The sequence below is a fragment of the Limibacillus sp. genome (assembly GCA_037379885.1).
GTDB lineage: Bacteria > Pseudomonadota > Alphaproteobacteria > Kiloniellales > CECT-8803 > JARRJC01.
Genome location: JARRJC010000008.1, coordinates 1 through 55,629 on the forward strand (window position 1 = coordinate 1; position 55,629 = coordinate 55,629).

The 55,629-nt window shown below is 65.2% G+C and carries 53 protein-coding genes and 1 pseudogene (1 of these 54 only partly in view); 21 read left to right on the top strand and 33 right to left on the bottom strand.

Annotation, left to right across the window (positions count from 1 at the left end; translation table 11 throughout):
• The coding region (locus tag P8X75_03930) for a DUF748 domain-containing protein (protein MEJ1994350.1) at positions 1–1,591 on the bottom strand (1,591 nt) is incomplete at its 3' end.
• A gap of 251 nt (positions 1,592–1,842) precedes the next feature.
• Here P8X75_03930 and P8X75_03935 point away from each other — a divergent pair.
• Positions 1,843–2,571 carry a substrate-binding domain-containing protein gene (locus tag P8X75_03935; GenBank protein MEJ1994351.1) on the top strand — a complete coding sequence of 243 codons (729 nt, stop codon included), beginning with the start codon at positions 1,843–1,845 and terminating at the stop codon, positions 2,569–2,571.
• A 48-nt stretch (positions 2,572–2,619) separates the two neighbouring features.
• Complete coding sequence (locus tag P8X75_03940; protein ID MEJ1994352.1) at positions 2,620–3,093, top strand: PaaI family thioesterase; 474 nt, start codon at positions 2,620–2,622, stop codon at positions 3,091–3,093.
• Here the strand turns inward: P8X75_03940 and P8X75_03945 are convergent.
• The 4 genes from P8X75_03945 to P8X75_03960 all read right to left on the bottom strand — a co-directional run bounded on the left by P8X75_03945 (position 3,090) and on the right by P8X75_03960 (position 7,216).
• Complete coding sequence (locus P8X75_03945) at positions 3,090–4,124, bottom strand: Ldh family oxidoreductase (GenBank protein MEJ1994353.1); 1,035 nt, start codon at positions 4,122–4,124, stop codon at positions 3,090–3,092. The two genes, P8X75_03940 and P8X75_03945, sit on opposite strands and share 4 nt — an antisense overlap.
• A gap of 6 nt (positions 4,125–4,130) precedes the next feature.
• Entirely contained in the window at positions 4,131–5,651 is a 1,521-nt protein-coding gene (locus P8X75_03950; GenBank protein ID MEJ1994354.1) for a tripartite tricarboxylate transporter permease, read from the bottom strand.
• Between the two features lie 54 nt (positions 5,652–5,705).
• Positions 5,706–6,152, bottom strand: a complete 447-nt coding sequence (locus P8X75_03955) for a tripartite tricarboxylate transporter TctB family protein (GenBank protein ID MEJ1994355.1) — start codon at positions 6,150–6,152, stop codon at positions 5,706–5,708.
• Positions 6,153–6,229: 77 nt separating this feature from the next.
• Positions 6,230–7,216, bottom strand: a complete 987-nt coding sequence (locus P8X75_03960; GenBank protein MEJ1994356.1) for a tripartite tricarboxylate transporter substrate-binding protein — start codon at positions 7,214–7,216, stop codon at positions 6,230–6,232.
• 332 nt (positions 7,217–7,548) lie between these two features.
• Here P8X75_03960 and P8X75_03965 point away from each other — a divergent pair, with 332 nt between their 5' ends.
• The gene (locus P8X75_03965; GenBank protein MEJ1994357.1) at positions 7,549–8,343 is read left to right on the top strand and encodes an enoyl-CoA hydratase/isomerase family protein; all 795 of its coding nucleotides are present in this window, start codon (positions 7,549–7,551) and stop codon (positions 8,341–8,343) included.
• 56 nt (positions 8,344–8,399) lie between these two features.
• Positions 8,400–9,140, top strand: coding sequence for an SDR family oxidoreductase (locus tag P8X75_03970; GenBank protein MEJ1994358.1), 741 nt, complete (start codon positions 8,400–8,402; stop codon positions 9,138–9,140).
• A 15-nt stretch (positions 9,141–9,155) separates the two neighbouring features.
• On the opposite strand, the gene P8X75_03975 is transcribed toward P8X75_03970, so the two are convergent.
• The gene (locus P8X75_03975; protein ID MEJ1994359.1) at positions 9,156–9,446 is read right to left on the bottom strand and encodes a hypothetical protein; all 291 of its coding nucleotides are present in this window, start codon (positions 9,444–9,446) and stop codon (positions 9,156–9,158) included.
• Between the two features lie 271 nt (positions 9,447–9,717).
• On the opposite strand from P8X75_03975, the gene P8X75_03980 reads away from it, so the two are divergent.
• On the top strand, positions 9,718–13,110 hold the full coding sequence (locus P8X75_03980) for an AAA family ATPase (GenBank protein MEJ1994360.1): 3,393 nt from the start codon (positions 9,718–9,720) through the stop codon (positions 13,108–13,110).
• A gap of 18 nt (positions 13,111–13,128) precedes the next feature.
• Positions 13,129–13,851, top strand: coding sequence for a Crp/Fnr family transcriptional regulator (locus P8X75_03985; protein ID MEJ1994361.1), 723 nt, complete (start codon positions 13,129–13,131; stop codon positions 13,849–13,851).
• On the opposite strand, the gene P8X75_03990 is transcribed toward P8X75_03985, so the two are convergent.
• Both P8X75_03990 and P8X75_03995 read right to left on the bottom strand, forming a co-directional pair.
• On the bottom strand, positions 13,848–14,843 hold the full coding sequence (locus P8X75_03990) for a homocysteine S-methyltransferase family protein (GenBank protein MEJ1994362.1): 996 nt from the start codon (positions 14,841–14,843) through the stop codon (positions 13,848–13,850). The genes P8X75_03985 and P8X75_03990 overlap by 4 nt on opposite strands.
• A 177-nt stretch (positions 14,844–15,020) precedes the next feature.
• Positions 15,021–15,698, bottom strand: coding sequence for a peroxiredoxin (locus P8X75_03995; protein ID MEJ1994363.1), 678 nt, complete (start codon positions 15,696–15,698; stop codon positions 15,021–15,023).
• Between the two features lie 221 nt (positions 15,699–15,919).
• Here P8X75_03995 and P8X75_04000 point away from each other — a divergent pair, with 221 nt between their 5' ends.
• The 4 genes from P8X75_04000 to P8X75_04015 all read left to right on the top strand — a co-directional run bounded on the left by P8X75_04000 (position 15,920) and on the right by P8X75_04015 (position 20,991).
• On the top strand, positions 15,920–16,510 hold the full coding sequence (locus P8X75_04000; protein MEJ1994364.1) for an ATP-binding cassette domain-containing protein: 591 nt from the start codon (positions 15,920–15,922) through the stop codon (positions 16,508–16,510).
• On the top strand, positions 16,507–17,304 hold the full coding sequence (fetB, locus tag P8X75_04005) for an iron export ABC transporter permease subunit FetB (protein ID MEJ1994365.1): 798 nt from the start codon (positions 16,507–16,509) through the stop codon (positions 17,302–17,304). The genes P8X75_04000 and fetB overlap by 4 nt, the downstream gene beginning before the upstream one ends.
• Positions 17,305–17,915: 611 nt before the next feature.
• Entirely contained in the window at positions 17,916–18,617 is a 702-nt protein-coding gene (locus tag P8X75_04010) for a Crp/Fnr family transcriptional regulator (GenBank protein ID MEJ1994366.1), read from the top strand.
• Between the two features lie 151 nt (positions 18,618–18,768).
• Positions 18,769–20,991 (top strand): mechanosensitive ion channel family protein, encoded by a 2,223-nt coding sequence (locus P8X75_04015; GenBank protein ID MEJ1994367.1) that lies wholly within the window; start codon positions 18,769–18,771, stop codon positions 20,989–20,991.
• Positions 20,992–21,024: 33 nt separating this feature from the next.
• On the opposite strand, the pseudogene P8X75_04020 reads toward P8X75_04015, so the two are convergent.
• The 4 genes and pseudogenes from P8X75_04020 to P8X75_04035 form a co-directional block, all read right to left on the bottom strand.
• A pseudogene (locus P8X75_04020) lies at positions 21,025–22,529 on the bottom strand (tripartite tricarboxylate transporter permease).
• A 12-nt stretch (positions 22,530–22,541) separates the two neighbouring features.
• Positions 22,542–22,973 carry a tripartite tricarboxylate transporter TctB family protein gene (locus P8X75_04025; protein MEJ1994368.1) on the bottom strand — a complete coding sequence of 144 codons (432 nt, stop codon included), beginning with the start codon at positions 22,971–22,973 and terminating at the stop codon, positions 22,542–22,544.
• Positions 22,974–23,058: 85 nt separating this feature from the next.
• Positions 23,059–24,048, bottom strand: a complete 990-nt coding sequence (locus tag P8X75_04030) for a tripartite tricarboxylate transporter substrate-binding protein (GenBank protein MEJ1994369.1) — start codon at positions 24,046–24,048, stop codon at positions 23,059–23,061.
• A 144-nt stretch (positions 24,049–24,192) separates the two neighbouring features.
• A complete protein-coding gene (locus P8X75_04035; protein ID MEJ1994370.1) occupies positions 24,193–25,539 on the bottom strand; it encodes an EAL domain-containing protein in 1,347 nt (448 codons plus the stop codon).
• A 105-nt stretch (positions 25,540–25,644) separates the two neighbouring features.
• Here P8X75_04035 and P8X75_04040 point away from each other — a divergent pair, with 105 nt between their 5' ends.
• A complete protein-coding gene (locus P8X75_04040) occupies positions 25,645–26,757 on the top strand; it encodes a hypothetical protein (protein ID MEJ1994371.1) in 1,113 nt (370 codons plus the stop codon).
• Here P8X75_04040 and P8X75_04045 read toward each other — a convergent pair.
• Together P8X75_04045 and P8X75_04050 are read right to left on the bottom strand one after the other, a co-directional pair.
• Positions 26,754–27,821 (bottom strand): diguanylate cyclase, encoded by a 1,068-nt coding sequence (locus tag P8X75_04045; protein ID MEJ1994372.1) that lies wholly within the window; start codon positions 27,819–27,821, stop codon positions 26,754–26,756. The two genes, P8X75_04040 and P8X75_04045, sit on opposite strands and share 4 nt — an antisense overlap.
• Before the next feature lie 120 nt (positions 27,822–27,941).
• Positions 27,942–28,910 (bottom strand): lysophospholipid acyltransferase family protein, encoded by a 969-nt coding sequence (locus tag P8X75_04050; GenBank protein MEJ1994373.1) that lies wholly within the window; start codon positions 28,908–28,910, stop codon positions 27,942–27,944.
• A 262-nt stretch (positions 28,911–29,172) separates the two neighbouring features.
• Here P8X75_04050 and P8X75_04055 point away from each other — a divergent pair, with 262 nt between their 5' ends.
• Positions 29,173–29,418: a hypothetical protein gene (locus tag P8X75_04055; protein MEJ1994374.1), complete on the top strand. Its 246-nt coding sequence runs from the start codon at positions 29,173–29,175 to the stop codon at positions 29,416–29,418.
• Positions 29,419–29,431: 13 nt separating this feature from the next.
• Here the strand turns inward: P8X75_04055 and P8X75_04060 are convergent, their stop codons facing one another.
• The 5 genes from P8X75_04060 to P8X75_04080 form a co-directional block, all read right to left on the bottom strand.
• Positions 29,432–29,644, bottom strand: coding sequence for a dodecin family protein (locus tag P8X75_04060; protein ID MEJ1994375.1), 213 nt, complete (start codon positions 29,642–29,644; stop codon positions 29,432–29,434).
• A 191-nt stretch (positions 29,645–29,835) separates the two neighbouring features.
• Positions 29,836–31,419 carry an ABC transporter substrate-binding protein gene (locus P8X75_04065; GenBank protein MEJ1994376.1) on the bottom strand — a complete coding sequence of 528 codons (1,584 nt, stop codon included), beginning with the start codon at positions 31,417–31,419 and terminating at the stop codon, positions 29,836–29,838.
• 118 nt (positions 31,420–31,537) lie between these two features.
• On the bottom strand, positions 31,538–32,299 hold the full coding sequence (locus P8X75_04070) for an SDR family oxidoreductase (GenBank protein ID MEJ1994377.1): 762 nt from the start codon (positions 32,297–32,299) through the stop codon (positions 31,538–31,540).
• Between the two features lie 10 nt (positions 32,300–32,309).
• Positions 32,310–33,818, bottom strand: coding sequence for a choline-sulfatase (gene betC, locus P8X75_04075; GenBank protein ID MEJ1994378.1), 1,509 nt, complete (start codon positions 33,816–33,818; stop codon positions 32,310–32,312).
• 108 nt (positions 33,819–33,926) lie between these two features.
• On the bottom strand, positions 33,927–35,792 hold the full coding sequence (locus P8X75_04080; protein MEJ1994379.1) for a transporter substrate-binding domain-containing protein: 1,866 nt from the start codon (positions 35,790–35,792) through the stop codon (positions 33,927–33,929).
• Between the two features lie 77 nt (positions 35,793–35,869).
• Between P8X75_04080 and P8X75_04085 the strand changes: the two genes are divergently transcribed.
• On the top strand, positions 35,870–36,430 hold the full coding sequence (locus P8X75_04085) for a thioredoxin family protein (protein MEJ1994380.1): 561 nt from the start codon (positions 35,870–35,872) through the stop codon (positions 36,428–36,430).
• Positions 36,431–36,510: 80 nt separating this feature from the next.
• Here P8X75_04085 and P8X75_04090 read toward each other — a convergent pair whose 3' ends face one another.
• The 8 genes from P8X75_04090 to P8X75_04125 all read right to left on the bottom strand — a co-directional run bounded on the left by P8X75_04090 (position 36,511) and on the right by P8X75_04125 (position 43,464).
• A complete protein-coding gene (locus tag P8X75_04090) occupies positions 36,511–37,185 on the bottom strand; it encodes a cytochrome c (GenBank protein ID MEJ1994381.1) in 675 nt (224 codons plus the stop codon).
• A complete protein-coding gene (gene soxC, locus P8X75_04095; GenBank protein MEJ1994382.1) occupies positions 37,169–38,482 on the bottom strand; it encodes a sulfite dehydrogenase in 1,314 nt (437 codons plus the stop codon). The genes P8X75_04090 and soxC overlap by 17 nt, the downstream gene beginning before the upstream one ends.
• 49 nt (positions 38,483–38,531) lie before the next feature.
• Positions 38,532–40,220, bottom strand: coding sequence for a thiosulfohydrolase SoxB (gene soxB / locus P8X75_04100; GenBank protein ID MEJ1994383.1), 1,689 nt, complete (start codon positions 40,218–40,220; stop codon positions 38,532–38,534).
• Positions 40,221–40,352: 132 nt separating this feature from the next.
• Positions 40,353–41,225: a sulfur oxidation c-type cytochrome SoxA gene (gene soxA / locus P8X75_04105; protein ID MEJ1994384.1), complete on the bottom strand. Its 873-nt coding sequence runs from the start codon at positions 41,223–41,225 to the stop codon at positions 40,353–40,355.
• A gap of 59 nt (positions 41,226–41,284) precedes the next feature.
• Complete coding sequence (soxZ, locus tag P8X75_04110; GenBank protein ID MEJ1994385.1) at positions 41,285–41,611, bottom strand: thiosulfate oxidation carrier complex protein SoxZ; 327 nt, start codon at positions 41,609–41,611, stop codon at positions 41,285–41,287.
• 26 nt (positions 41,612–41,637) lie between these two features.
• Entirely contained in the window at positions 41,638–42,093 is a 456-nt protein-coding gene (soxY, locus tag P8X75_04115; GenBank protein ID MEJ1994386.1) for a thiosulfate oxidation carrier protein SoxY, read from the bottom strand.
• Between the two features lie 11 nt (positions 42,094–42,104).
• Entirely contained in the window at positions 42,105–42,560 is a 456-nt protein-coding gene (soxX, locus tag P8X75_04120; GenBank protein ID MEJ1994387.1) for a sulfur oxidation c-type cytochrome SoxX, read from the bottom strand.
• A gap of 316 nt (positions 42,561–42,876) precedes the next feature.
• Complete coding sequence (locus tag P8X75_04125; protein ID MEJ1994388.1) at positions 42,877–43,464, bottom strand: thioredoxin family protein; 588 nt, start codon at positions 43,462–43,464, stop codon at positions 42,877–42,879.
• A gap of 83 nt (positions 43,465–43,547) precedes the next feature.
• Between P8X75_04125 and P8X75_04130 the strand changes: the two genes are divergently transcribed.
• Positions 43,548–44,291 (top strand): hypothetical protein, encoded by a 744-nt coding sequence (locus P8X75_04130; GenBank protein ID MEJ1994389.1) that lies wholly within the window; start codon positions 43,548–43,550, stop codon positions 44,289–44,291.
• On the opposite strand, the gene P8X75_04135 is transcribed toward P8X75_04130, so the two are convergent.
• The gene (locus P8X75_04135) at positions 44,292–45,029 is read right to left on the bottom strand and encodes a cytochrome c biogenesis protein CcdA (protein MEJ1994390.1); all 738 of its coding nucleotides are present in this window, start codon (positions 45,027–45,029) and stop codon (positions 44,292–44,294) included.
• Positions 45,030–45,168: 139 nt separating this feature from the next.
• Between P8X75_04135 and P8X75_04140 the strand changes: the two genes are divergently transcribed.
• The 4 genes from P8X75_04140 (at position 45,169) to P8X75_04155 (ending at position 47,677) form a co-directional block, all read left to right on the top strand.
• The gene (locus tag P8X75_04140) at positions 45,169–45,576 is read left to right on the top strand and encodes a hypothetical protein (protein MEJ1994391.1); all 408 of its coding nucleotides are present in this window, start codon (positions 45,169–45,171) and stop codon (positions 45,574–45,576) included.
• A 15-nt stretch (positions 45,577–45,591) separates the two neighbouring features.
• Positions 45,592–46,101, top strand: coding sequence for a heme-binding protein (locus P8X75_04145; protein ID MEJ1994392.1), 510 nt, complete (start codon positions 45,592–45,594; stop codon positions 46,099–46,101).
• Positions 46,102–46,191: 90 nt separating this feature from the next.
• On the top strand, positions 46,192–46,488 hold the full coding sequence (locus tag P8X75_04150; GenBank protein MEJ1994393.1) for a metalloregulator ArsR/SmtB family transcription factor: 297 nt from the start codon (positions 46,192–46,194) through the stop codon (positions 46,486–46,488).
• Between the two features lie 106 nt (positions 46,489–46,594).
• Entirely contained in the window at positions 46,595–47,677 is a 1,083-nt protein-coding gene (locus P8X75_04155) for a YeeE/YedE family protein (GenBank protein ID MEJ1994394.1), read from the top strand.
• Between the two features lie 65 nt (positions 47,678–47,742).
• On the opposite strand, the gene P8X75_04160 is transcribed toward P8X75_04155, so the two are convergent.
• On the bottom strand, positions 47,743–48,198 hold the full coding sequence (locus tag P8X75_04160; GenBank protein ID MEJ1994395.1) for a hypothetical protein: 456 nt from the start codon (positions 48,196–48,198) through the stop codon (positions 47,743–47,745).
• Positions 48,199–48,318: 120 nt separating this feature from the next.
• On the opposite strand from P8X75_04160, the gene P8X75_04165 reads away from it, so the two are divergent.
• Complete coding sequence (locus P8X75_04165) at positions 48,319–48,912, top strand: LysE family translocator (protein ID MEJ1994396.1); 594 nt, start codon at positions 48,319–48,321, stop codon at positions 48,910–48,912.
• 114 nt (positions 48,913–49,026) lie between these two features.
• Here the strand turns inward: P8X75_04165 and P8X75_04170 are convergent, their stop codons facing one another.
• The 4 genes from P8X75_04170 to ectA form a co-directional block, all read right to left on the bottom strand.
• Positions 49,027–50,568, bottom strand: a complete 1,542-nt coding sequence (locus P8X75_04170) for an aspartate kinase (protein ID MEJ1994397.1) — start codon at positions 50,566–50,568, stop codon at positions 49,027–49,029.
• A gap of 99 nt (positions 50,569–50,667) precedes the next feature.
• A complete protein-coding gene (locus tag P8X75_04175; GenBank protein ID MEJ1994398.1) occupies positions 50,668–51,069 on the bottom strand; it encodes an ectoine synthase in 402 nt (133 codons plus the stop codon).
• A 69-nt stretch (positions 51,070–51,138) separates the two neighbouring features.
• Entirely contained in the window at positions 51,139–52,434 is a 1,296-nt protein-coding gene (ectB, locus tag P8X75_04180) for a diaminobutyrate--2-oxoglutarate transaminase (protein MEJ1994399.1), read from the bottom strand.
• Between the two features lie 128 nt (positions 52,435–52,562).
• Positions 52,563–53,162: a diaminobutyrate acetyltransferase gene (gene ectA, locus P8X75_04185; GenBank protein MEJ1994400.1), complete on the bottom strand. Its 600-nt coding sequence runs from the start codon at positions 53,160–53,162 to the stop codon at positions 52,563–52,565.
• A gap of 361 nt (positions 53,163–53,523) precedes the next feature.
• Between ectA and crtI the strand changes: the two genes are divergently transcribed.
• Together crtI and P8X75_04195 are read left to right on the top strand one after the other, a co-directional pair.
• Positions 53,524–55,017 carry a phytoene desaturase family protein gene (gene crtI, locus P8X75_04190; GenBank protein ID MEJ1994401.1) on the top strand — a complete coding sequence of 498 codons (1,494 nt, stop codon included), beginning with the start codon at positions 53,524–53,526 and terminating at the stop codon, positions 55,015–55,017.
• Positions 55,018–55,101: 84 nt separating this feature from the next.
• A protein-coding gene (locus P8X75_04195) for a phytoene desaturase (GenBank protein ID MEJ1994402.1) crosses the window boundary here: on the top strand, positions 55,102–55,629 show its start. Its footprint extends 1,023 nt past the window's final position; 528 of the gene's 1,551 nt are visible here — the first part of the coding sequence; the start codon lies at positions 55,102–55,104; the stop codon falls past the right edge of the window.

The window sequence follows — 55,629 nt, forward strand, 5'->3', positions numbered from 1 at the left end:
CTTCGCCGTCGACGGAAAAGCCCTCGCTGCCGAAGGAGAGGGACTGAAGCGCGACGGTGGCGCCGCTGCCGTCCCGCGCGCTCACGGCGTTGGCGGTGGTCATGATATCCAAGGAGACGTTGGTCGCGGTATTGGAAACGGAGAGCCCGATCGCCTCGGACCCGATCTCCAGCGTTCCGATCTCCGCGCCGGTCGCGCCGCCCGCGATGCTGAGCGCCAAACCTTCCACCAGGGCGTCCAGGCCGAGGGAGCCATCGACACCCTGATCGTAGGTGCGCGTTTCCACCTGTCCCAGCGCGAGTGAGAGGGCGTCGATGGAAAGCGACTGGGCGGGCGCGCCTTCGCGCGCCGCCATCTCCAGCTTGGCGTCCGTTAGCGACAGGCGCGGCCGGCCATGAAGGTCCAGTTGGTGCTCCAGGATGTTGCGCCCGATGTCGCGGGCCCAGCCGATCATCAGCTCGATGATGCTGGGGGCGCGGTCCGTGACCTCTTCGCCGCCGGTTTCGGCGGGTTCGATCAAGCGCTGGCGCCGTTGCGCGCTCTTGGTGAAGTCCAGGTCCTGGATGTGGAGGGAGAGTTCGGCCAACGTGGCGCTGTCGCCCAGGGGCGTGTTCGCTGCGATCGAGGAGGCGTCCAGGTTGAGGCTGCCCTTTGCCGTCAGGCTGCCGTCGGGCTGCAAGGACTGCTCCAGGCCCACGTCCATCGCCGCGTGGTCCAGCGTAACCGTCTCCCCCTCTTGCGTGGCGATGTCCACGCCGGAGAGCAGATAGGCGCCGGCCACGCTGCCTTCGATCAGGCCGGAATCATGGATTGCGTAGTCGTAGCTGACCTGGGTCTCCAGCGTTCCTTCCTGACGCGCGAGCCCCGTCTCGCCGACGAACTTGGCGACGCGGTCCAGCGTCACGCCGCTGAAGTGGGTATCGAGCGTCACCCTCAGCGGGTCGGCGAGCGGGAGCAGGGTGCCCTCCATCCGCAAGTCGATCTCGTTGACGCTGCCGGTCAGGGCGAAGGCCGTGGGCTCCTCCGGCGTCCAGGACAGCAGACGCTCCAGGGTCAGGCGCTCCACCGCCATGGTTAGCGACCCGCCGGACAGGTCCTCGAAGATCAGTTGGCTGTCGGTGAACTCGAAGCTCTCCACGCCGAAGGCAAAGCCCTCTCCGGACTCTTCCGCCTCGGCCTCTGGCTCTTCTTCCTCAGCGCCGCCCAGCTCTTGAAGGTTCAGCCCGTTGATCTCTATCGAGCCGTTCTCAAGGCGCGAAACATAGAGGTCCAGGCCCCGCAGGTAGAAGGTCTGAATGAAGGCGCGTCCCTCGAAGATCGCACCGAAACTATAGTCGAAACCGGTCTCGCCGATCTCCCCGTCCCGCGCGTCGCCGGAATGGAACACCAGAGGCCCCGCACGGACCTCGCTGTTCCAAAGGTCGATGTCGATGGTCTCGATACCGTCGTGCTCCAGGCCCAGCTGCTCCAGCTGAGAGGAGATGACGTAACGCGCGAGCGGCGTGGGCAGGATGAAGACCACGAAGACGAAGACGGTCAGCAATACGGCCGCCGCACCGGACAGACGGATCGCCCATTCACGACGTGACAATCGCTTGAACCAACTCGGTTCTTTGCTCTCTTCCGGCGCGTCGGTCAGAGTAGCCTCCCTCATTCCCTGATTCATGAACCTATAGCAATCTCAGCTTTAGGCGACTCCAGAGAAACAATTTCTCAAAGGCAACTCAATCGTGGGAAGCGATCCTCGGCGCCGGGCGGACTGCCAAGGCGGCAGCTAAGCCCTGTTCAGGCTCCGGGGGAACTGCGATAAGGGGCAGACGGAACTTTTGGGAAGACTGGACGATGGAAGAGAATGGCGAAGCCTTGAGGGTCATCACGTCCGGCGCCTTCGCGGCGGCCCTCACCAAGCTTCTGCCCGCCTTCGAAGCGCAGTTCGATGGCAGTATCGACCTGCAGTTCGGCTCCTCTCTCGGCGCCGCCAAGGATTCCATACCGACCCGTCTTTCCGAGGGGGAGCGCTTCGACGTCTTCTTCCTGGCCGCCTCGGCCATAGAGCGCTATTCCGAGCAGGGCTATATCGACAAGGACAGCCGGATCGACCTGGTGGAGTCCCACATCGGCGCGACCGTCAGGGTCGCAGACCCGGCCCCGGATATCGAAACCGTCGAGGCCTTCCGCCAAACCCTGCTCGCCGCCAAGTCGGTCGCGCACGCGGCCAGCGCCAGCGGCATCTATCTCTCGACGGAGGTCTTTCCCGCGCTGGGCATCGCCGAGCAGATGAAGAAGACGGCGCGCACCGTCTACAGCGAGCGGGTGGGCCGCGTGATCGCCCGCGGCGAGGCCGATCTCGGCTTCCAGCAGATCAGCGAGATCCTGCCGATCGAAGGGGTCAAGGTCATCGGGCGGCTGCCAGAGGAGTTCCGTCGGCCCTTCATCTTCTGTGCGGGCATCGGCGCTGAAAGCCAGAGGCGCGAGGACGCCAAGGCCCTGCTGCGCTTCGTATCCTCGCAAGAGGCGGGTCCGGCGATCCGGGAAACCGGCCTGGACCCGCTTTTCCCGAAAGTCACCTGAGGGCAGCCCTGAACCGACCGAATTTTCCGAAAAGGATGGATATCGACGATGAGCAAGACTGGAACGAACCGGCGGGTTGACGCCGAAGCGGCGCGCGCGCGTTTCGAAAAGGCGTTGGAAGAGCACGAGCAGGTCTTCGAGCAGTTCTTTCTGGCCCGGCTCATCGGCCTGGAATACAGCTATTTTCCCGAAGAGGCGGCGGACGCCGACAAGGAGTGCTGCCACATCGAGTTCGAGGTCTCCGAGATGTTGATGAACCCGCAGGGGACCCTGCACGGCGGGATCATGGCGACCGTGATGGACATCTCCATGGGGCATCTGGTCAACAAGATCGCGGGGCCCGGCGCCACCATCGAGATGAAGATCCAGTTCATGCGCCCCGTCGCCGCGGGCAGGGCGGTCTGCGAAGGCCGCTTCCTGCGCCGGGGCCGCACGCTCTCCTTCATGGAGAGCCGCTTTTTCAGCCCGGACGGAAAGCTCTCGGGCCTGGCCACCGCCACCTGGAAGACACCGGAACGCTAACCGGCCAGATCCCGCAGCGCCTCGAGCAGGGCGGGGTCCAGTTCAACGCCTTGCGCCTCCGCGCATCTCAGGTTTTCCAGCGCGCGCTGGCCGGGCAGACGAACGGGCTGCTCGGGATCGACGGCGGGCGTCTCTTCGATCAGACGGCGGAAGAGGGCCAGGCGCTCGGCCAGGGCGGAGCCGGGCTGAAGCCGCGCGGTGTCGATCAGGATGAAGAACTGGCCTAGGTCCTGGCGCGCGTCCGGCTCCTCGCTGAGGGATTTCACGCCGGTCAGGAAGGTGGAGCCGGATAGGACGCCCGCGAGCAGGTCCAGGAACAGCGCCAGGCCGGCGCCCTTGTAGCCGCCGATCGGCTGCAAGAGTCCATCGACGGCGACCCTCGCATCGCTGGTCGGGCGGCCCTCCAGGTCTGTCGCCCAGGTCTCGGGGATGCGCTCCCCCTTTTTCGCGGCGTTCCGGATGCGAGAGCGGGACACCACCGAAAGCGCCATGTCCAGAAGGAAGGGCTGTCCGCCCGGATCGGGAAAGCCGCAGCCCAGGGGGTTGTTGCCGATCCGCGCTTCGCGGCCGCCGCTGGGTGCGATCATCGGCGTGGCGTTGGAGGCGATGAGGGAGGCGAAGCCCTCACGCGACGCCAGCCAGCAGTAAGGCGCCACCGCGCCGATGTGGTTCGAGTCCTGGCAGAAGGCGGCCGCGATCCCGGTATCCCGCGCGGCCGCCATGGCTTCCTTGAGCGCCCTGGCGGCGACCGCCGGGCCCAGGGCATTGGCGCCCTGTACGCGGCGCAGGCCGGGGGCGGCGGCGCTGCAATCGATCCGGGCCTTGGCGTCGATGCCGCCGGTCCTCAGCCGCTCCCCGTAGGAGAGCACGCGGGTGACGCCATGCGTTTCGATCCCCATCATCTCCGCGATCACAAGGATCTCCGCTGCGTCCTCCGCCGCCTCGGCATCGACCCCCAGTTGGCGGAAGGCCGCGCTGCAAAGTGCGGTCAGTTCCGCCCGGGAAAGCCGGGGGCGAGGCGCGCCGGCCATGCCCTTCTAGCCTTCTTCCTTGCCGGCGGAAGCGCTGCGGCCCAGGCGCTGGATCAGCGGGATCAACACCAGGATCGCGACCGTGATCGCCATGATCGACAGCGACCCGCCGCGCTCGAAGAAGATGACCGCCGAGCCGCGGGAGATGGTGAGGGTCTGGCGCAGCGCCTCCTCGGCCAGCGGTCCCAGAACCAGCGCCAGGACAAGCGCCGCCGGGGAGAAGCCGAACAGCCGCATGAAGAACCCCACGATGCCCGCGGCGAACATCAGCCAGGCCTCGACGATGGAGCCGCTGACGCTGAAGGTGCCGAGGGTGCAGATCACGATCACCAAGGGCGCCAGGATGCGGTAGGGAATCTTGATCAGCCAGACGAAGACCGGGATGGCGAAGATGTTGATCGCGAGCAGCGCCATGTTGCCGAGATACATGGAGGCGATCAGGCCCCAGGCGAACTCGGGGTTCTGCTCCATCAGCAAGGGGCCGGGGCGCAGACCCCAGAGCAGGAAGGCGGCCAGCAGAACCGCAGTCGAAGCGGAGCCCGGAATGCCGAGCGTCAGCAGCGGGATCATGGCGCCGGAGGAGGCCGCGTTGTTCGCGGTTTCCGGCGCGACCAGTCCGGCCATGGCTCCTTTCCCGAACTTCTCCGGCGTCTTGGAGACCGAGCGCTCGATGGAATAGGACATCAGCGAGGCGATGGTCGCCCCCGCGCCCGGAATGACGCCGACCACGAAGCCCAGGATGGAGCCGCGCACCATGGTCATGCGGGTTTCGACCCAATCGCGCGCCTCGGGCCAGAAGCGCTGGTCCTTGGTGTACTGGACGATCGAGCCGGAGCCCTTGGCGTGCAGTCCTTGGAAAAAGGCGTAGTAGAGCTCGCCCAGGCCGAAGAGGCCGATGGCGATGGGGATGAAATGGATGCCGCCGATCAACTCGGCCGAGCCGAAGGTGTAGCGGCCCTGACCGGTCTCCAGGTCCACGCCGACCGTGCCGAGCGCAAAGCCGATCAGGGCGGAGATGACGCCGTAGCGCCAGTTCTCTCCGATCATGACGATCAGCGTCAGCATGCCCATGATGGCGAGCAGGAAGTATTCCGGCGGCCCGAAGTTGCGCGCGACCTGGCTGAACAGCGGCGCCAGCAGGGTGATCAGGATGACGCCGACCGTGCCGCCCACGAAGGAGGCGGCGGCCTGCATCACCAGTGCGGGACCGGCGCGCCCCTGCTGGGCCAGTGGAAAGCCGTCGAAAGTGCTGGCGACGGTCGCGGACTCGCCGGGCGTGTTCAAGAGAATGGAGGTGATGGTGCCGCCGTACATGGCGCCGTAGTAAATCGCCGCCAGCATCATGACCGCGCCGATGGGGTCCATCCCGAAGGTGACCGGCAGCAGGATCGCCAGACCCGCCGAGGGACCGAAGCCGGGAATCACCCCGACCACCATCCCGACCATCGCGCCGATGAAGAGATAGAGCAGGTTCATCGGACTGATGGCGACCGAGAGGCCCAACCAAAGGTCTGAGAAAATTTCCATGTCCAGCGGGACTCCAAGCAGCGCCGTGTGACGGCGGCGGTTTGAGAGGGGGCGTCAGAAAGGAAGCGGCAGCAAACCCTCGGGCACCGAGGCGTTCAAGAGCACGTCGAACAGCAGGAAGACGGCCACGGGAAAGGCCAGGGAGACCGCCACGTTCTGAACGGTATGGCCGCGGTTGAGGACGCTGAGGCAGAGCAGCAGGAAGGCCGCCATGGCGAGCAGACCGCCCAGCAGATTCAAGGTCAGCACCAGAAGCCCGGAAGCCACGACGATCAGCAGCACCGTGGGCCAGTGGGGCGATGCCGCCTCGCGCTCGCGCGCCAGCTTCCAGTCGGCGAAAAGGCAGAAGCAGCTAAAGGCGACCAGTGCCACGCCGATGATGCGCGGGAAGAAGCCCGGCCCCAGCCGGCCGGCGGAGGAAAGAAAGGCCAGTTCGGCAAAGGCGATGTAGCTATAGAAAAGGCTCGCGGCCAGAACCACGAGCAGGAAAGGGACCCTCATGAAGGCCGACTCCCAGGCTGGCGGCCGGCGGCCCCTGACCTTGGGACCGCCGGCTGCGCGTCAAGCGAAAAGGCTGCTTACTTGATGACCCCTTCCTCGCGGAGAATCTCGGCGAAGCCTGCCTGAGTGTTCAGCAGGAAGTCCTCGAAATCCTTGCCGTACTTGATGTTCTCCGTGAGCTGGTTCTTGGCGATGTAGTCGGCCCACTCGGGCGTCTCGACCACCTTCTTCATGGTGCCGATCCACCAGTCCTGCGCCTCTTGCGGTGCGTCCGGCGCGAGGATCAGGCCGCGCGGCATGGAGACGCCCACGGGATAGCCGGCCTCGGCCAGGGTCGGGATGTCGCCAAGCTCAGCCGGTGTCTTCTCGCCGCTGAAGGCCAGGGCCTTCATGTCGCCGGATTCGACCATGCCCAGGATCTCTCCGGGGTTGGCGACCATGGCGTCCACGGCGTCGGAGAGCAGCGCGGTCTGCATCTCGCCGAACTTGTTGAAGGACACGTAGTCGAACTCAAAGCCCGCCTTCTTGGAGAAGAGCTTGGGGACGATGAAGTCCACGTTGACCGTGCCGGTGCCGCCGATGGTGATGCGGTTCTCCTTGGCGTAAGCCACGAACTCTTCGAGAGTGTTGATCGGCGAGCTGCCGTTCACCATCAGCACCAGATCGTCGGTCGCGAGCAGCGCGATGGGGGTGAACTTGTCCGGGCCCCAGGGCGTGTCGGCCTGCAGCGGCGTGGTGATGAAGCTGCCGCTGGTGGTGGAGATGTCGTAGCCGCTGCCAGCCTTGGAGTAGAGGTAGCCCCAGCCGACCGCGCCGCTTCCGCCCGCGCGGTTCTCCGCGGAGATGTCCTCGGGATAGAGCTCGTACTTCTCCAGGATGTCGATCAGCGTGCGGGACATGATGTCGTTGCCGCCGCCCGGACCGAAAGCGATGGTCCACTCCAGGGGCTCGCTGGGATAGGTCTGCGCCTCGGACTCGCTGCTCCAGGCAAAGGCGGTGAGGCAGGCGGCGGCGAAGGCGCCCGCGCGCAGGATGCCGCCGGTGCGTGATTTCAATCCGAACATTCTAAGGGTCTCCTCCCAATAAGGTTTTTGATCTCCTCCCGCAGCTCATTCAAGCGGCTGGGGACTGTCAGGAGCGGCTGCCGTTCTTCATGCGGCGGGCCGTCGAACCGGTCGCCGGATGGCGCATGCCCGGTTCCTTCTCAGGGTCAGAAAATTCCGCTGATAGACCCCTATTGTCAACAATTATTATCCGCTGGGAAGCTCAGAGCTTCCTTTAAACCTGTGTGTTTTGGCGGATTAGAAGGCAGTCGAGGTCGTTGTCAAGAATTGCCGTCTGCCATATGTTGACAATCCGAAACTGCTAATCAAAGCCTAGAGGAGGGCCTGGAGAAGTGGCAGAGAGCGATCAGGAAGACGAACTGCTGTTCGAGATGAAGGAGGGGATCGGCTGGATCACCTTCAATCGCCCGCAGGCCCGCAACGCCATGACCTTCGCCATGTATGACCGCCTCACGGAGATCTGCGGCGAGGTGGAGCAGGATCGCAGCGTCAAGCTGCTGGTACTGACGGGTGCGGGCGAAAAGGCCTTCGTCGCCGGCACCGATATCTCACAGTTCAGGGCCTTCAAGACGGCGGAGGACGCCTTCGACTACGAGGCGCGAATTGAACGGGTGCTGGGTGCGCTGGAGTCGCTGCGCGTGCCGACCATCGCGGCCATCTCGGGCGCCTGCACCGGCGGCGGCGCGGCCATCGCCGCCTGCTGCGACCTGCGCATCGGGGCCGCCAACGCGCGCTTCGGCTTTCCCGTCGCGCGCACGCTGGGCAACTGTCTGGCGATGAACAACTATGCGCGCCTGAAGGACCTGATCGGCGCGGCGCGGGCCAAGGAGCTGCTCTTCACCGCGCGCTTGATGGAGGCGCAGGAGGCGGAGCGTCTCGGCCTGCTGTCCGAAGTTCTGCCGGACCGCGCGGCCCTGATGGAACGCGCCGCCGAGCTGGCGGACCACATCGCGGGCATGGCGCCGCTGACGCTACAGGCGACCAAGCAGGCGCTGCTGCGGCTTCAGACCCGGCTGTCGAAGGAGGAGGGGCGCGACCTGATCCGTCTCTGCTACACCAGCAACGATTTCCGCGAGGGCATGGAAGCTTTCCTCGCCAAGCGCAAGCCGGAGTGGACCGGCACCTGACCGGCACCTGACCGGGACCGGCGGGCAACTCGCAGAAGACTGGAGAAAAGATCCCAATGACCGAGAAAGTTCTGGCGGGAAAGACCGCCATCGTCACCGGCTCCGGCCGCAATATCGGCCGGGCGGTCGCCGTCGAACTGGCGCGGCGGGGCTGCAACGTGGTCGTGAACGGCTCCTCCAACCGGGAGAACTGCGAAGCCACCGCGGCTGCCGTGTCCGCGGAGGGCGTGGAGGCGCTCGTCTGCATGGGTGACGTCAGCAAGTCGGCCACGGTCTCGGCCATAGCAGAAGAGGCCCTGGGCCGCTTCGGCACGGTGGATATCGTCATCAATAATGCTGCGATCCGCCCGCACAAGCCCTTCGTCGAGATGAGTGACGAGGATTGGCACGGCGTCATGGATGTGGGCCTGACCTCGGCCTTCTACACCTGCCGCGCCTTCATCCCGGGCATGGTCGAGCGCGGCTGGGGCCGCGTGGTCAACATGACCGGCATGAAGGCGATCCGCGGCTACAACGAGGGCGCGCCGATCTCCGCGGCCAAGAACGGGCTCTGGGGTCTCACAAAGGCGCTCTCCACGGAGTTCGCCGGGCGAGGTATCACCGTGAACGCGGTCTCCCCAGGCCAGACCAAGGTGGAAGGCCGCGACGGCACGGACCCCAAGCAGCTGGCGGCCATCCCCGTCGGCTTCATGGCCGAACCGGAGGATATCGCCGCCGTCGTCTGTTTCCTCGCCTCGCCCGAGGGACGTTTCGTTACCGGTCAGATGATCGGCGCCAATGGGGGCGCTGCGACCTGAGTGCTTTTTGCGGCCTCAGTCCTGGGCGTCCTTCTCACAGGCGGTGACGGCCAAGGCGTCGGAGCGTGTGAGACCGAGGTCCCTCAGCAGATGCCCATCGATGGAGCGGAACTGTTCGCGCGCCTTGCGCTGCTCGATTCTGGTCCGGCGCCTGTCGGCGGCCTTGGCCAGCAGGCCCGCCGCAGCGCGCCACAACAAGACCAGCAGACGGCCCGCCTGGCGCACCTGCTCTCTGCTGGCGGATCCTCCCCGGCTAGGCACGGTGAGCGCGCCGAGCGCTTGGGAACAGGATGTGTTCTGGTCCATTGCCTTGCCCTCTCGTCTTGCGGTTCGCCCGCGACAGCCGGTTCGCGAAGAAGCGAAGCTGCCCGGTGTGGGCGCAGTGAATAGAGGCAAGTGGGTTGTTGCGCTGTGAAGCAGATCACAGAATCCGGGTGAAGATGAATTGCTCTCCACAGAGCTCGACTGTACTTATTTATTAGATTTCATCTTATAATGATCTCGCGGTATGAAACGCGCGGCCTCTTTTTGGATGCCGCATTCTCCGTTGCGAGTGTTTGGTGGAGCGGGTTTTGCCATGTCGGTCGAAGAGTGGCTCGCCGGGCTGGGCTTGCAGCAGTACGCCGACAGCTTTCGCGAAAACCATGTCGACGAGAGCCTGCTGAAAAGTCTGACTCTGGAGGACCTGCGCGACATCGGGGTGACCCGGGTCGGCGACCGCAGGCGCTTGCTCAACGCCATCGCCCTTTTGAATCAAAAGCGGCCCGAAGAGCCTTCCGAAGAAACCCGTGAACCCTCCGGCCCTGAGCCTGACATCGACCAGGATGCCCTGGACGACGCCGGCCGCGCGGTCGCACCCGACGACAGCGATCTCGGCGAGCGCCGCACAGTTACGGTGCTGTTCTCCGATCTGGTCGACTCGACCGAACTCTCCACCCGGCACGACCCGGAGGAGCTCGGTGAGATCATGAAGCGCTACCGCGACGTCTGTGCTGAAACCATCGAGCGCTTCGGCGGTTATGTCGCGCGCTTCATGGGCGACGGCGTGCTGGCCTATTTCGGCTATCCGGCCGCGACCGAGAATGCCCCTGAGAGCGCCCTGCGCGCGGGGCTTGCGATCAACGAAGCGGTTCCCGCGCTCGAGATTTCAGACCTCGATCCGGAGATGACCCTGCGCACCCGCGTGGGGGTGGCGACCGGACTGGTGGTGGTCGGCGACCGAGTCGGCAAGGGGGCCGCCTCTGAGAGCGGCATCTCGGGCGAGACGCCCAATCTGGCGGCCCGCTTCCAGCAGATCGCAGCGCCCGGCCAGTTGATCTGCGGGCAGGTCACGCTGCGTCTGGCCGAAGGTCTCTTCGAGTCCGAAGAGTTGCCGCCGCAGAAGATCAAGGGCTTTGAGGACCTGATCAAGACCTACCGCATCCTTGGTGAGCGTCAGGTGGAAAGCCGCTTTGTCGCAAGGAACCACGGCGGCGCAAGGCTGATCGGACGCACCCAGGAGAAGGCCCTGCTGCACGACCGCTGGGCGACGGCCTGCGAGAACGAGGGGCAGGTGGTTCTGATCACCGGGGACCCAGGCATCGGCAAGTCGCGACTCCTGCAGGAGTTCTTGGGTGACATCGCCTCCGAGCGGCACTTCCGCATCGCCTTCCAATGTTCGCCCGCCTTCCGGGACAGCGCGCTCTATCCCGCACGCCGCCAGTTGGAGATGGCGGCGGGCTTCAGTGCGGGTGACGACGCGCAGACCAAGCGCGAGAAGCTGGGCGCAGCTCTCAGGTCGATACCGGAGACGCTACGATTCCAAGCGGACTTGGAGCTCTTTCTCGATATCCAGGAGCCGGGCGCCCAGGATCAGCCCCCGCCGGAGCAGGCCCGCGCCGCGGCGCTCTTCGCGCTCTGCGAGCGGATCATGCTGGCCTCCGAACTGCGCCCGGTGCTCTGCATTCTTGAGGACGCGCACTGGATCGACCCCTCGACCCTCGACCTTTTCACCATGTTGCTGGAGCGGGTTCAGACGGCGGCGGTCCTGGTGGTGGTCACCTTCCGGCCGGAGTTTACCAGCCCCTGGACGCAACTGCCTTATGCGACGCTGCTGAAGCTTTCGCGTCTCAGCCGCACGCAGAGTCAGCACCTGATCGAAGCCCTGTTGGAGGGCCGCACACTGCCCGGCGACTCTCTCGCCAAGGTGATCGAGAAGACCGACGGCATCCCCTTCTTCATTGAAGAGGTGCTGCGTTCGCTGATCGAGAGCGGCGATCTGGAGGAGGCGGGCGGCGCGGCGCGCGCGGCGGGGTCGATCCCCGACAGCCTCAACGACACGTTGCTCTCCCGCCTGGACCGCGATCCCGACGCCAAGCGGGTCGCCCAGGTCGCCTCGGTCATTGGCCGGGAGTTTTCCGCCGGGCTGCTTTCCGACCTGACGGGCATGCCGCCCGATCTGTTGGAAAGCGCCCTGGCGAGCTTGGTCTCCTCCTCGATCATCCTGCGCAGCCACAGTCCCTCGGGTCCGAGCTACAGCTTCAAGCACGGGCTGCTGCAGGAGGCAGCTTACGCGACCCTGCTGCTGCGCAACCGGCGGCGGCTGCATCAGCGCACCGCGGAGCTTTTGCTTTCCAACAACGGAGACCTTGCGCGCTATCAACCCGAAATCATCGCGCGTCACTACGATGAAGCCGGTATGCCGGAGCAAGCCGCCGAGGCCTGGCTTGCCGCCGGGCGCTACGCGGTCGGCCGGGGCGCCTACCGTGAAGCCCTTCAGCATCTGAAGGACGGCCTGACGGCCGTGTCCTGCCTTCAGGACACGCCGCAGCGCCATCGTCTCGAACTGCCCCTGCAAATGTGCGTTGCGGAGACGCTGCGTTCGGCGCGCTTTACTGGCGGCGACGATGCGAAGAAGGCCTGCAAGCGGGCCCGCAGGCTCTGCGAGCTGCTGGGCGACACCGCGAACCTCATGAAGGTCTTGAGGCTGGAGTTCAGCTTGAACTTCAACCGGCCGGACATCCAGGGGGTGAAGCAGGTGACCCGCGAGTTCACGGTGCTGGCCGAGCGCACGAACGACCCCATCGCCTACCTGCTGGGCCATCAGAGCCGGGGGTGCCTGAACGTCTTCATGGGCGACTTCGAGGCGGGCGACCATGAGCTGAGATGCGCTCTCGAAGTCGCGCAGTCGATCAAGGAGGAGGGGGTGCTGCGCTCACTGCACTTCCCGACCACGGCGCTCAATTACCTGACCTTCGCCAACCTATTGATGGGCCGGGTGGAGACGGCGTCGGGCTTCTGGGAGGAGGCGTTGGAGGTCGCCGCCAAGGACGGCAAGTTCGCGCGTATCCTGGGACTCAGCAACAGCCTCATCTTCCAGCTGCTGCAACGCAACGATAAGGGCTACCGCGACCATATCAGCGAGATCAGCGCCTCTTCCGCCATTCTCGGCAGCAACTACTGGCAGCAGCTTTTGCGCCTGCATCAAGGCCTGATCCTCGCAGCCGAGGGAGACATGGATTACGCGCAGGGCCTGGTGTCGAACGCCGTGAAGGTCTTCAAGGAGAACGCCATCGAGATCGAGGTGCCCTTCTATCTCGGCATTCTGGCCGAACGGCTCTTGAACCGGGGCAAGGCGGACATGGCGCGGGAGATTCTGGGCGACGCCGTGATGCGCGCGGAGAAGACCGGGGAGCGCTGGTTCCTGGCGGAACTTTACCGGCTGCGCGGCCTGGCGATGCTTGAGGAGGAACCGGGCTCCGCTCTCTTCAACCTCCGCCAGGCGCTGAGCACGGCGGAGAAGCAACACGCGGCGCTGTTCCGCCTGCGGGCGGCGGCGAGCCTCTTGGAAATCAGCGAAGGTTCGACGGCCCAGCGCCAAGCCAGGCAGGCCTTGGAAGAGGCGCTGGAGTTCTTCGAAGGCGAGACGGCGCGCGCGCTTCCCGATGTCCGCATGGCCGAAGCACTGCTCTCGAAGTCGAGTGCGGCCTGACATGACCCGGACTCTGCTATGACCCGGACCCCGCACAGCGGCAGTGAGCGCCGGCGGCGCATGCTTGCCTCCTCCTTCGTTTTCGCCGGCATGCCCGGGGAGCTTCTGGACGAGGTGGCGGCGGCCTGCCGCACCCGCTCCGTCGAGGCCGGGGCCTTCGTCTTTCACCTGGGCGATCCCGGCGACGCGCTCTTCGGGGTCATCTCCGGCAGCGTCAGGATCTGGATTCCCGGCACCCGGGGGCGCGAGCTGACCGTGACGCACATGGAGGAGGGCGACATTTTCGGCGAGATCGCGCTGCTCGACGGCTTGGACAGGACCGCCAACGCCAATGCCCTCACCGCGACGCAGCTCCTGGTGCTGGAGCGGCCGCTTTTCCTTGAGATCATGCGGCGCGAGCCGGACTTGAGCCTTCACGTGATCGAGTTGCTCTGCGAGAAGCTGCGAGGTGAGATCATTCGTTCCACCGAGGATATCTTCCTTGAGTTGAAGGTGCGGCTTGCCAAGCGGCTGCTCGCCCTGATGATGGGCTACGGCAAGCCGGAAGCGGGCAGCGGTGATCTGGTGCTGCGCATATCGCAGGAGGAGCTGGGCAACATGCTGGGGGTCTCGCGCGAGGCGGTGAACAAGCAGCTCAACCTCTGGGCGCGCCAGGACATCCTCTCGATCCGGCACGGCAAGATCACCCTGCACGACCAGGCCGCGCTGGAAAGCGCCGCCTCGCCGGAGGGCGACGACTAAAGGATCGCCGCGGCGCTGCGTTCCCTTGTCTGCGGCTCCATCCTTCTCCTGTCCTCTCCGGCGCAGCAGCGTCCGATGGCGTCCAGATGCCGGTGGTCGGTGCCACAGCAGCCGCCCAGGACCGTGATCTGCGGCTGAAGGGCTCGGACCGCGCGGTAGGAGGCGCCGAGCGCCAGCGCATCCCCATCGTCGAGGGTCTTGGCATCGTCCAGCTCCGCGTGGCTGAGCGCCGAGGCATTGGCGCGCAGACCCCTGATCCGGCGCACCCAATCCTCCTGGCATTCAATGGTGTTCCAGAAGTGCGTGGGATGGGCGCAGTTGATCATGAAGAAGGCCGGATACCCGTCCGTCCGGCGGTCAACGAAGGTGATTGCCTCCTTCAAGGTCTCGCCGGAGGGCAGGCGGCCGTCGGTCTCGACGGTGAAGGAAACCGCGACGGGAAGGCCGAGGTCCCGGGCGGCGAGGGCGATGCCGGCTGCTTCGGCGGCGTTCGTCATGGTGATGGCCGAGAGCATCTCGACGCCGGCTTCTGCGAGATGCCCGGCGAGGAAGGCGTGATAGTCGCGGGCCGCTTCGGGGGTGGTGCGTTCAGTGACCTGGTAGCCGTCGCCGCGCGGGCCCATCGCGCCGTTCAGGATCATCGGTTTCGATGCTTGGTAGAGGGTCCGAACCTCTTCGATTAGGCGGACCGAGGCCCGGATGGCGTCGGCGAGATCGGCCTCGCCGTAGCCGAGCTTCAGGCCCCAGTCCGGACTGGCGCGCCAGGTCGCGCTGTCCAGGATAAAGCCGAGGCCGCGCTCGTTCGCGATCTTCGCGTAGCGGGCGAAATAGTCGTGAAGCGCCTGCCGGCCGCGCGCGCTGCGCAGCAGGTCGAAGGCGCAGAGCTGCGGCAGATCCAAGCCCTCGTGAAAAATCATGCTGGTCTCCAGACCGCCGTCGGTGAGGTAAATCTCTTCATTGGAGGGGTCTTGCCAGAGGTCGTCTGCAGTCATCGGGTGTCTCCATGGTGTTTCGGCGACCGGCCATGTTTGTTCGCCGGCCGAGCGGGTCTCGAATTTCTGTCGGTCCGGCAAAGCTATGCGACCGGGGAAAGGCCGGTCTGTGAGCCGCTTCACAGAGATCGCCGATGGCGGCCCCTCCCGCCTGAGGAGGAGGGGCCGCCTGGGCCGTCAAAGTCCGGAAGCCGCGGGGCCGCCCGGCATCTTGACCTTGCGCAGGTAGGGCAGAACGGCGTCGTAGGAACCGAAGCGCGCACGGGCATCCTCGTCGGATACGCCGGTCACGACGATCACGTCTTCGCCCGAGGTCCACTGGGCGGGGGTGGCCACTTGGTGCTCCGCCGTCAACTGGATGGAATCGATGGCGCGCAGGATCTCGTCGAAGTTACGTCCGGTGGTCATGGGATAGGTGAGGATCAGTTTGATCTTCTTGTCCGGCCCGATGACGAAGACCGAGCGCACGGTCGCGTTGTCCGCCGCCGTGCGGCCCTCCGCGCTGTCCCCGGCGTCTGCGGGCAGCATGCCGTAGAGCTTCGCCACCGCCAGCGTCGGGTCCCCGATCAACGGGTAGTTGACGCTGTTGCCGGTCACCGCCCGGATGTCATCCTTCCACTTGTCGTGGTTCTCGACGGGGTCGACCGAAATACCGATGATCTTGCAGTTGCGGTCGGCGAACGCGCCGGCGAGCCCCGCCATGTAACCGAGTTCAGTGGTGCAGACGGGGGTGAAGTCCTTGGGGTGGCTGAAAAGCACGGCGTAGCCGCGCCCGATCCAGTCATGGAAACGGATGGTTCCCGCCGTGGTCTCGGCGGTGAAATCCGGCGCCGTGTCGTTTATGCGAAGTGTCATGGTGTCGCTTCCTTCTCAAGGTCGGGTCTCCCGGCCGGGCTGCTCGGCCCGGCCGCCCTCTCGCGTTTCGAGAGGCCGCAGAGAGAGCACAAGCGGCTCAGCCTTGTGTGTGAAGCAGTTCACAGAGGGGCGGGCCGCGGCATCACGAGTTCGTGAGGGCTGCGGGGAGGTCTCCCAAGTTCTCTCTTGCCATTGCCGGGGCTTGGGCGCACCAAGGATACATGCTGTCCCTGCAAGGTCTGACCACAAGAAACCTGAAGCCCGTCAGCCTCGAGGTGGCGGATGGCGAGTGCGTCTCCGTCCAGGGGCCCTCGGGAAGCGGCAAGAGCCTTCTGCTGAGGGCCATCGCCGACCTCGACCTCAATGAAGGGCAGGCCTTCCTCGATGGCCGGGAGCGCGCCTCCATGCCCGCGCCGGAATGGCGGCGACAGGTGGTCTATCTGGCGACGGACGCCGGCTGGTGGGCTTCCGGCGTGGAGGAGCACTTCAGCGACTGGGCCGCGATAGAAGACGGCGTGGCGGCGCTCGGCCTCGATCCGGAATGCCGCCGCTGGCCGGTCAGCCGCCTTTCGACCGGGGAGCGCCAGCGTCTGGCCCTGCTGCGCGCCCTGGCCCTCTCACCGCGGGTCCTGCTGCTGGACGAGCCGACCTCCGCCCTGGACGAGAAGGCGACGGCGGCGGTCGAAGCCCTGGTCGCCCGCTATCGCGACTCGGGCCTTTCCACGATCTGGGTATCGCACAGCCGCGAGCAGGCGCGGCGTGTCTCTCAGCGCTCCTATGAGCTCAGCCAGGGCGGTGTGGTGGCGCTATGACCGGCTATATCGAACTCCATATCCTCGATCTGGTGCTCGCGAGCCTGCTGATTCTGATCAACGGCGGCCTGTCCCTGTGGCTGCGTTTGAAGCTGGAGCGCTCCTTGGCGCTGGCAACTTTGCGGATGATCGTGCAGCTGACGGCCATCGGCTTCGTGCTGAAGGCGCTGTTCCTCACGGTTTCCCCCTGGCTGACCGGCGGGGCCGCGCTGGCCATGATCCTCTTTGCGGGCCGCGAGATCGCCGCGCGCCAGGAACGCAAGATGGTGGGCTGGTGGTCCTATGGCCTGGGCGTCAGTTGCATGGCCATGGCGGCCTTCGTGGTCACGATCTTCGCCCTCACCACGCAGCTTCAGGCCGACCCCTGGTACCATCCGCGCTTCGCGCTGCCGATCCTGGGCATGGTGCTTGGCAACACCATGACCTCCATTTCGCTGGGACTGGACCGCCTGACCTCCTCGGCGGGGCGCGAGCGCGCGGCCATCGAGGCGCAACTGGCCCTGGGCGCGACGCGGCAGGAGGCCATGCGCCCCTTCACGCGCGCGGCGCTCCGCTCCGCGTTGATGCCCACCATCAACGCCATGGCCGCGACGGGGCTTGTCTCCCTGCCGGGCATGATGACGGGCCAGATCCTCTCCGGCGTCGATCCGGTGGAGGCGACCAAGTATCAGATCCTGATCATGTTCCTGATTGCGGGCGGCACCGGGCTGGGCGCGGTGACGGCGGTCATGGCCGGGATGATGCGCCTGACCGACGAGCGGCACCGGCTGCGCCTGGACCGCCTGGAGGATTAGGTTCCTCTCAAAGAAGAAAAAAGGGGGCGCCTGGAAGGGCGCCCCCTCTTTGTTTGCGACTTGGCTCCGGTTGGCTTAGGGGAGGTCCAAGCAACCCAGGCCGATGTCGCGCCTCGTGTGGCTGCTGATCCGGGGCAGATGGTCCCGGGCCAGTTGTTTTCTGCGTCTTTCCCGTTCTGCGTCGAGGAGACCGTTGAAGCCGTCCCTCACGGTGAAGATCGCTGACTTCAGGCGCTCAACGCTGTCCAGACCCGAGAGGGAGCCTCCGAAGAAGTCGGGGGTCCAGCCTTGTGCGCTTGCTTGGCTGTTGGGGGCTCTATTCACTTGATCTCTCCGTTCCTTGAGGTTGATCGCCTGATGCTTCAGGCCGGGTTCCGGTTAGCGTTTGAACAGTCGCGCGATGAAACTTGCTAGACCGCGTTTCTGCCGGGGGGAGGCAAAACCAATCTGCGTAACCATCTTCATCTCCTGTCTTGGCTTGGGGGTTCCGGCCCCGTTTCCTGATGATTTGAAGATAGGCATTGCCGGTAAAGACTTCTGTGACGGCAATCACACAAGGATGATCTATTGTATTTTGTCGCAAGAGAGCGCTGCTGCGATGGGAGAGGGCAATGGTGCTGGGAACCGAGGAGATCTTCGACAATCTGCCGAAGGCCTCGCTGCTGAAGAGCCTGCCGCGTGAAGAGGCCGAGGCCCTGCTGGCGCTTGGCGTGAAGCGCCGTTACGAGCCCCAGGAGCTGGTCGTCTATCAGGGCGATTCGGGCAGCAGCATGATGGTGGTGCTGAGGGGCCGCCTGCGCGCGAGCCTTTTCGCGGACAGCGGCAAGGAGATTCTCCTCGCCTATATCCAAGCGGGCGACGTGGTGGGGGAGATGGCCGTTCTCGACGGCGGCCCGCGCTCCGCCTCGGTCACGGCGGAGGAGCCAAGCGACCTTCTGGTGATCGAACGCTCGAAGCTGACCCCCTTTCTCGCCCAGCATGGCGAGGTCGGGCTCTCGCTGATCGTCAATCTTTGCCGGCGCATGCGCAATGCGACGGAGATGCTGTCGGAGCACAGCAACCTCGGGGTGCCCCAGCGTCTGGCCCGCTCCATCCTGCGGCTCGCCGTGGAGATGAGCCCGCAGGGCAGTGAGATGCGGCTGCGCGAACTGAAGATCCGCCAGGCGGATCTGGGCAGCTACACCGGTCTGGCGCGTGAGAACGTCAATCGCCAGCTTCGCGAATGGGTCGAAGCCGGGCTGATCGAACTGGGCCGAGGGCGTCTGGTGATCAAGGACAGCAAGGCGTTGCAGCAGATAGCCGACAGCCTCTGACGGAACGCTGCCGGTTTCGCCTTGGACAGGAGCGCGCCTCTCCGGCGCCGGGAGCTGATTCGCGCTTTGCTCGTGATCCTTGGGGCTTTCAACCTTAAGGCCGCAGGCTTTACAATGGAACGCAACGGGGCTGTGAGGAGAGGGGAATCCGTTGATCCGCATCAGGAACTGCTTGGGCCTGTGGTTGCTCGCGTTTGCGCTCGCATTGGCCGTTTCGCTCTCCGCCGCCGCCCAGGAAGCAGGGTCCGATGAAACCGCGCTTACGGCGCAGAGTGTCGAGGGGCTGAGCGCCGAGGAGCGCTCGCAGCTCCTCTCCCGTCTCTCCGATGAAGAGGCGCGCGCCCTTCTGCTCGACTATCTGGAATCCCAATCGGCGGCGGCAGCCCAAGGACCCGGCGTCGTCGAGGAGCTGGAGAACCGGGCGGAGTTGTTCCGCGAGCGCTTCGCCGAATCGCTGAAGAGCGCAGCGCAACTGCTCGAGGTGCCGGGCTTCATGCTCCAGCGGCTAAGCGAAGGGCGGACGCCGTGGCACCCCCTGATCCTGCTGCTGCTCTTCGCTGTCATCTCGGCGGGCGGCTATCTGGCCGAGCGCCTCTTCCTGCGCTTCTTCGCCGGTTTGCGCCAAAGGCTGAGCGAGGCCGCCGCGGGCGGCGACGACCTATCGCTCTTCGGCTGCGCGCTGCTGCTGTTCTTCATTGAGCTTGCGGGCCTCCTGATCTTTGCCGGCACGGCGGTTGCGATCTTTCTGGTTTTCTATCAGGGCCATGAGGCGTCACGCCTGTTCTTGGCGGAGCTCCTGAAGGCGCTTTTGATGCTGAGAGTGGCCATGATCGCCTCGCGCGTGATCTTTGCGCCGAAGAACGGCCTGCCGTCCCTGCTGGGGTTGCCGGAAGCCGCAGGCCGCCCGCTTCACCGGCATTTCTCCACCGCCATGGGCTTGGGTGCGTTTGGATTCGCGCTCTGTGGCTTTGTCTATCAGGTAGGGTTTTCCGAGCCGCCCCACCGGCTTCTGGTCTTCCTGGTCGGGATTGTCATGGTCTCCGTCTTTCTGCGGGGCGTCTGGGTGGCGCGACGCCCGGTCGCAGAGTCCCTCGGAGCCCTGCCGGGGGCGGCGCAATCGGAACGCAGCCTCGCCTCGATCCTTGCCGGACTCTGGCATCTGCCCGTTTTCGCCTACATGCTCGCGATCTACGTGATATCCGTGGTCAACGGCTTCACCGGAGAGGTCTCCACGACAGCGCCGGGGATCAAATCGCTCTTCCTGCTGATCGGCCTGGTTCTGGCGGACCGGCTGTTGATCGCCACGATGGAACGGCTGCTTCCCACAGCCTCCGATCAGGGCGGGGCAAACGATGTCTTCAAGACCGCCAGCCACATCCTGGTCGCCGTCCTGGGCGTGGCGGGCCTGGCGCTGATCTGGGATGCGCCGCTCTTCACCCTGGAGAGCGGAGGGATCGGAGCCAGGTTGGCGCGCGCCTCTCTCGACGTGGTGTTGACCGTCTTCGTCGGCTTCCTGGTCTGGGGCCTGGTGAAGGCCGCCGTCGCCAGGCACCTGCCGGCGGCGGGCGAAGAGGCGGCCGCCGGGGGCGACGAGGGCGGTGCTTCCGGCGCCACGCGGTTGGACACCGTCCTGCCGCTGATGATGAAGCTGGCCCAGGTGACCATCGCCGCCATGGTCGTGATGGTGGCGCTCTCCGCGCTCGGCGTGAACATCGGGCCGCTTCTGGCGGGCGCCGGGGTGGTCGGGCTGGCGATCGGCTTTGGCGCGCAGACGCTGGTGCGCGATCTGGTCTCGGGCTTCTTCTTCCTGCTGGACGACGCCTTCCGCAAGGGCGAGTACGTCGATGTCGGCAGCGCCAAGGGGACGGTCGAGCGGATCAACATGCGCTCGCTGGTGCTGCGCCACCACATGGGGCCGCTCCATACCGTGCCCTTCGGGGAGATCCAGACGCTCTCAAACTACAGCCGCGACTGGGTGATCATGAAGCTGGAGTTCCGCGTCAGCTACGGCACCGACCCCAACAAGGTGAAGAAGATCTTCAAGCAGATCGGCGCCGAGCTTGCCGACGATCCGGAGTTGGGGCCCGACTTCCTGGAACCCTTCAAGAGCCAGGGCGTCAAGTCCATGGAGGACTCCGCCATGATCGTGCGCGGCAAGTTCATGGCCAAGCCGGGCAAGCAGTTCACCATCCGCAAGGAGATCTACAACCGCGTGCGCAAAGCCTTCGAGGAGAACGGGATCGAGTTCGCCCACCGCCGCGTCACGGTCGATCTGCCCGAAGACGTGAAGCTCTCGCCCGAACAGCAGGAGAGGGTCGCCGAGGCCGCCGGCGCCGCCGTGGCCGCGGAAGAGGAGCAGAAGCGAGAGAAGTAGGAGCGCGGCTCCTGCTTCTCCCTCGCTGTTCCCTTAGTCCTGCGTCGATCCGGCTTCGTCGCGGGCCATGTGCATGCGGCGCCTCACGACACCGCCGATCAGGATCGGCAGCACGAAGCCGATGATTGCGACGGACCAGAGCGCGATCGACAGCGGCGATTCGATCAGAACGCCGGAGTCGCCGTTGGCGATGGAGACCGCGCGGCGGAAGTTCACCTCCATCTCGTTGCCCAGCAGCGTTCCCAGGATCACCGGCACCAAGGGCACGTCCAGCTTGCGCAGGATCCAGCCGCCGACGCCGAAGGCCACCATGACCAGCAGGTCGAAGCTGGAACCGGAGATGCCGTAGATGCCGACGAAGGAGATCATCGCCACGATCGGCATCAGGATGCGCGGCGGCACCATCAGGACCCGCGTGAAGAGCCCGACCATGGGTATGTTCATGGCCAGTAGCATGAAGTTGCCGATGAAGAGGGCGGCGATCAGGCCCCAGACGAAATCGTGAGCGCCAGCAGAACCGCCAGCAGCACGGCCGTGGTGCCCGACCCCGGCACGCCCAGCGCCAGCATCGGCACGAGAGCGCCGCCGGCGGCTGCGTTGTTGCCGGCCTCGGGCGCGGCCACGCCGCGCGGGTCGCCCTTGCCGAAGGTGCCCTTGCGGTCGACCAGCCGCTTTTCCATGGAATAGGAGATGAAGGAACCGAGCGAGGCGCCCGCCCCCGGCAGAACACCCGCCAGGAATCCAAGGATGGTGGTGCGCCCCATGGTCGGAATGCAGGAGCGTATGAGGCTCCAGCTCGGCACGATGCGGCCGATCTCGACCTTCGGGCGGTTGGCGGCGTCGGCGTCGGTGCCCCGGTGCTCCAGGAAGACGAAAACTTCCGAGAGCGCGAAGAGTCCGACGATGGCGACCAGGAAGTCGATGCCATCATAGAGGTGCACCTCTCCGAAGGTGAAGCGGGGCACGCCGGTTTGGGTGTCGACGCCGACCATGGCGAGGCCTAGGCCAAGCGCGGCGGCAAAGGCGGATTTCGCCTGATTGGCGGCGGCGACGCCGCCCAGGGTCGCAAAGGCCAGGGTGAAGAGCGCGAAGTACTCGGCCGGGCCGAACAGCAGCGCCACCTTGACCAGCTGCGGGGCCAGGAGGACCAGGCCCCAGGTGGCGAAGAAGGCGCCGACGAAGGAGGCGACGCCGGAAAGCGCCAGGGCTTCGCCCGCGCGTCCCTGCTGCGCCATGGGATAGCCGTCCAGACAGGTCATCATGGCCGGTTCGTCGCCGGGAATGTTGAGCAGGATCGAGGAGATGCGCCCGCCATACATGGCGCCGTAGTAGACCGATGTCAGAAGAATGAGCGAGGGCGTCGCGCCGAGGCCCAGGGTGAAGGCCAGCGGGATCAGGATCGCCACGCCGTTCGATGGGCCAAGGCCCGGCAGCGCCCCCATGATCGTGCCGAGGAAGCAGCCGAGGAGCGCGAGCAGCAGGTTTTGCCAAGTCAGGGCGACGACAAAGCCGTCAGCCAGATTTCCGAGGAGTTCCATGGCGCGCGCCCCCTAAAAGCCGAAAGGTCCACGGGCGAGACTGAGCCCGAGGATCAAGCGGAAAACCACGTAGATGCCGAGCGAGGTGCCGACGCCGATGACGACGCTCCACAGCGGCTTTGACCCCAGGCGCCAGGTGAGATAGGCCGAAGCGACAGCCGTTGCGATGATGAAGCCCGCCTGTGGCAGCGCCATCGCATAGGCGATCATGACAAGGGCCGCCAGCGCGATCTCGGCCAGCCGGCCGGCGCTGGGCCAATGCGGCTGCGGATCGGGCTTCAGCAGGAAGTAGAGCGACGCGACGCCCATCAGGGTGGCGATGATGTAGGGAAACATCTTGGGGCCAACGGCGTCGGTCAGGAAGCTCTCTTCGATGACCGTGGCCTGCCAGGCGTAGAAAACCGCCAGGGTAAGCCCAATGACCCCAAAAATCCTGTCGCTCATGACCCTTCTCCCGGCCGTGGAGGCGCAGCGGTGGCGGGCCCCGACGGAAGAAGCCGGGGCCCGCCCAACCACAACGGATCCTGTGTTACTTCAGGATGCCGATTTCGCGCGACAGCGTCTGGATGCTGTCGACCGAGTTCGCCACGAACTCCTGGAACTCCGGACCATGCAGGTCGAGCGGCGCCAGGCCGTTCGACTTCATGACCGCCTTCCACTCGGGCGTGTCATAGAGCGTGTCGATCCGCTCCACCCAGTAGGCATAGGCCTCGTCGCTCATGTTGCCGGGAGCGTAGAAGCCGCGCCAGTTGGCGCCGATCGCGTCGATGCCCTGCTCGCGCGCGGTCGGGAAGCCGGAGAATTCACCCTCGAGCCGCTCGGGAGCGAGAAGGGCAATCACCTTGATGTCGCCGGACTCGACGAAGCCCTGGGCCTCGGAGAGGTCGCCGGTGAAGGCCTGGAGCGAGCCCGCAAGAAGCTGGGTCACCGCTTCGCCGCCGCCGGCAAAGGCGATGTACTTCACCTGACGGACGTCGTCGATGCCGGATTCCTTGGCGGCGATCAGCACCTTGAGGTGGTCCCAGCCGCCGACGGCCGAACCGCCGCCGATGGCGATGGAGGTGGGATCGGCCTTAATCCGGTCCATCAGCTGGGGCAGGGTGTCGATCTCGCTGTTGGCGGCCACCGCGATGACGCCGTAGTCGGCGCCGATGGAGCCGAGCCAGCGGACCTGATCCATGGTGTTGCCCGGATAGGCGTTCTGCGCCAGACGGGTCGCCGTGGCCGAAGAGGCCGCGACGATCAGGTCGTTGTCGTCGGCCCGCTTGTTCACCACCTCGGCGAAGGCGACACCGCCGCCGCCGCCCGACAGGTTGACCACCTGCATGGTGGAGGGGATGAGACCGAGATCCTGGAGCGACTTGCCCACCTGACGGCAGGTGAAGTCCCATCCGCCGCCCGGGTTCGCCGGGGCGATGCACTCAGGATTCTCTGGTTCGAAGCTAAGAGCGCTGTTGCCGAACGGCACAGCCATCAGGACGGCGACGGCAAGGCCGCGTCCGATCAGATCGTATCGCATTGAGGTTCCTCCCTATGTTCTGCGGCCAGCGGTTTTTCCCGCTAGGCTCGTTTGCGATCCTAGGGATGTTTTTTCGATGCTTAAAGGGTTTGTGTTGAGGAGCCCGCTGGGGCGACCGCGCCTGAGCGGACAGCCCGCGGCGGGTCAGCCGACCCTGGTCAGGCCAGCGCCGGGCTCCAGGTTCCTACTGGCCTGCCAATCCGTCAGCCAATCCCTGAAGGCCGGCACGGCCAGGGGCTTGGCGAAAAGGTAACCCTGGGCTTCGTCGCAGCCCTGCTGATGCAGGAACTGTAGGGTCTCGACCGTTTCCACGCCTTCGGCGACCACGCGGTAGCCCAGCCCCTTACCGATGGAGACGATGCGGTCGATCAAAAAGCGGTTGCCCTCGTCGTCGAGGCCGCGCACGAAGCTCTGGTCGATCTTGAGCACACCGGCGTTCAGCTTGGTCAGGTAGCTGAGGTTGCTGTAGCCGCTGCCGAAGTCGTCGATCGCCACGTCGATGCCCGCCGCGCGCACCTTGGCGATCTCGGCCTGCACCAGTTGCCCATGTTCCAGGAAGGCGCTCTCCGTCATTTCGATCTCCAGGCGCCGAGGCGGCACCCCCGCACGATCCAACAGGGCGAAGAGACGCTGGGCGAAGCCGGGGTCTGCAAGATTGCGCGTCGAGACGTTGACTGAAACCTTCAGGTCCAAGCCCGCTTCAGACCAGAGGCGGAGCTGCTCGATGGCGGAGGCCAGCACCCAGTTGGTCAGGGGCTCGATCAAGGCGGTGGTCTCGGCGAGCGGGATGAACTCGCCGGGAGATATCCAACCCAGTTCCGGATGGGTCCAGCGCAGCAGCGCCTCGGCGGAGCTGCAGCGCATGGTCTTGAGGTCGATGCGCGGCTGGTAGTGGAGTTCCAGGCCCTCTCCTTCGATGGCCGGGGCCAGATCGGTCAGCAGGCGAAAGGCGCGCTGGTGGGCGGCGTCGCTCTTGTGATCGTACCAGGCCCAACCCGCCAGCCTGCCGCGGCTGTCCTGCGCCGCCGTCAGCGCGCCGCGCAGCGATTCCGCGGGGTCGCGCTCCGGGTCGTCGAGGGCGATCAGGCCGATCCCCACTTGCGCTTTAAGCGGGATGTCGTCCACCAGGATGGGCTCTGCGAAGGCCCGCTTCAGGGCTGTCACCACCTTGGGCTCGGCGGCGCTCTCAGCTTCTTCCTCAAGCCGGAGCAGAAAAGCAAAGGAGAGCACGCTGACGTGAAAGACCGGGCCCGTTATCAGGGGAACCTGCGAGAAACGCTCGGCGCCAGCCCGGATGAAATCTTCGGCAAATCCCTGCCCAAGCGCCCGCAGCAGCCGGTTGAAGTGGGTTGCCTCCGCCAGCGTCACCAGGATCAGGCAACGAGGAGACTCACCGCTCTTCAAGGATTCTCCGCTCACATGGCGAATGCATTCGACCCGGGCGGGCAAGCCGGTCACGTGATCGTGTCGTCTGCGGTCTTCTTTGGCCATGGAGGGTCTTGGGCTCCCTGTAGTAGCGTCGGTTTCTAGGACCTATTTTAGGGCGAAAACTCTCTCAAACTTTCCTTAATTGCCCCTTAATCGGAAAGGCGGGACATGGGCAAGCGGGTCGTGATCGGTTTCATGCTGGCGCTCGCCCTCCTGCTTGGGGCCTCCGCCTATGCCATCGGGCTGGTCGGGTTCGACCGGCAGCGGGGTTATTTCTCGCCGGTTTGGGATGCGCAAGGCGAAGCGATCTACCTGCTGGAACGCCAGACCCGGGGGTTCGTCTGGGGCCTGGGATGGGAGTTCTTTTCCCCGCCCGCCCACGTGCGGATCGTCTCCGACCAGATTGCGCTTCTGCGCCATGATCCCGAAAGCGGAGACACGGAACGGCTTGCGGTCTGGGAGGAAACGCCGCTGATCGGCAAAAGCCTGCGTTTCTACCGGGGCCGGATCTTCAGCTACCTCTTGTCGGCTGCGCGCCCGAGCGAAGAGGGGGTGGAGTTCGCCGCGCGCTTGAGCATCCCCCGCGTACCCTCCTCGGAGATCTGGTCGCTTTCGGCCAGCTGGCCCTTCGGCCCGGAGGGTAAGCCGGACTGGCGTCAGGGCAACCGCGGCCTCAGGGGCACGCCGGAGGAGGTCCTCATGGGCGGGCGCGAGGTCATCACCCTGCCGGGTCCAGAGGGTTACGGCGCGGCCGTCCTGCTTCTGGAGGCTGACGGTGCGCGGCGCGTCCTGCTGCGGACGGAGGCCTTCGATGCCTGGTACGGCGAGGGCATCCCGGACGCCCTGGTGGCTGAACGGTCCGACCGCGAGCGCATCGAGCGGCAGCGGATGCTGCGGGCGGAGCGCGCCGCCCTTATCGAGCGCTTTCTGGCGGAGGGACTGTCAGAAGGGGCCGCAAAGCTGCGCGCCACCGATGAGATGCAGGCTCAGGGCCTGCTGCCGAAAGGCCGGCGCATCGTCGCAGAGGAGATCGAGGCGGCCCCGGAGGACATGCCGGTCTTCGAGATACCGCCGCGCTATCTGGAGGTGGGACTCTTCACCGATCTGGCGGAAGCCGTCGCGGAACCCGGCAAGGAGGTCGACTCCAGCACCGGCAGCTACCTGCGCTACGCGGACGACGACCTAGGGCCGCGCTTGAAGGCGCATCGGGAGGCCGGCAACCGGCGCTTCGTGATCTCCATCGAGGGGAAGCTCTATCGGATCGAGACCCTGGGGCCCTAGTCGCTTGCGCTTTCGCGCCACCGGTTGCGGCCTTCCTTCTTGGCTCTGTAGAGGCCTTCGTCGGCCCTGCTCAGCAAGCCTTCCAGGTCCTGGGCCGTGTCAGGGAACTCGGCGATCCCGATGCTGGCGCTGACGGGTAGACGGACCTCTCCGATGAGGAAGGGTTCGCTCAGCACCTCGATCAGGGTCTGGGCCACCAGACCGGCCCGACTCTTGCCTGTCGAGGGCAGGAGGACCACGAACTCATCTCCGCCGAAGCGCGCGATCAGGTCTGATGCCCTGAGGCGCGCCCGCATTCTCCCGGCGACCGCCGCCAGCAGCGCGTCCCCGGTCGAATGACCGTGGCCGTCGTTGATCGCCTTGAAACGGTCGATGTCGATGTAGAGCAGGGAACAAGGCGCGCCGTTGCGCTGAGCCGTTGCCAGGACGTGGCCCCCCTGTTCGGCGAAGAGGCGGCGGTTGGCAAGGCCCGTTAACTCGTCGTGCAAGGCCATGTGGCGCATCTGCTGTTCCAGCGCCTTGATCTCCGTCACGTCGATCTGGACGCTGGCGAAGCCGCCGTCGGAGGTGCGCCGGTCGGTGGTGCGTATCCAACGCCCGTCCTTGAGCTCCACCACGAAGGAGCCCTCCAGCCGCTCCCGGTACTGCGCCTTGTGCTGCAGGTAGTCGTCCTTATCCTCGAACTGCTTGCCGATGGAGACGTTGCCGCGCTCCACGTCGATCCGGCCCAGTTCGGAGAAGTGCACGCCGGGCCGGGCCTCCTGCTCGGAATAGCCGTAGAGCTGCCGGAAGTTTTCGTTGCAGGCGATCAGCCTGCCGTCGCTGTCGTAGATGACAATGGCCTCGGCCAAGGTGTCGAGCGCTTGCAGGAGCGGTTCCTGGGCATGAAGCCGCGCAAGCTGCTGGCGCAGCCTCTCGTTCTCGGCCTCGCTCGCCTTCAAAGCGTCGCGCAGGTCCTGACCCGGCGCCGAGTCCCGGGCGCCGTCAGATGCCGAAAGCCCGCCCGAGCGCGCCGCCGTCGCCTCCAGGCCACCGCCATCAGAAATCTTACGATGATCCGACAATCCCCTCTCCCGGACAAAGCCGCCGCCCTGATTGGGCAAGAGGAGCTTAAATCAAACCGGGTATATATGAAATAACGCAACGATAGAGAGAGTGCTCGCTGCCGGCGGCGGAAAGGGGGGTCAGGCGTTTTCCCGCTGCAGCGCGCCGTAGGCGGCCTTGGGCCAGCGGCGGTGCAGCCAGAACCAGTTGCCGGGGTTCTCGCGCACGAAACCGCTTAGCTTGTCGTTGATCTGGCGCGTGATCTGCTGGATCTGTTCGGCGCGCGGCGCCTCGCGGTCGGGCAAGATCGGATCGGTCACGGTTATCTTGAAGCGGGCGTCCTCAAGGCGTTCCAGGTTCAGAACGAAGACCGGGCAATCGAGCCGCAAGGCGAGCTGCGCCGGGGCCTGGGTGGTTTCGGCGGCATGTCCCATGAAGTCGATCATCAGACCGCCGGTCAGCTTCTGATCGACCAGGATGCCCACGCAGCCGCCCCGGCGGATCACCTTCGTGATCTCGGGCAGCAGCCGCCTGTCCTTCTTGGCGATGCGCACGCCGCCGGAGCCGCCCCGCATCCGCTCGAGGCTGTCGGAGACATGCTTGTTGTTGGGTGTCCGGATCACCCCGAGGAAGGGGTCGAAGAGGCGCGAGCCCGCGACGTTCAAGATCTCGAAGTTCGCGAAATGGCCCGAGACGAGCAGCGCGCCTTTGCCGCCCGCCGTGGCCTCAGTAATTTTCTCCACGCCCTCGAAGAGGATGCGCCTGTTCTCGGGCTTCGATATGGCCGTCAGGTGCGGATACTCCGCCGCCGTGCGGCCCAGTTCTTCCCAGACCTGGAGCAGAATCCGGCCGCGCCCGGCGGCGTCCAGATCGGGCAAGGCCAGTTTCAGGTTACGCTCGACGCGCTTGGAAGCACCCATGTGAGGGCCGATCCGCCGCGCCAAGGACCCGCCGATGCGCGAGGCCCGGTCTACCGGCAGCAGACGCATCAAGCCCATCCACAAACCGAAGGCCAAGGCCTCGGCGGGATACTTGAAATAGCGCGCGAAGGGCCGCTTGCGGCGCAACCTGGAGTCCGACGCTGCGGCAGGGGGCGTGGTTTCAGACATGGGCGCGCAAAATCGGCGTTTTCTGAGCGATAAGCAAATGAAAACTTGGGCAGGTCAGAGCGCTCAGGTCCGCGAACGCGAAGAGTTTCTCCCTGGTGGGCTTGAAGTCCCTGAGGGCGACCACCGCAGGCCGGTGCCTTATATCTTCCCAGCCAGCCATGTTAATTTCCGTCCATCGATACATATTAACTACTTGGGAGCGCCGTCGCCGCGGCCAAGCAAGAGTTGCGCGCCGGCTGTCTGGGAGAAAGGATCGTATGTCATGAGCAATGCAGAAGCGCCAAGCGGATCCAGCGGCAGAACCCCCAAAGCCAAGGCCGCTGAACCCGAGACTCTTGAGATGCAGACGAGCGAGCCGCCGCCGGCCCACCTGCCCGCGCAGCTCGCGGAGCGACCGGCGAAGTCAGGCGCCGGCCGTCAAAGCCTCGCCTGGTTCACCTTCAGCCTGGAGCGCAACATCGAGAGGATGCTTTGGTTCATCCTGCTCCTGCTGGCCGCGGCGGTGTGAACCCGCGCCCGGGTCAGCTGTCTTCGTAGCGGAAGCCTATCTTCACGACCACCTGGTAGTGCGCCACCTTCTGATCGTCGAGGTGGCCGCGTATCTCCTTCACCTCGAACCAGTCGAGATTCTTCAGCTTGCGCGCGGCTGTCGTGACGGCGCCGTTGATGGCGTCTTCGATGGAGGTCTTGGAGGTGCCGACCACTTCGGACACGGAATAGACGTTGTCTGCCATGATGCTTTCTCCCTTTTCCGTCCAGTTCGTCGTCAGGATGGGCGGGAAGCTTAAAGCCTATAGCTGCTTGAGTCATATCTCGCTTGAGCGCCGCGCCGCGGTAGCCCGTGCCTTGGCCAAATGAAAAGCGCCCCGCCGGAGGCCGTCCGGCGGGGCGCTTTCAGTTGCTTGACGGCTTGACCGTCAGGCCTTTAGGCGAAGGACCAACGCTCCATCCAGCGCTCGCCGTCGACGTCCTGGTTAGAGGCGAGATCACCTGTGTTCACCTCGTCCAAAGTGGCGAAGACGTAGTTGGCGAACATGGGAATGACGGCGCCGCCGTCCTGGTTCACGATCTCTTGCATCTCGAAGTACATCTCCCGGCGCCGCTCCTCAACGAGCTCGGCGCGGGCCATCACGAGCAACTCATCGAAGCGCTCGTTCGACCAGAAGGTGTCGTTCCAGGCCACGCCGGACTGATAGGCGGTGCTGAACATCTGATCCTCGACGGGACGGCCGCTCCAGTAAACCGCGGAGAAAGGCTTCACCATCCAGACGTCGGACCAGTAGCCGTCGTTGGGCTCGCGCACCACCTCGATGTCGATCCCGGCCTTCATGGCGGAGTTCTGATAGAGCACCGCTGCGTCGACCGCGCCGCCGAAGGCGGCATCGGAGGCCGAGAGCTTCACCTTGAGAGAATCCATGCCGGCTTCCTTCAGGTAGAACTTGGCCTTGTCCGGATCGTAGGAGGTCTGCGCCATCTGGTCGTTGTAGAAGCGCTGGCCCGGGCCGATCGGGTGGTCGTTGCCGACCGAGCCGTAACCGAACAGGATCTTCTCGACCATCTCCTCGCGGTTGATGGCGTACTTCAGCGCGCGGCGCACGTTCACGTCGGTGTAGGGGTCCTGGTTGCAGGACATGGCGAAGGTGAAGTGCTGCGTGCCCGCGACCGAGTTGATGTTGATGCCCGGGCGGCGGCCCAAGAGGCCGACGGTCTTCAGGTCCAGGCGGTCGATGGCGTGCACCTCGCCGGAAACCAGCGCCGTGGTGCGCGCGTTCAGGTCGACCAGCGAGAGCATGGTGACGTCATCGAAGAAGCCACGGTCCGGATCCCAGTGGTTCTCGTTGCGCGTGAAGGCCGCGCTGATGCCGGGCTTGAACTCATCCAGCTTGTAGACGCCTGTGCCGTTGCCCGCCTTCCAGTCGAGCTTGCCGTCCTTGGCCGGGCCGATCGGCAGGTGGTAGTCGGTCAGGATGTAGGGGAAGTCGGCGTTTCCGGCTTCCAGCTCGAAGACGACCTTGGTCGGACCGTCCGAGCGGATGTTCTGGATCGGCTTCACGATCGGGCCCGCCGCGGAGGTGGAATCCGCGCCGCGGTGGTGGTTGATCGAAACGATCACGTCTTCGACGGTCAGCGGGCGGCCATCGTGGAACGTGACGCCCTGGCGAATGTTGAAGGTCCAGACCGAGGCATCGTCCGAAGCTTCCCAGCTTTCCGCAAGATCGGGCTGCACGGAGCCGTCAACGCCGACCATGGTCAGGTAGCTGTAGATGCCATGGAGCAACGGCGTGGTGAAGCCGTTCTCTGAGGTGCCGGGGTCGAGCGTGTCGGTGGTCTGGCCGTGTGCCTTGCCGATCCGGAAGGAGCCACCCTTCTTCGGCATCTGGGCCATGGCGTTACCGGCGGTGAAGGTGGAGGCGGCGCCAAGCGCGCCAACGGCGGCGGCGCCCGCCAGGAAACTGCGGCGGTCGATCTTCCGCGCCATGTAGAGTTGCTTGATTTCATTGTAGGTCATTTCTTGACGCTCCCTGTTTTCTTTAATGGCGCATCTTTGCGCCGGTTTGGTCTGCGGTCAAACTATTGAAGGGGTTTCCCGGTATTTTCATGCAACCGGTCCCTCTACCCGTCCGGAATCAGAAGGTCTCGGTATTGCCATCGACGCTGATCGCCTGACCGGAGATCAGCTTGGCGCGGTCCGAGCAGAGGAAGAGCACGCTGTCGGCGACATCATCGGCGCTGACCCAGCGTTTCAGGCTTGATCCGGCGGTATAGGCGGCCCGGATCTCCGCTTCTCTCACGCCTTTCTCTGCCGCCTCGGCGGCCACCACCCGGTCCATGCGCTCCCCCTCGACGGCGCCCGGACAGATGGCATTCACGCGAACCCCGTCGGGGCCCGCTTCCTGCGCGGCGGTCTTGGTCAGGCCGATCACCGCCCACTTGGCCGCGCAGTAGGGCGAGCGGTAGGGGTATCCGAACAGCCCGGCGGTAGAGGAGAAGTTGACCACCGCGCCCCCGCCCGACGCGCGCAGCAAGGGCAGAGCCCGCCGCAGGCAGAGGTAGCTGCCGGTCAGGTTGATCTCGATGCAGTGACGCCAGCGCGCCGGGTCGCTCTCTTCGATGCTGGCGGTCTGGCCTGCGATGCCCGCCCCGTTGATCAGGATGTCGAGGCCGCCGAGGTCCCGCGCCACGCCGTCGAAAAGGACATCCACCTCGCTTTCGTTCGAAACATCGCAGCGATAGCCCAGAACGGCCTCCGGCAAGGCGGCCAGGTCCGCCTCCGCGACATCCGCAACGGCGAGCCTGGCGCCCTCCGCCAGAAAGCGCTGCACCAGGTGGAGGCCGATCCCAGCGGCTCCCGCCGTGATCAAGACGCGCTTGCCCTCGAACTCCTTCATCGGCCGCCCCCTATTCGCCGCGTGGGAAGCGCTGGTTCTCTTCCACCACGTTGAGGTCCATGTGGTTGCGCATGAAGCGCTCGCTCGCGTCTTCGATCGGCTGATGGTCCCAGGCGTTGTAGGCGCCCTGGGTCAGGGCTTCGTAGACCACCCAGCGGCGCGCCTGGCTGGCGCGGACCTCGGCGTCGAAGCGCGTCAGGTCCCAGCGGGCGTCGGCCTCGGCGCGCAGGTCGGCGAGGGCCTGCGCCGCCGCCGGGTCCTCTGCCCGGTTGGTCAGCTCGCGCGGGTCGTCCTCCAGATTGAAGAGCTGGTCGGGGTCGAGGCTGCAGCGGTTGTACTTCCAGGGGCCCTTGCGCAGCGAGACCAGCGGAGCGTAGGAGGCCTCGGCCGCATACTCCATGGCCAGCGTCGTCCGGCGCGCAGCGCCCCTGGCCAGCGGCAGCAGGCTTTCGCCTTCGACCCAGGGATCCACCTCCTCCGCCGCGATCCCCGCCAGATCGCAGAGCGTGGGCGCGACGTCGATCAGGGACGCGGGCGTCTCCACCAGGCCCGGCTCAAGTCCGGGGGCGGAGATCATCATGGGCACGCGCGCCGAGCCCTCGTAGAAGCACATCTTGAACCAGAGCCCGCGCTCTCCCAGCATGTCGCCGTGGTCGGCGGTGAACAGGATCGCGGCCTCCTGCCGGGTGCGCTCCAGCGTGTCCAGCAGGTCCCCCACCATCTCGTCCAGGTAGCTGAGGTTGGCGAAGTAGGCGCGGCGGGAGCGGCGCACGTCCTCTTCCCTGATGTCGAAGTTGCGCCAGTCGTTGGCGTCGAAGATGCGCTGCGCGTGCGGGTCTTGCTGGTCATAGGGAATGGGCGGGGTCTCGGGCTCCAGGTGATCGCAGTCTTCATAGAGATCCCAGAAGCGCCGCCGCGCGACATAGGGATCGTGCGGGTGGGTGAAGCTGACCGTCAGGCACCAGGGACGCTCGTCCTTGCCCCGCGCCAGATCGTAGAGCTTGCGCTTGGCCTGATAGGCGACCTCGTCGTCGAACTCCATCTGGTTGGAGATCTCGGCGATGCCCGAGCCGGTGACCGACCCCATGTTGTGGTACCACCAGTCGATGCGCTCGCCGGGCTTGCGATAATCGGGCGTCCAGCCGAAGTCGGCGGGGTAGATGTCCGTGGTGAGCCGTTCTTCGAAGCCGTGGAGCTGATCCGGGCCGACGAAGTGCATCTTGCCCGACAGGGCGGTTTGATACCCGGCCCGACGCAGATGATGCGCGAAGGTCGGCATGTCGGCGGGAAAGTTGGCGGCGTTGTCGTAGATGCCCGTGCGCGACGGCAGGCAGCCGGTCATGAAGGAGCCGCGCGCCGGCGTGCAGAGCGGGGAGGCGGTGTAGGCGTTCTTGAAGCGCAGGGAGTTCCCCGCCAGGCGGCGCAGGTTCGGCAGGTGCAGCCAGTCGGCCGGCCCGTCGGGAAAGAGCGTGCCGGTGGCCTGATCGAACATGATGACGAGGATGTTGGGTTGCGCCATGAAAAGGGGTCTCCCGCGCGTCGGTGAGGGTCTCGGTTGAAGGTTTTCGAGTGAAGAGGCGTAAAGCACCGCCGCAGAGACGTCGCGCCCAGGCGCGCCAAAAATCCGCTAATGCCCGCCGCTGTTTTGCCGGCGCCGCACGATCACCAGGGCGACAAGGGCGACCAGGATCGCAGCGGCGGTGACCATCGCGGCCTCCAGCGGTTGAAGCATGCTGGAGGCTTTCGGCTCGGCGCTGGCATTCGTGACGTCACGTCCGGCGACCGCCGCCTTGGTCTTCTCAACGACGCTGAGCTTCTTGGCCGCTTCCGGCGCGGGTTTGGGCGAAGCCTCTGGCTCGGGCATGGGTTCAGGCTCAGTGGCGGCTGTTTCGCTCAGCGCCTCGGTTTCCTGCGCCGGGGCGCCGTCCTGGTCGGCGAGGATCGGCGCGTCGCTGTCCTTCAGGTCCATCAAGGTCAGGGACACATAGTACTTGTAGATGTTCCGCACGTAGATGACCGGCTCGCGGCTGATCACGCGGGCGGCGGCGACCTCGACGTTGGAGAACCAGACGTTGGGGTCCAGGCCCATGCTCTGCGCGGTGTCCCGGGCGCGAGCAATGTTGGCGCGGCCGGCGTTGTAGGCGGCGAGGGAGAAGAGCACCTCGTCCAGCGCCGCTATCTCCGGCCTGTCGAAGTAGCGCTCGCGCAGGAAGCGCAGGTACTTCACACCGGCGTGGACGTTGCTTTCCAAATCTCCGACGTTTTCGATCGCGACGTTCTGGTCGGCGGCGGTGGAGGGCAGAATCTGCATGACGCCGACCGCGCCCGCCGGGCTCTTCTTCGAATGATCGAGCTTCGATTCCTGATAGGCCTGAGCGAAGATCATGCGCCAGTCGAACTGATAGAGATCGGCGTACTTCTCGATGACCGGTTTGATCTTGTTGAAGTTCTCGTGATCCTTCTCAGCGCGGATGTCCTCGATCCAGTTCGCCGACCCCAGATAGCGGTTCAGCAGGATGTTGCCGACCAGCGAGCCCTCCTTGATTCCCTTCAAGAAGCGGTTCACCTCGGCCATCAGCTTGGGGGTGTCCTTGCGCAGCGCCCAGGCGATCTCGCCGCCCCGGTTCACGGCCAGGTCCTCATGGACGGTGATCTTGTCGAAGACCTGCGTCCAGAGCTCCAGCTTGTGATGATCGACCACGATGGCCTTGATGGTGCCGGCATGCAGGAGGTCGAGCAGGTCGTAGTCCTCCAGCCGTTCATCCGCCTCGGTGATGGGGATCGGCTTTCGCCCGTCGGCCTGGCGGCGTTCGTTCAGGGCCTGCATGTGGCCGTAGTAGGAACTGGAAGGGCGCAGGAAGACTCCCACGCGAGCGAGATCGTCGAAGCTCTCAACCTTTCCGGCGGCTGGTCCCGTGACCACGAGCTCGGCGACATCCCGGAGTATGGCGTCGGAAAAGGCGACGCGCTCTGCGCGCTCGGGCGTGATGGTGAGATTGGCCGCGACGATATCGACCGAGCCTTCGATGAGCGCTTCCAGAAGCTGATCGCGCGGCAGAGGGACCAGGATCACATCGATGCGCTTGCCAAGGGAGGCGGCGAGAAACTTCTCGAACTGATGGGCCCGCTCGACCGCGAAGCCGATCATCTTCTCCCCATCGTAGGAGAAGTAGATGGGATTGTAGGGGATCGCCATGCGCAGCATGCCGCGCTCCACGATCTCAGCCAGGCTGACGTCCTGCGGCTCCAGCGCGGCGGCGATAACCTCTTCCTGGTCCGAGACGGGCTGGTCCTGTTCAGCCGCGTCCTGCGCCCAGGCGGAAGGTGGTCGGGATGGCAGAGCAGAGGGCAGCGTCAGGCAGACGGCGCAAAACAGAATGAGGAGGAAGAGCGGCCCGGGCCGCAGCTTTCGCCTGTGGAGGGGAGGATGGTCTCTTCCGGGTCCCTTGCTTGCGCCCAGCCCCCAACGCGCAATGGAACCTCTCTTTGACAATTCCATATCACTAAGATGACACAGAGAGGCGTTAACACAAAGCAAACGGCCAAGACGCAGCCGGAAAGGAGGACAGCATGGCCCTGACCGAAAGCAGGATGATCGAGCTTGGCACGAAAGCGCCCGACTTCACGCTGCCGGACCCCTCCGGCGATCTTTGGCGGCTCTCCGACTTCGAGGGGGGAGAGGCGCTGCTTGTCGTCTTCATGTGCAATCACTGTCCCTTCGTGAAGCACTTGAAGCCGGCCCTGGCCGCCTTGACGCGTGAGATGAAGCCCAGGGGACTGGAGAGCGTGGCGATCAGCGCCAACGACATAGAAAGCCACCCCGCCGACGCCCCGGAGAAGATGGCCGAGGAAGCCGAGCAGTTCGGCTACGTCTTCCCCTACCTCTACGATGAAAGTCAGGAAACCGCGCGGGCCTACGGCGCGCTCTGTACGCCGGACTTCTTCCTCTTCGACCGGGAGCGCCGGCTGGCCTACCGCGGCCAGTTCGACGACAGCCGGCCGGGTGACGGCAAGCCGGTGACGGGCGCGGACCTGCGCGCGGCCATCGAGGCTCTTCTCTCCGGCCAGCGCCCCTCTGAGGACCAGAAGCCGTCGATCGGCTGCAACATCAAGTGGAAGGCGGCGGGATAAAAGAAAGAGGGCTGGGGGATCGTTTCCCCAGCCCTCGGAGCTCTCGCCGTGCGGCTCTATCCTGTGAGCGGCTTCCCGCTTTAATCCACTTGACCCGAGCCTTCGCCTTCTTCCGGCGTGACGTCCAGGATGCGTGCGCGGTTCAGGATCTCCACGCTCCCCTTGCAGTCGGTCATGCAGGGTTCGCCCTGGGCCAGCGTCGGCACGTCGGGTCGCGGGTCCATGAAGAAGTTCTCTTCGTTGGGCATGGTGATGTCGGTGAAGTTCTCGCGGCTCAATTCGCCGTCCTCTTCCATCAGATAGTTGAGGTAGAGGATGTAGGCGGTGATCGCGTAGACCTGATCGGGCTCCAGCGACTGCGCGTTGCCGAAGGGCATGGCGCGGTAGATGTAGTCGTAGACCGTAGAGAGATAGGGCCAGTAGGAGCCGATCGTCTTCACCGGGTTCGTGCCGTTGAGCGAGTCGAAACCGCCCGCCAGCACGGGCCAACGGTCGATGCCCTCGCCGAAATCTCCGTGGCAAAAGGCGCAGTTGTCGGCGAAGAGCTGCTCGCCTTCCGCCACCGTCCCGCTGCCCTCGGGCAGGCCCTTTCCGTCGGGCCGGATATCGATGTCCCAGGCCTCGACTTCTTCCGGCAGGGCCTCGCGGCCCAATCCATAGCCCTCGGCCGCCCGGGCGCCTGACAGCGAGAGGGAGAAGGTGAGGGCCAGCGCTGCGGCGGACAGGAGAGCGGTTGCCTTAAGAGACTTCGACATTTTCGACCTCCCCGTCTTTACGGACGTGCCAAGTCTGGATTCCGTTGTTGTGGTAGATCGAGTTGGTGCCGCGCACGGCGCGCAACTCGTCCTTGGTGGGTTGAATGTAGCCGGTGTCGTCGATCGCTCTGGACTGGATCAGCAGCGGGTCGCCGTTCCATTCGAAGGGCAGGTAGAAACGGGTCAGACAGCGCGGCAGGATGGGGCCCTGCAAATCCGCCGTGACCCAGTTCTTGCCGCCGTCCAGGGTCACGTCGACGCGCTTGATCGCGCCGCGCCCGGACCAGGCGAGGCCGGAAAGGATGTTCTGGCCCTTGTTCTGGAGCGGGGCCTGCGGGCTGGGGTTGGTGACCACCGACTTGGCGTCCATCACCCAGGTGAAGCGCCGCGCGCGGCCATCGTCCATCAGGTCGGTGTACTTGGAGGTCTCCTCGCGGGCGTGCCAGGGCATGTCGCCGACTTCGATCCGGCGCAGCCACTTGACCCACATGTTGCCCTCCCAACCGGGGACCACAAGCCGCAAGGGGTAGCCCTGCTCGGGCCGCAGCGCCTCGCCGTTCATCTTGAAGGCGACCAGACAGTCTTCCAGGCCTTTCTCCAGCGGGATCGAACGGTTCATGCCCGCGGCGTCCGCGCCCTCGGCCATCAGCCACTTGGCGCTGGTCTTGAGACCGGCTTCTTCCAGGATGGTCTTCAAAGGCACGCCGGTGTACTGCACGCAATGCACCATGCCATGGGTGTACTGGCAGCCGTTGAGCTGAGCGCCGCGCCACTCCATGCCGGAATTGGCCGCGCACTCCAGGAAGTAGAAATGGTTGACCCTGGGAAAGCGCTTCAGGTCGTCCATGGTGAAGACCAGGGGCTTTTCCACCAGTCCATGGATCATCAGGCGGTGCTGCGCGGGATCGACCTCCGCGATGCCGCCGTGGTGCCGCTCGAAGCAGAGCCCGTTGGGCGTGACGAAACCGTCCAACTCGTGCAGGGGCGTGAAGTTGACGGAGGACTCGCGGGAGGCCGTCAGCCACTCCACGTCGCGGCGCACCACGTGGGCCTCATAGGGCGAGGGCGAGCCGTAGGGATGGGCCTCCACGCCCGGTCCCAAGTAGCGGTTCCAGTCCTGCTTGTTGACAATGGCCGGATCCGGTTCCGCGGCCGCCGCGCCTCGCAGCAGGCCCGAGCCGCCCAAAGCCACGCCGCCCAGGGCCGCGCCCCCGGCGAGGCCACCCTTAAGGAAGCCTCGCCGGGTCGCCACTTTCGCCACAGGGAGGCGGGAGGAAGTTTTTGAAATCTCGCTCATGGTCCTCAAGTCCTTATCTCAAGCTCTTCGGCCGGTTCGGGTCGGGCTGTCACGCGCCGACGATCTTCACCGATTGGTTGGGGGGCACTGAAACGCTGCCCTGCTTCTCGATGTATTGCGTCACGACGTCGTAGACCGGCGGGCCTTCCGTGCCTTCGTTCACGCTGGCCCAGCCGGCGACGGTGTAGTCGCGCGCCGGGTCGATCGGCTCGCCCGTCTTCAAAAGCGTCATGTCGGAAATGCGGCTGCCGATCGGCTTGTTGATGTCGATGCGGTAGCCCATGCCGCCGACGCGCACCATGTCCCCGCCCTGCTGGTAGTAGGGGTCGGGGTTGAAGAGGTTGTCGGCGACGTCCTCCAGGATGGTCTTCAGGAACTCGCCCTTCATCTGCTGGCGGTAGGCGTTTGGGTAGGTGATGGAGGTCTGGGTGAAGACATCGTCCACCGTGATCGCCTGCCCCGGGAGGAGCGTCGCGCCCCAGCGGAAGCCGGGCGACAGCGCGATCTCGGCGTCGCGCTCCTGCAAGAGCGCCTGACAGATCAGGTCGTCGAAGGTGCCGTTGAAGTTGCCGCGGCGGTAGAGCAGGGAATCGGTCGTGCCCAGCTCGCGCTCGATCTCCGATTTGAAGGGCGCACGCACCTCCTCGACGAGAGCGGCCATCTCGGCGTCCGGCTGGATCACGTCCGAGAAGACCGGGATCAGGCGGTAGTTGAAGTCCTTCACCCCCTCGGGCCCGACATCCAGGTCGAGGCGGGAAAGGAACTTGCCGTGGCTGCCCGAAGCGACCAGCAGGGTCTTGCCGACCATCTCCACCGCGGGCAGGGCGTCGTGGGTGTGGCCGGTCAGGACCACGTCCAGCCCCTGCACCCGCGACGTGAGCTTGCGGTCCACGTCGAAGCCGTTGTGGGACAGCAGCACGACGAGCTGGGCGCCCTCGGCGCGGGCCTCGTCGATGTGCGCCTGCACGTCCTCCTCGCGGATCCCGAAGGACCAGTCGGGGATCAGGTAGCGCGGATTGGCGATCGGGGTGTAGGGGAAGGCCTGGCCGATCACCGCGACCTTCACGCCGCCCCGGTCGTAATAGGAAATGGCGTCGAAGACCTTCTCGTCCCAGAGGGTGTCGCGCACGTTGCCGCAGAGGAAGTCGAACTCCACCTGCTCGAGCAGCTCCATGACCCGGTCCTGACCGTAGGTGAACTCCCAGTGGGCGGTCATGGCCTCAGGACCCAGCAGGTTCATCACCCGGACCATGTCCTCGCCGCCGGTCTGAAGCGAGCTGTAGGAGCCTTGCCAGGTGTCGCCGCCGTCCATGAAGAGCGTCTTGCCCTCGCGCTCGCTGCGGATCGCCTTGATCAGGGTCGCCAGCCGGTCGACGCCGCCGACCCGGCCGTAGCTGCGCGCCAGCTCGGTAAAGTCGGTGGAGGAGAGGGCATAGGCCTTGGGCGACTTTTCCTTGATGTTGTAGCGCTCCAGGAAGTCCATGCCGGTCAGGTGCGGCGGGACGCCGGCAAGCTCGCCCACACCCAGATTGATGGAAGGCTCGCGGAAATAGAGCGGCACCAATTGGGCGTGAATGTCGGTGATGTGCAGCAGCGTGACGTTGCCCAGCGCTTCGAACTCCAGAAGGCTATCCTGGGTGATCGCCTGCGCGGCGGCTTGACGGCCCAAGGGCTGAAGCCCGCTCATGAGCGTGGCGGCGGCTGCGGAAACCTGAAGAAAATCGCGTCTGGACAGCATTCTGGAGACTCCGGGAACGGGGAAACGTTTCACCCATTGGCGGTGGCTTTATGCCGCGCCCTCATAAACCTAATTCCGTTGATCAAAAGGGTGAGGCACCCCGCCGCTCCCTCGCGGCGGGGCGCCATCACATCAGTTGCGGACTGACGGGGATTCCAGCGGCAGTCCTTCGCCGCGCCAGGAGAGGTAGACCTCCAGCGCCACGTATTCGTCCGACCCGCGCTTATAAGGCTCGGCCCGGATGTTGCGCATGCAGCCGACGAAGCGGCGATGCAGAGAGCCCACGCCCTGCCACTTGAAGCGGTAGGTCGGGAAGCCGTTGATCTGACCCTGGGACAGCATGTCGGCGCGGATGAAGTTGCCGTAGTTGTCCTCGTGGCAGTTGGAGCAGGCCATGTCGAGCTGGCCGACGCGGGTGTAGTAGAGCTCTTCACCCTTCTTGCGCCAGGTCTCCATGTCGCCCTGGCTGAAGTCCAGCTTCATGGGCTGACCCAGAGACTGGTTCTTCACGAAGGAGACCATGGACAGCATGTCGCCCGACTCCCAGTCCCAGGCTTCGGCGCCCATGTTGTTCTCGCGGCAGCTGTTGATGCGCTGCTGGAGAGCCAGAGGCTGACCCGCCTTCTCGTCCCACTTGGGATAGGACGCTCCGACTCCGGACATGGAATCGGCGGCGTCGCCGTGGCAGTCGGCACAAGCTTTAGTCTCCGTGCCGTCGGCCATCTCCCAAAGCCGCGCGCCCTCCTCGACGAGGAGGTAGCCCGGGTTCTGGAACTCATCGGCGTTCTGCTCGCGAGTCTCCGCGGTGCGGAACTCGTTGCCAGAGATCACCTCGCTGAGCGGGTTCTCAGGATGCGCCGGCTTGATGGAGACATAGTTGCCTTCGCGGTAGGGGATGGTGACATCCGAGCGCACCAACTCCTGGGCCGCTGCCGTCCCGGCGATCAGGCCGAGCGCGAGCAGCGATGCCGCGAAGCTCAGTTTGCTACTGACGTTGTTGATCATTGTGACGTTTCCTCCCTTTGCCCCGCGCTCACGGAGGAGGCGGGGCTTTCCCGTCTCGGTTAGCCGACCGTGATGTCGGAGGTCGTGGTGTAAACCTCGCCGCCATCCTCATCCCAGCGGAACTCGAAGGTGCCGCTTTCCTCGACCTTGGCCGAGAACTGCATGTAGGGGTTGGCGGCAATGGCCGGCAGCATGTCGCAAGAGAAGACCGGCTTGCCGTTGAAGCTGCAGCTGAACTTGTTGATGATCATGCGCGGGATAACGTTGCCTTCCTTATCCTTGCGCTGACCCGATTCCATGGTGTGGGAGATCAGGGTCTTGATCTCGACGATCTCTCCGGGCGCGGCCTTGCTCGGCACTTTCACGCGGGGCCTAGGGGTAGCCATATCTCATACCCTCCTGAATATCTCGTTCAACCGCCGCAGCCGCCGATGGTCACTTTCACCACCGTCTCGGTCATGCGGAAGGAGCCGTCGTTCATCTTGGCGACGGCGATGACGTCCTGGGTGCCGGCCAGACGCATGCGCGTGGTGGCCTCGGCGACACCGCTCAACTCCGTGAAGTTGAAGGTGGCCACGCCCGGGTTCGGGTTGCCCGCGGCCAGGATCATGACTGACTGCGCGTGTTCGTCCGCGGTCTGCGGCGTGTCGACCGAGACGCTGAGCGGCACTGTGTTGCCGTTCTCTGCGATCTCCGGCATGTCGAGCGTGACGCCACCCTCGCTGGGTGTCGCGCCGCCCGTGAACTCCATGACCTGGGCCATGGCCTCCTCGCGACCGGCGAGCAGGCCCTTCGGCAGGCCAAGGGCGGTGACCGCGGCCGCGCCGACGGCCAGCACCATCACTTGGCGTCGATTGAGATTTTCCATGAACTGGTTCCTCACTTAAGGGTCTTGAGGTAAGCGACCACGTCCTCGACCTGCTGAGCGGTCAGGATGGACTTACCCTCGAACTTGTCCTGGTTACGGTAGAAACCTTCCGTCTTCAGGAAGGCGGGCATGATCGTGCCCTCGAATACGGCCTTGGAGTTCGCCACGATCAGGCGAAGCTGGCCTTCATCCCAGCGCTCGGCGACTCCGTCCAGCGGCGGGCCCACCTCTCCGTGGAACTGCTCTTCTGGAATATCGCTGACCTGATGGCAGGCGAGGCAGTTGCCCAGCTTGCGCCCGATCGCCACCTCGCGCCCGCGCTGCGGGTCGCCGGCTTCATCGGTGAGCGGCTTGGGGATCGACATCTCGACCACCTGATAGGAAACGCCTTCCGCGCTGCCCTGCTGCCCCGTGAACAGCAGAGCGGCCAGCGCCCCCGCGGTGATTGTAAGGGTCTTGCGGACCATTCTCGGACTTCCTCCCTCCGGTTCGGTCTCTTTCGCGACCGTTGCGCCTGCCGCCCCTCTCCTGTCTTGTCTGCGGGGTCTGTTGAAGCCGCCGGAGTTGCTCGGCAGCAGGCCTCGAAAGCGGACTGGGACGGCGAGAAGGAGGTATCCCCCAAGCTCTACCCAGCCTCTCGGGAGAGCCTATCGGTGAGACACAGATAAATCAATTCATTTATATGAGTTTTTCTATGTGTACGCATGCTGCACTGCGAAAGCAATAAAATTACTCTCGTGTCGCGACGGCCTGAAAGGCCGTCGAGTGCTGGTTTCCCTCGACCTAGACCTGCTGGCGCAGGTACTCGCGGAAGCTCATGTCGTCGTAGGCGCCCGCTTCCACGTACTTGAACATGGCGAGGAAGTGCTCGGGCTTCATGTAGCCCTGCAGGCGCGCGACCTCCCGCTCTCGGGGAGCCAGATCGGCCAGGCCCTCGGCGCTCTCCGGGAAGAACTGGAAGGAGGGGGTGAAGCGCACGCCGTACTTCTGGGCGAGGTCCTTCTCCGCCAGCTCTTCGCCATCGAAGTCGAGCACCCGGCGCGAGCCGATGATATTGAGCTGCAGGATGTCGAAGTTGCTGCGCACGTAGTCGTTGATCGCGGGATCCGCGAAGTTCACGAAGTGCGTCTCCTTGCAATAGGGGCAGCCCTTGAGCTCCCACATCACGGCAAAGCGCTTGCCCGAGGAGGCGCTGGTCTCAAGGTCGTCGGCCAGTTCCAGAAAGCTCTCCAGGAACCAGGGCTGACGATAAAGGCCATCCTCGGTGAGGATCGGCTCCTCCGCCCAGGCGCGCTGCGCCAAGCCGCCGGCGGCCCCGAGGGCCAGGGCGGAAACCCCGATATCTTTCAAAAGCGCGCGGCGCGTGATCATGGCGTTTACCTCCCGAGCGTTTGGACGTATTGTATTCAATATTGCGAATAGCACAATACGAATGCCGGAGGAGGCCCTCGGAAATGACCTTGCCCCGCGTCGCCGTCGGTTTGTTCGCCGCTCTCTCGCTGGTCGCCGCCTTCAGCGGACCGGCTCGCGCTCAAACTTCGGAACTGCAATCCTTCCACGAAGCAACTGCCGAAGCCTTCGGCCCCTACCGCACCGCACGCTCTTATCTGCGCACGGAAAATCTCGACGCAGCGGCTTTTGAGCTGGAGGGGATGGTGGAGGCCTGGGCGGCGCTGGAGGCGCGCTTCGGGTCCAATCCGCCCGACGCCTTTGCGGAGGACCCCTCCTACCCGACGGTGCTGGAGCGGATCGGCGAGGACGCGGCCGCCGCGCTCGCCGCTATCGACTCCGGCGATCCGGAGACGGCGCGCGAACTGCTGAAGCCGCTGCACGCCGCGATGAGCGACCTGCGGCGGCGCAACGGGATCTATCTGCTGGCGGATTGTCTGCGCGAGTTCTCCGCGGCGATGGACGTTCTCTGGGTCTACCGCCACGCCATGCCCGACTTGGGCCAGATAGACTCGCAGGTGGAAATCGTCTCCAGGGCCGCGATCGTGGAGTACGAGGCCAGCCGCTGCGAAGCCATGGCCTCGCCAGAGCTGCGCCAGGACCCGGAGTTCCGCCGTCTGTTCGATATCTTCTATGAAGGCATGCCGCCGCTGCGGCGGGGCGTCCTGGAACAGAGCCCGGCGCGCATCATCAACGTGCTGCGCGAACTGCGTTCGGCCCAGTACCTGATCTTCTTCCGTTTCGGCTGATCAGCCGATCCGCCCCAACGAGGGAAAGGCCTCAAGGATCCAGTAGGCGATGGTCGCCATGCCGTTGGTCATGAACAGAATGCCCGTCAGGATCAGCAGCACGCCCAGCACCCGCTCCACCATCGGCAGATGCCGCCGGAACTTCTGCGCGAAGCCCATGAAGCGTCCGGCGAAGTAGGCGGCGGCCAGGAAGGGCACGCCGATGCCAAGCCCATAGGCCAGCAGCAGGCCCGTGCCCTCGGCGATGGACTGTTCGGTGCCCGCCAGCATCAGGATGCCCGCCAGCACCGGCCCGACACAGGGAGTCCAGCCGAACGCGAAGGCGAGCCCCACGAAGAAGGAGCCGATCAGGCCGGCCTTCTTGCTCTCCGGATGGAAGCGGAGTTCGCGGTAGAGCCACTGGATCTTCAGGAGCCCGACATAGTGCAGGCCGAGCAGGATCAGCACCGCGCCAGCGATGTAGGCAAGAATATCGAAGTGCTCCGCCATGGCCTGGCCCAGGGCCGAAGCGGTGGCGCCCAGGATCGTAAAGACGGTGATGAATCCGGCCACGAAGGCCGCGGCGGAGGCCATGACCTGCGCCGTGCGCTTTGACGGCCGGTCGCCTTCCGCCACCAGCTCATCGAGGCTGACCCCGGCCACGAAACAGAGGTAGGGCGGCACCAGCGGCAGCACGCAGGGCGAGAGGAACGAAAGGATGCCCGCCAGGAATGCGCCGGGGTAGGTAACGTCAATCAAGGCTGCCTCCTGAGGCCGAACTTCGGGGGTGGCGTGAGATAGACATATTATAATTTTTCTATATAATGAAGCCCGAAATTGAAGGAATCTCGATCGGGCGCTTACGCTTGATGGAGTGAATCGAAGGACGGGCTTTCAAGTGACGGGATCCATCACCAGAAGGACGGCGGCTTTCTTTGCGTCTTTCGCGCTTGCCATTCTTGTGCTGTACGGCGCCCGGCCGGCGGCGGCGACCACCGAACTGGTGATGTTCGAGGAGGCCGGCTGTAGCTGGTGCCTCGCCTGGCATGAAGAGATCGGCCCGATCTATCCGAAAACCGAGGAAGCCAAGGTCGCGCCGCTGCGCCGTGTCGATATCCATGACCAGCGTCCTGAAGACCTGAAGGGCTTGAAGCCGGTGCACTACACCCCGACCTTCGTGTTGATGCATGACGGTAAGGAGGTTGCGCGGCTTCTGGGCTATCCGGGCGAGGATTTCTTCTGGGGCATTCTGGCCGGAATGCTCCAGAAACTGCCGGGCGGAGCAACCGCGCCGGCGACCAACTGACAGGGAGGATCCAAGATGAAACGCATGCTTGCCGCCGCCTTCGCGCTGATGGCGCTCTCTCTGCCCGCCGCGAGCGAGGCTCAAGACGACAACGAGGCGCTGGTCAACCTCCAGGTGATGAAGGTCGAGGTCGCCTTGGAGTTGGCGCAGGCCGCGCTTGAGAGCTGCCGCGAGCAGGGCTTCCAGGTGGCCGTCGCCGTGGTCGACCGTTTCGGTGTCACGCAAGTGGTGCTGCGCGACCGCTTCGCCGGACCTCACACCACCTCCACCTCCCAGCGCAAGGCCTGGACCTCCGTGTCCTTCCGCGCGCCGACGACCGAACTTTCCGAGGCGACGGCGCCGGGGCAGGAGGCCTTTGGCGCGCGCGACGTCACCAATGCCCTGATGCTGGGCGGTGGCCTGCCGGTGGACGCCGCGGGCACAATGGTGGGCGCCGTCGGCGTGTCCGGTGCGCCCAGCGGCCTGGACGACGAAAACTGCGCGCAAGCAGGCATCGACGCCGTGGCCGATCAATTGGCCTTCTAGGGGGTTGCGGGTAGAGTTGCTCTACTGCGCTGTATAAGAAGGGGAAAAGAAGCCGTGGATGCCTCAGAACTTCTGGACTTCAACAGGGATATGCTGAGCAACGCCCGACGCGCAGCCGATGTGCTGAAGGCGCTGGGGCATGAAAGCCGTCTCCTGATCCTCTGCCTTCTGGCCGAACGCGAGCGCAGCGTGGCCGAACTCGAAGAACTTTTGACCATGCGTCAGCCCGCCGTCTCGCAGCAGCTTGCGCGCTTGCGGGCCGACCGCCTGGTGGTGGCGCGCCGCGACGGCAAGGCGATCTACTATTCCATCGCCACGCCCGAGATCTACAAGATCATCTCGACTCTGTACGATCTCTATTGCGCGAAGGACGGCAAGGGCTGTTAATCTCTCTATTGAGAAGGCAAGGCGCCGGGGCGTTCCCTTGAAGGGGCGCCCGACCTAAAAAGAGCGCATGGAGCCTTGGTGAGGAACGACCGGAAGGTCTTGCTGAATGCTCTCGGTCACGACGATCGTGGCTTTACTCGGCGGTCTGGGCGGCGTGCTGTTGGGGTTCGTCGCGCGGCGGCTGAGGTTTTGCACCCTAAGCGCCATTGAAAGTGCCGCCTTCGGGGCGGACTTCACCCAGGCGCGCATGTGGGCGCTCGCCATCGCGGTCTCGATCCTGGGGACCCAGGGGCTCCATCTGACCGGCGTCATCGACCTTACCGACAGTTTCCATATCAGCAACGAGATCAACTGGCTGGGCGCGATCGCCGGCGGCCTCATATTCGGCTTGGGCATGGCGGCCATCGGCACCTGCAGTTTCGGCAGCCTCCTGCGGTTGGGCGGCGGCGACCTTCGCGCCTTTTTCGACATGCTGGTGATCGGCGTGGTCGGCTATATGACCATGCGCGGCTTGACCGGCATTTTCCGCGAAGAGGTGATCGAGGCGACGGCCTACGTCCTGCCGGCGGGTACGCTGCAAGACCTGCCGGGTCTGCTCTCGGCCGTGAGCGGTCTTTCGGAGCTGGGGCTGCGCACCGCCTTAAGCGTGGCGATCTCCGGCGGCATTCTCTTCTGGTGTTTTCGCGATCCTCTGTTCCGGGCACGTCCCCTGGCGGCTCTCGGGGGGCTGCTGGTCGGGCTCGTCATCGTCGCCGGCTGGCTGATCACAGGCGTGGCGGGCAACGATCCCTTCGAGCCACAGCCTCTCGGCTCCTACACCTATATACGCCCGGTGGGTGACGGGCTGGTCTATCTCATGACCTTCTCCGGTTCCACCATCACCTTCGGGATCGGAACGGTCTTCGGCACGCTCGCGGGCGCCAGTCTCGCCGCCGTGACCAGCGGGGAGGCGAACTGGGAGGGTTTCGACGATCTGCGGGAGATGCGCCGCCACCTCTTCGGCGCGGCGGCCATCGGCTTCGGCGGGGTGGTCGCCATGGGCTGCACCATCGGGCAGGGCGTCACCGGGGTTGGAACCCTGGCCTTGACCTCCTTCCTGGCGCTGGCCTCGATCTGGATCGGCGGCATCGTGGGCGTGCGGATCCTGGTCTACGGCGGCTTCACGCCGCTCTTCGTCGACCGCTCTTGAGGCGTCCCGCCGGGGACCGCGCTTGAGGCGTCCCGCCGACGGCTGCTCTTGAGGCGTCCCGACGCCTAGGGCTTCACGATGGTGTAGCCCATCTGGTCCAGCTCCATCAGGCGCGCCACGCCCGCCACCACATAGCCGGAGAACTCGAAGATCGGCGGTTCCGCTCCCTCGATCCGCGTGATGGTGTCGATGGTGTTGCCGCAGGCGACGAAGCTGACGTTTGGCATGGAGGCGACGAAGTTTTCCAGCCGGTCGGCGATTGGCGAGGTGTCCTTGCGCAGCATGTGGAGCCCGGCGTTGAAGGCGATGATCTCGACCTCCAGCACCTCGCCGCGTTCGCTGTAGAACTGCGAGACGTTGGTCGCGATGGAGAGCGCCGAGTTCATCTTGTCGACGTCGTTGTCGGTGACGTAGAGCGCCAGATAGTGGTCGGCGAAGCCCTGCTGCGCCTTGGCCGCCAGCGGCGGCGCGAGCAGGGCCAGACCTAGAAGAGCGGCGCAGACAATGCGGGTGAAGGACATCTGAGGTGCCTCCTGCTTCAATAATTCCTGGCTCTCAAAGAGCTTACCCCAGGAGCGGCCCGCCGACATAGCGTCCGGCGCGATTGAATGTCAGCGGCTTAACGCGGTAGAAGGTCAGTCATGCTCACCTATGCCGCCGCCGTCTTCTTCCTGATCATCACCCCGGGCCCGGGCGTTCTCTCCACCGCCGGGGTCGGCTCAAGCTTTGGCGTGCGCGCCGGGACCTACTACGTGACGGGGCTCTGGCTGGGCAACAACCTGGTCGCGCTGGCGGTGGTGAGCGGCCTGGCCGCGGCGGTCCTGGCCGTGCCCTGGATCCGGACGGTGCTGCTCTATGCGTCTGTTGCCTATCTCTTCTATCTGGCGACGCGCATCGCGCTGGCGGGCTCCAAGATCGCCTTCATCGAAAAGGCCAAGGCGCCGGGCTTCATCGGGGGCGTGATGCTCCAGGCGATCAATCCGAAGTGCTATGCGGTCAACACCACCTTCTTCTCGGGCTTCGCCTTCCTGTCCGAAGCGCCGCTCTGGGAGGTGATCATCAAGTTCGCGATCATGAACGCGATCTGGATCCCGATCCATTTCCTGTGGCTGGCCGCCGGCGTGACGCTCCACCGGCTCGACCTGCCGCAGCGCACGCAGTTCATCATCAATATCCTGATGGCGCTTTCCATGCTGGCGGTCGTCGCCCTGGCGGCCTTCGCGCCAACTCAGTAGAGCGGCCAAGAAGCAGAGCGGCTGAAACAGCGGTCATGAAAAAAGGGCCGGGCGGGACTTGCCCGCACCGGCCCACTCCAGGTCCGTCATGCCTGCTGGCGGCTTGATTTTTTATTATGCCGCCAGCGTAGCGGAGGCGCCTACGGTCTCTTTTTCGGGGACCTTGGCGCCACGGGTGCTTCGCTCACCCGCATCCTCAGAAAGGATGACGTCGTGCAGAAGGCTGATGGCCTTCTCGTAGTCCGACTCGCTGAGCACGAACTGCAGGTCGACCCAACGGCTCGGGCAGATGCTGGCGAGCGGCTCGATGCCGCCCTTGTCCAGCGCCGAGAGGGCCTTGCTGAAGAGCGGCGCGCTCTTCAGCTTCGCCCCGATGATCGACACGATGGCGACCTTGCGCGTGCGCAACTCGGCCTCCGGGCGTTCCTCCTGGATCGCCGTCATGGCCCTGCGCACCTGCTTCAAGGGCGCCTGCACGTAGTGGGTCACGGAGTTGGCGTTGATCGACTTCGTGACGGTGGGAATGTTGAAGCGTGACAGCGCGCGGATAACCGGCTCCTCGCTGCCGGGTTCGCCGACGTGGTCCTGGTCGAAGACCTCCAGTTCCACGGCCGAGGCGAGACCCGTGACGATCTCCGGACCCGCTTGCTCGGGCTCCCAGCCATCGAGGATGGCGGTGCCGGGGTGCTCGGGCTCGAAGGTGTTGACCACGCGCAGCGGGATGCCCTTCTGGCGCAGCGCCTTGGCCGCGCGCGGGTGGATCGCCTCCATGCCCATGTTGGAAAGCTGGTCGGCCACGTCGTAGTTGGTCTTGCCGATGGGGCGCACCTTGTCTTCGCCCACGATTTTCGGGTCGCCGGAGGAGAGGTGGTACTCCTTGTGGATCACGGCCTCGCGCGCATCGGTCAGGTAGGCGATGCGCGAGAAGGTGATCTCGGAATAACCTCGACCGTAGCGGCGCACCATGCCGTCCGGCGCCTGACTGTAGCCGGTGGCGACCGGCAGTTCGCGGCTCAGGTCCTTGCCCTCGAACGCGGCTTCGATGCGCTCGTCGAGCGAGCGGGACTGTTTGTCGCGCCAGCCGGAAAGGTCGATCAGCGTGGCCTTGACGCCCTTCTTGCGCAGCAGCAGCACGGTGTTGTGCGCCGAGTGGATTTCACCCAGAGAGCTCAACATCTCGCGCACGGTGTTGAGGTGCTCCTGGAGCTTGAAGTGGCCGTAGTTGCACAGACGGTGCAGGTCCACCAGACAGGAGCGGGTGCCCTCGATACGCTCGCGGATGAAGCTGTCGGCGGCGTTGAGGTCGGCGTCTTCATCGAAGATCTCGCGGTTGCGCGCGTACATCTTCTCGGCGACCTCGTTGAGCGCGTCGCCCCAGGCCCAATCCGATTCCGACCCTGCGTAGAGCTGGTAGACGCCCGGTTCGTGGGTCTTCTTGTTCTCGAGCAGCAGGTCGGTGAATCCGCTGTAGGCGGAGACCACGAATATGCGGTTGTAGAGTTCCTCATCGGGCGCGCCGACGCGGAAGATGTTGTTCAAGACGGCATCGGTGTCGGCCATGGAGGTTCCGCCGATCTTATGGACGGAGTGTTCCGCGGCCTCGCGGGGGGAGCGCTGTTGCGAAGAACGCTCCTGTTGATTGCTTTCTTCAGACATGACGGTTCTTGTTCCTCGTGTTTCTTGATCTGGACCAGCCGGTCGGAGGAGTCGCCGGGACCGGGGAAGCCCGGCCGGCGGTCTCCGGTCGGTTGGGGCTTAGCCCTCGACCAGAGCGTCCTCGTTCAGCTTGTAGGCGCCATCCTCGTCGTGCACCTCGCGGCCGTTAAGCGGCGGGTTGAAGACGCAGGCGAGCTTCAAGTCCTTGGAGGCACGCAGCAGGTGCTGGTCGTGCTTGTCCAGGATGTAGACCGTGCCCGGGGTGATCGGATAGACCTTCCCGTCGGAGGTGGTCTCGATCTCTCCCTCGCCTTCCATGCAATAGACGGTCTCCAGATGGTTCTTGTACCAAATGGGCGTCTCGGTTCCGGCGTAGATGGTGGTGATGTGGAAGGAGAACCCCATCTTGTCGTCGGCCAGCGAGAGCCTCGTCGACTCCCAAGTCTTGGTGACGACGCGGCGGTTGGTTTTTTCACAGTCCTGCAAAGTGCGGACAATCATTTTAATCGGCTCCTTTCGGGTCCGGTGTGAATTCAGGTTTTCTGGCGTTTATTGGGTCTCGGCGCCGTTTCACTCGGCGGCCACGACCGTGGGGGCCGCGCCCAGCACGTCGGCGAAGGCGGCCTCCAGAATATCGAAGCCCTGTTGCAGGTCCTCTTCCGGGGTGGTGAGGGCCGCAAGGCACTTCACGACCTCGTCCTCGGGACCGCTGGTCTCGATGATCAGGCCACGCTCGAAGGCGGCGGCGCAGATCTTCCCGGCCGTCTCGCCGGAGGTGAGCGCGATGCCCTGCATCATGCCGCGGCCGCGCAGTTCCCGCGTGACCCGCGGATAGGCTTCGGCCAGCGCTTCGAAACGGCGGCGGATCAGCTCGCCCTTGTGGCGCACGCGCCAGGCGAGGCTGTCGTCCGCCCAGAACTTCTCCAGCGCGACCTTGGCGGTCACGAAGGCATGGTTGTTGCCGCGGAAGGTCCCGTTGTGCTCACCCGGGCTCCAGACGTCCAGGTCACGGCGGATCAGGGTCACCGCCATGGGCAGACCCATGCCGGAGAGCGACTTGGAGAGCGTCACGATGTCCGGCTGAATGGCGGCCGGCTCAAAGGAGAAGAAGGTGCCGGTGCGCCCGCAGCCCGCCTGAATGTCATCGACGATCAGCAGCATGTCGTGCTTGCGGCAGGTCTCCTCCAGGCGTTTCAGCCACTCGAAGCTGGCGGCGTTGAGGCCGCCCTCGCCCTGCACGCACTCGACGATCACGGCGGCCGGCAGGGTGACGCCCGAAGAGGCGTCGCTCAAGACGCGGTCCAAGTAGGCGACCGTGTCCACGCCCTCGCCCATGTAGCCGTCGAAGGGCAGGGTGGGGGAATGCTCGAGCGGCACGCCGGCGGCGCCGCGGTGATGTTCGTTGCCGGTCACGGCGAGCGCGCCCAGCGTCACGCCGTGGAAGCCGTTGGTGAAGGAGATGACGCCTTCGCGGCCCTTGATGCGGCGGGCCAGCTTCAGCGCGGCCTCGACGCAGTTGGCGCCGGTCGGGCCGGTGAACTGCACCACGTGGTCCATGCCGCGCGGCTCCAGGATCAAGCGCTCGAAGCTTTCCAGGAACTCGGCCTTGGCCTTGGTGTGCATGTCCAGACCCTGGGTGATTCCGCCGGACTGGATGTAGCTCGCCAGCGCGGCGGCCATGTCAGGGTCGTTATGGCCGTAGTTGAGGCTGCCCGCGCCGCAGAGGAAGTCGAGATAGCGCTCGCCCTCGGCGTTGGTCAGCCAGGCGCCTTCAGCCGTCTCGAAGGTCGTGGGGAAGGAGCGCGCGTAGCTCATGACCTTGGACTCGCGGCGTTCGAAAACGGTGGGAGTGTTATCGTTAGACATGACGGTAGTCTCCTTGGTGTCTCAATGCGAAGGTGTGTAGGAGGCGGCCCGCCCCGCTCACTGCCGGGCAGGCGCCAACTCTCGTTCGTTTCTTGGTGATTATCGGTAGCGGCTGATCTCGGTTCGGATCAGGCAGCCGTCCTTAACGGCTCGATACCCTCGGCGGGCGGGAAGTCCGCCACGGCCTGCGGGTCGAAGGGGCCGATCTGCCAGAGCACTTCGCTCGGCGCGTCCCCATCGAAATGCTTCTCCTCGTCGAACAGGACCCGATTCTTGACGTCGGCTTCCAGCCTGTCGGCGAGCGCGGAGAACAATCCCTGGGAGGGCTTGTTCGAACGCGTGATGGTGGTGTGCAGCGAGGTGACCTCGTTGCAGACCGGGCGGCGCAGCAGATCCAGGATCATATGCTGGGCCAGACTGCGGCCGCGCGCCTTCTTGTCGACGGCGACCTGCCAGATGAACAGCGTGTCGTCCTGCTTGGGCAGGAGATAGCCGGAGACGAATCCGACGATCTCGCCATCCATCTCGGCCACCACGCAGGTGTCGTTGAAGTGAGAGCATTGCAAAAGGTTGCAGTAGACGGAGTTCTCGTCCAGCGGCTTGCAGCGCTCGATAAGCTCATTGACGGCGGTGCCGTCGTCCGCGCGCGGGGCGCGGAGAATGATGGGCTCTTCCTCGTTGGCGAAGTCGGAAGAACGCCCGGTGACGATGTCGGCCTGGAGTTTCATGCTTTCCCGATTTGGTTAATTACGTTCCGGTCGGCTCGCAGGAGGGAATGTAGTGGAAGCGACCTCAAATATCAAGGATGCGTCATAAAAAGCGCTGTAAGTCCCGGAAAACTGCGGTTCTCAGAGCGACATTTTTGTCGAATCGACGACAGCCTTGAGGGGCGCGTTCATAACAATTCCTCTGAGGAAACATTTATTAATCAACGCTTTAGCGTTCGTCTCCTCCTTGAGCCCCTGGGTTCGAGCCTCCTCTACGTGGGCCTTCGCGCCGCGATGTCAAACGAAGTCTCCTCAGAAAAGCCGTTCAGGCGCTCCAAAGGAGGCTGACCCGCCCGGTGAAAGCTGTGCTAGCGTTCGGCCCATGGCGGAGGAGCGCGATTCGGTCATCGTCGTCGGGGCGGGTATGGGCGGTCTGAGCGCCGCCGCCGATCTTGCGCGGCGGGGCGCGAAGGTGACGCTGCTCGAACGCATGGCCTATCCGGGCGGCAAGCTGCGTCAGGTCGAGGCCCGAGGCCTGGGCGTCGACGCCGGTCCCACCGTCTTCACCATGCGCTGGATCTTCGAGGGACTCTTCGAGGACTGCGGCCAGCGCCTCTCCGACGCCTTATCCCTGGAGCCCATGAGCCTGCTCGCCCGCCATGCCTGGCGGGCAGGCGGACGCCTCGACCTCTTCGCCGAGGAGGACCGCTCCGCCGAGGCCATCGCCGCCTTTGCGGGCGCGAAGGAGGCGGCGGGCTACCGGGCCTTCTGCGCCAGGGCGCGGGAGGTCTATCTGACGCTGCGAGACAGCTATATCGCCGCACAGCGCCCCTCTCCCTTGGACCTGACGCTGCGGGTGGGCGCCCATCGCCTGGGCGCACTCTGGCGTCTGCGGCCATTCGACAGGCTGATGCCCGCGCTGGGCGCGTATTTCGAGGACCCGCGTCTGCGCCAGCTCTTCGGGCGCTACGCCACCTATTGCGGCTCTTCGCCCTATCTGGCACCGGCCACGCTGATGCTGGTGGCGCACGTCGAGCAGGATGGGGTCTGGCGGGTCGAAGGCGGCATCCGCAAGGTCGCCGAGGCGCTCGCGGCCTTGGCCGTGAGTCAGGGCGCGGAACTCCGGTACGGGGCGTCGGTCGAACGCCTTCTGGTCGAAGGCGGTCGGGTGACGGGCGTTGAGCTGGCGGGCGGGGAGCGTCTGATAGCGGGCTCCGTGGTCTTCAACGGGGATGTCTCAGCGCTGGGCCAGGGCTTGCTGGGGGAGGAGCTGCGGCGGGCCGCGCCGGTGACGCCGCCGCCCGCGCGCTCCCTCTCCGCCGTGACTTGGTGCCTCAACACCAAGACCCGCGGCTTTCCGCTGGCCCATCACAACGTCTTCTTCGCCGAGGACTACGAGCGGGAGTTCGCGGAAATCTTCCAGCGCCGGGGCATTACCGACGCGCCGACGGTCTACCTCTGCGCCCAGGACCGCGGGGAGGGGCTGGCCGATCCCGGGGACGCGCCCGAACGCCTGCTTCTTCTGATCAACGCGCCCGCCGACGGTGACAGCGCGCCAATGGACGAGGCTCTGATGGCGGAGCTATGGGGGCGCACGGAACGCTTGCTTTCCCGCTGCGGCCTGGAGCTTGAGGGAGGCCCTGAGAGCGGCGTGGCCACGGGACCGGCGGGCTTCGATGCGCTTTTCCCCGGCACCGGCGGCGCGCTCTACGGGCGCGCCAATCACGGAGCCTTCGGATCCTTCCAGCGCCTGGGCGCGGCCTCTCGCCTGCCGGGTCTTTACCTGGCGGGCGGATCGGTTCATCCGGGTCCCGGCATCCCCATGGCGGCGATGTCCGGGCGCCTCGCCGCCGCGCGCATTTTCGAGGGGGCCTAGAGCGCTGATTTTTGGACGCGGGCCCTGGTGAATGCTGCTAGGCTTGCGGGCAACAGGCAGGTGGCCGGAGGAAACAAGCAAGGAATGCCCGACAGCCAGACCGAAGAGACCCCCAAGGCGGAGACCGGCGGGGGAGGAGCCCGCGCCATCGTGATCGGCGCAGGCTTCGGCGGTTTGGCCGCCGCCGTGCGCCTGGGCGCGCGGGGCTACCGCGTGACGCTGCTGGAGAAGCTGGATGCGCCGGGCGGGCGGGCCTACACCTTTCGCCAGGATGGCTTCACCTTTGACGCCGGGCCTACCATCATCACGGCCCCCTACCTCTTCGAGGACCTCTGGGCGCTCTGCGGCAAGAAGCTCGCCGACCATGTCGAGCTGCGCGCCATCGACCCCTTCTACAAGATCCGCTTCGACGACGGCATGGTGTTCAACTACAGCGGCAGCCAGGAGGCCATGCGGGCCGAGGTCGCCCGCTTCGCGCCCGAGGACGTCGCCGGGTTCGACCGCTTCATGGAGGTCAGCCGGGACATCTACGAGGTCGCCTTCGAGGAACTGGCCGACGTTCCCTTCCACAGCCTGGGCTTCACGCTGAAGTCCACGCCCGACCTGATCCGC

Excerpts from the sequence above, each read along its gene's own strand:
- ectA (MEJ1994400.1), bottom strand. The coding sequence starts at position 53,162 with ATGAAACTCCAGGCCGACATCGTCACCGGGCGTTCTTCCGACTTCGCC.
- P8X75_03935 (MEJ1994351.1), top strand. The coding sequence starts at position 1,843 with ATGGAAGAGAATGGCGAAGCCTTGAGGGTCATCACGTCCGGCGCCTTC.
- P8X75_04035 (MEJ1994370.1), bottom strand. The coding sequence starts at position 25,539 with ATGGCCAAAGAAGACCGCAGACGACACGATCACGTGACCGGCTTGCCC.
- P8X75_03975 (MEJ1994359.1), bottom strand. The coding sequence starts at position 9,446 with ATGGACCAGAACACATCCTGTTCCCAAGCGCTCGGCGCGCTCACCGTG.
- P8X75_03940 (MEJ1994352.1), top strand. The coding sequence starts at position 2,620 with ATGAGCAAGACTGGAACGAACCGGCGGGTTGACGCCGAAGCGGCGCGC.
- P8X75_04025 (MEJ1994368.1), bottom strand. The coding sequence starts at position 22,973 with ATGAGCGACAGGATTTTTGGGGTCATTGGGCTTACCCTGGCGGTTTTC.
- P8X75_04085 (MEJ1994380.1), top strand. The coding sequence starts at position 35,870 with ATGGCCCTGACCGAAAGCAGGATGATCGAGCTTGGCACGAAAGCGCCC.
- P8X75_03945 (MEJ1994353.1), bottom strand. The coding sequence starts at position 4,124 with ATGGCCGGCGCGCCTCGCCCCCGGCTTTCCCGGGCGGAACTGACCGCA.
- P8X75_04060 (MEJ1994375.1), bottom strand. The coding sequence starts at position 29,644 with ATGGCAGACAACGTCTATTCCGTGTCCGAAGTGGTCGGCACCTCCAAG.
- P8X75_04065 (MEJ1994376.1), bottom strand. The coding sequence starts at position 31,419 with ATGACCTACAATGAAATCAAGCAACTCTACATGGCGCGGAAGATCGAC.
- P8X75_03995 (MEJ1994363.1), bottom strand. The coding sequence starts at position 15,698 with ATGACACTTCGCATAAACGACACGGCGCCGGATTTCACCGCCGAGACC.
- P8X75_04010 (MEJ1994366.1), top strand. The coding sequence starts at position 17,916 with ATGGTGCTGGGAACCGAGGAGATCTTCGACAATCTGCCGAAGGCCTCG.
- soxY (MEJ1994386.1), bottom strand. The coding sequence starts at position 42,093 with ATGGAAAATCTCAATCGACGCCAAGTGATGGTGCTGGCCGTCGGCGCG.
- P8X75_04145 (MEJ1994392.1), top strand. The coding sequence starts at position 45,592 with ATGAAACGCATGCTTGCCGCCGCCTTCGCGCTGATGGCGCTCTCTCTG.
- P8X75_04130 (MEJ1994389.1), top strand. The coding sequence starts at position 43,548 with ATGACCTTGCCCCGCGTCGCCGTCGGTTTGTTCGCCGCTCTCTCGCTG.
- P8X75_03990 (MEJ1994362.1), bottom strand. The coding sequence starts at position 14,843 with ATGACTGCAGACGACCTCTGGCAAGACCCCTCCAATGAAGAGATTTAC.
- P8X75_04160 (MEJ1994395.1), bottom strand. The coding sequence starts at position 48,198 with ATGTCCTTCACCCGCATTGTCTGCGCCGCTCTTCTAGGTCTGGCCCTG.
- P8X75_04150 (MEJ1994393.1), top strand. The coding sequence starts at position 46,192 with ATGCTGAGCAACGCCCGACGCGCAGCCGATGTGCTGAAGGCGCTGGGG.
- betC (MEJ1994378.1), bottom strand. The coding sequence starts at position 33,818 with ATGGCGCAACCCAACATCCTCGTCATCATGTTCGATCAGGCCACCGGC.
- P8X75_04155 (MEJ1994394.1), top strand. The coding sequence starts at position 46,595 with ATGCTCTCGGTCACGACGATCGTGGCTTTACTCGGCGGTCTGGGCGGC.
- P8X75_04090 (MEJ1994381.1), bottom strand. The coding sequence starts at position 37,185 with ATGTCGAAGTCTCTTAAGGCAACCGCTCTCCTGTCCGCCGCAGCGCTG.
- P8X75_04165 (MEJ1994396.1), top strand. The coding sequence starts at position 48,319 with ATGCTCACCTATGCCGCCGCCGTCTTCTTCCTGATCATCACCCCGGGC.
- soxZ (MEJ1994385.1), bottom strand. The coding sequence starts at position 41,611 with ATGGCTACCCCTAGGCCCCGCGTGAAAGTGCCGAGCAAGGCCGCGCCC.
- soxC (MEJ1994382.1), bottom strand. The coding sequence starts at position 38,482 with ATGAGCGAGATTTCAAAAACTTCCTCCCGCCTCCCTGTGGCGAAAGTG.
- P8X75_04055 (MEJ1994374.1), top strand. The coding sequence starts at position 29,173 with ATGAGCAATGCAGAAGCGCCAAGCGGATCCAGCGGCAGAACCCCCAAA.
- P8X75_04000 (MEJ1994364.1), top strand. The coding sequence starts at position 15,920 with ATGCTGTCCCTGCAAGGTCTGACCACAAGAAACCTGAAGCCCGTCAGC.
- P8X75_04070 (MEJ1994377.1), bottom strand. The coding sequence starts at position 32,299 with ATGAAGGAGTTCGAGGGCAAGCGCGTCTTGATCACGGCGGGAGCCGCT.
- fetB (MEJ1994365.1), top strand. The coding sequence starts at position 16,507 with ATGACCGGCTATATCGAACTCCATATCCTCGATCTGGTGCTCGCGAGC.
- P8X75_03970 (MEJ1994358.1), top strand. The coding sequence starts at position 8,400 with ATGACCGAGAAAGTTCTGGCGGGAAAGACCGCCATCGTCACCGGCTCC.
- P8X75_04030 (MEJ1994369.1), bottom strand. The coding sequence starts at position 24,048 with ATGCGATACGATCTGATCGGACGCGGCCTTGCCGTCGCCGTCCTGATG.
- P8X75_04050 (MEJ1994373.1), bottom strand. The coding sequence starts at position 28,910 with ATGTCTGAAACCACGCCCCCTGCCGCAGCGTCGGACTCCAGGTTGCGC.
- crtI (MEJ1994401.1), top strand. The coding sequence starts at position 53,524 with ATGGCGGAGGAGCGCGATTCGGTCATCGTCGTCGGGGCGGGTATGGGC.
- soxB (MEJ1994383.1), bottom strand. The coding sequence starts at position 40,220 with ATGCTGTCCAGACGCGATTTTCTTCAGGTTTCCGCAGCCGCCGCCACG.
- P8X75_03960 (MEJ1994356.1), bottom strand. The coding sequence starts at position 7,216 with ATGTTCGGATTGAAATCACGCACCGGCGGCATCCTGCGCGCGGGCGCC.
- soxA (MEJ1994384.1), bottom strand. The coding sequence starts at position 41,225 with ATGATCAACAACGTCAGTAGCAAACTGAGCTTCGCGGCATCGCTGCTC.
- P8X75_04170 (MEJ1994397.1), bottom strand. The coding sequence starts at position 50,568 with ATGTCTGAAGAAAGCAATCAACAGGAGCGTTCTTCGCAACAGCGCTCC.
- P8X75_03955 (MEJ1994355.1), bottom strand. The coding sequence starts at position 6,152 with ATGAGGGTCCCTTTCCTGCTCGTGGTTCTGGCCGCGAGCCTTTTCTAT.
- P8X75_03985 (MEJ1994361.1), top strand. The coding sequence starts at position 13,129 with ATGACCCGGACCCCGCACAGCGGCAGTGAGCGCCGGCGGCGCATGCTT.
- P8X75_04040 (MEJ1994371.1), top strand. The coding sequence starts at position 25,645 with ATGGGCAAGCGGGTCGTGATCGGTTTCATGCTGGCGCTCGCCCTCCTG.
- P8X75_03950 (MEJ1994354.1), bottom strand. The coding sequence starts at position 5,651 with ATGGAAATTTTCTCAGACCTTTGGTTGGGCCTCTCGGTCGCCATCAGT.
- P8X75_04125 (MEJ1994388.1), bottom strand. The coding sequence starts at position 43,464 with ATGATCACGCGCCGCGCGCTTTTGAAAGATATCGGGGTTTCCGCCCTG.
- soxX (MEJ1994387.1), bottom strand. The coding sequence starts at position 42,560 with ATGGTCCGCAAGACCCTTACAATCACCGCGGGGGCGCTGGCCGCTCTG.
- P8X75_04175 (MEJ1994398.1), bottom strand. The coding sequence starts at position 51,069 with ATGATTGTCCGCACTTTGCAGGACTGTGAAAAAACCAACCGCCGCGTC.
- P8X75_03980 (MEJ1994360.1), top strand. The coding sequence starts at position 9,718 with ATGTCGGTCGAAGAGTGGCTCGCCGGGCTGGGCTTGCAGCAGTACGCC.
- ectB (MEJ1994399.1), bottom strand. The coding sequence starts at position 52,434 with ATGTCTAACGATAACACTCCCACCGTTTTCGAACGCCGCGAGTCCAAG.